Source organism: Butyrivibrio sp. NC3005, from assembly GCF_000424545.1.
In the GTDB taxonomy this organism is placed as follows: domain Bacteria; phylum Bacillota; class Clostridia; order Lachnospirales; family Lachnospiraceae; genus Butyrivibrio.
Window position 1 is genome coordinate 1 of sequence record NZ_AUKC01000036.1, and the last position, 40,833, is coordinate 40,833.

The following is a 40,833-nucleotide window of genomic DNA, read 5'->3' on the forward strand; positions in this document are numbered from 1 at the left end:
GGAATTTACGACTGTGGAGTGTACAAGAACTTGTGAGTAGCGTATTGCTTGCAATCGCCAAAGCATACACGTTGAAGCAGTAAGAAGTACCCGTGAGGACTTCAATTTCTCGATGTGTTAAGTATATTTAAACACATTTTGAGTGGCAGGAAAAGAGAAGACTAATAGAAAAAATAAAATAGTATTGACAGCGATTTGTTAGTCAACTATACTTACAACTAATAATTTTCAGAAAGGTAGATGCTATGGAAAGACTTATTCTCGTCACAACATTGCTTTGGATATTGCCGTAAGGATATGATTATATTTGGTTTGGGAGGATATAACGATGAGAGTCAGGATTGAAACAGAAAGATTGATACTAAGACCTTTTGTTCCGGAGGATTATGAAGCTGCTTTTAAATGGTGTGGAGATCCGGATGTAAATGAATACATGATTTATCCACTTTATAAAAGTGCGGAAGATGTAAAGACTTGGCTTGAAAGCCGCAAACTGGATGAACCGGATAATTATGATCTTGGAATCGAGCTTAAGGAATCCGGTGAACTCATAGGAAGTGGAGGTCTGGTATACAATGCAAAAAGAGATGTTTGGGTTGTTGGATACAATATCAGAAAAGACCAGTGGGGACATGGCTATGTTCCGGAGGCGATGCAGGGAATAATTAATCATATTTCAAAGACCAGAACAATAAGAGCTATTGAAGGACAATTTGCTGCAGAGAACCACAAAAGTCAGCGTGTTATGGAAAAGCTTGGTATGCATTATTCTCATGACAGTGAGTTTGAAAAGCTTGATGGTAGTAGAAAGTATGCTGCCAAAACCTTTATAAAAGAATTTTGAGACATAATATTCCTCCGATTTAAAATGGAGTCGTGACTAGAGCATCAGTTCATGAGTGCAAAAAGCACTTGTGGCTGGTGCTTTTTCTTTTGTTCGAAAATCTCGAACCCAAAGTTCTATTTCTAAGAGAACGTATTATTCCGTCACGTTCCGTAGAATTACATATGTAAGCTAGAGGTACAGCTTAGCCGGCTAACCTGACCTCCGGGTTTCAAACAGGAGGTGCGATATGAGCATTACAGAAGATGAACTTGTTGATTCCTATGGAATAGGCAGTGCAAAAGAAAGATTTGATCTGATTTATGAGAACTATTCGGTGTTCCCGCAGCTGGTGGATTGTTTTGAAATCGGTCTGTTCAACACAATCCTTAATGAGAATGAATACAACAGAAGAGCCAAGAACAATGCTGATCTCGGAGTAAGAGTCCAGACAAGCAATAAAAGCGATCCTACAGCAAAGATGGCTGTTGAGAAGGAGGAACAAAATGGCACAGAGCAGAAAAGACTCACGCGGTTATGCGCTCAGGACCGGTGAGTGTCAGAGATCGGACGGACGTTATTCCTATTCATATGTGGATAAGGACAGAAACCGCCAGGTGGCGTATGCAACGAATCTTATCACACTTCGCAAGAAGGAGCAGTAGATAAGGCGTGACCTGGAAGACGGACTTGATTCCAGAAGAGCAGAGCGCGTTACAGTAAATCAGGTATATGACTCGTACATGAAAGGCAAGTACGACCTGAAGAGTGGGATGCTATCTTGGGAGAGAGACTTGACCTTTCAGAGATGGCTCAAAATAAAATTGTTGATAACATTGGCGGCTAACTCGTGACTTTAGTCATGAGTTGAAAAATGTATTGCTTTTGTCCGCACATTGACCTATAATATAGGTAAAAGAAAGGGGCGTGATGATATGGCAGCCAAATCAGCAAATCTTTATGCAAGAATAGAGCCGGATGTTAAAGAACAGGCTGAGGGAATTCTGGCTACTTTGGGAATCCCGGCATCTAATGCTATCAATATGTTTTATAAGCAGATCATTCTAAATAGGGGTCTTCCGTTTGAGGTAAAGATTCCAACTGCGAGACCTGTTGATATTTCGAGAATGAACGCAGAAACTTTGGACATGGAACTTGAGAAAGGATATGCGGATATGCAGGAAGGGCGTATCAAATCTGCAACGCAGGTTTTTGCGGATATCCGAAGGGATTATAATGTATGAAATATGATGTTACCTTTACGGAGCAGGCTGAGAACGATCTTCGCGGTATCTTTGAGTATATAGCATTTGATCTTCTTTCGCCTGAGAATGCAGCCGGACAGCTTGACCGAATCGAAGAAAAAATCCTTTCCTTGGAAGAGTATCCGGAGAAGTTTCGGCAATATGAAAGAGAGCCCTGGAAGAGTCGAAATACACGAGTTGTGCCTGTTGATAATTATGTTGTTTTCTATATCCCCGATAAGATAAAGAAATTGGTTACAGTGATTCGGGTTATGTATTCCGGAAGAGATGTAGATAAGCAGCTTGATGAATTTACAAAGTTATAATCATAAATCCTATGAGGCGTATGAGACATTTGGTTTCATACGTCTTTTCTTTCCTGATAAATATATACAGATGAGCCTTTTTGATCTGTAACACCATAAAGGAAGAAAAGGAAAGTATACAAACATAAGAATTGATTTATAATGCCTGGTGTGGGAGTTTTCTCTGAAGTTTGCCCCTCACAAACAACCCTCATAAAAGACCTCACGAAAGCTGCCCTCACAAAGTTTCACTACCCTATGCTCTTAATAAATTTAATAGGGATGATACATTAAATAATTACATTGTCCCAATATTGACAAGCCTGTCCCAAGATGCTAATTTAGTATTGAAATATCATACATGAAAGGAAGCAGAGGCTATGAAGAAAAAAAATATAGTTAGTCTAATTAAATATTATGCAGAAAAAAATGATACTGGCTTCCGTAATGAAGCTTATGAAATAGCGAAAGAATTTGATATGGTAGGTGATTATCAGCTGTCAGAATATATCATGTCATTACTTTCTAATGTGAATACATTTGTGCCGCAGATGTCAGAATCAGTATCTCCATTTTTTGAGAGAATCGATGCTCAAGAAGATATGCTCCTATTACCGGATCCAATTACGAATGATTTGTTGGGCGTTGTGAATGCAATAGATCACAATATTGGAATAAACAAATTTATGTTTCAAGGGTTGCCAGGAACTGGTAAAACAGAAGCTGTTAAGCAATTGGCAAGAATTCTAAATAGGGAAATATTTATGGTGGATTTTTCTGCTGTTATTGATAGTAAGTTAGGGCAGACACAAAAAAATTTATCAGCATTATTCAAAGAAATTAATAGCTTTGTTCAACCGGAGAAGGTGATTGTTCTTTTTGATGAGATAGATGCACTTGCGTTGGATAGAACTAATTCTAATGATTTGAGAGAGATGGGAAGGGCAACATCGGCTATGCTGAAAGGGTTTGATAGAATGAATGAGAATGTGGTTCTTGTGGCTACAACAAATCTTTTTGAACATTTTGATAAAGCATTACTAAGACGGTTTGATACAGTTATTGATTTTAATAGGTATACAGATGAAGATCTTCTACAAATAGCTGAAAAAATGCTGGATAGATATCTTGATAAACTGAAATTAGCAAATAGAGATATCAGATTATTTAGAAAAATCATGAAATTATTGCCTCAGAGGATGTATCCCGGAGAGCTAAAGAATTTAATTAAGACATCTGTAGCATTTAGTAATCCGCAGGATGGTATGGATTATTTTAGAAGATTATATTATTCGGTTTGTAATGAAAAGCCAGAAGATTTGAAGAAACTACAGGAACAGAAATTTACAGTTAGAGAAATTGAAATATTAACGGGAAAGTCTAAGAGTAGTGTTGCTAGAGAGTTAAGAGAGGAGGACGCTGATGAATAATATACTTCAATTAAAAGGTCGTTTTGAACAGCGCCCGAATAGTTCGGTACCAGGATTACCAAAGCTCCCAAAAGGAAAATCTGTAACAAGTGTTCATTTGAAAGAACTTGCTAAACAGATATTCACAATAATGTCGTATTGGCAAGAAAATACAGATATTGGAGGAGCACTTGTAAGCGTACATTATAAACAAATTGTTGCTAAAAGCAATCGACTTAAAGTTGTCTTAGCAGAGGGAAGTAAATCGCCAACGGAGTCTATTAGAGGTGCAAAATTCGTTTGGGAAAAGAATGAGAGTGGTAAAACAATCCAGAAGCATGTCTTTACTCATTTTGTGAAACTGGAAACCTTAAGAAAATCGTTTGAACTATTAAAAGAAGTAGCCATTATTGTCGACAGAGAATATGAAGGCACGTTGACAAGTGAGAAGTGTGAAAAAATAGCTGATAAAAAAGAACATTATAGTGGTGAAACGGTTTCCAAATCTGCTTTTCTTAAAACAATTGTCGATGGATATTATGTTGAACGATTTGATGTTGATCGTGCAAATGAAGAAATCACACAGGATTCTATTATAACGATATATCAAACAGGAGTAGAAACAAAACAGTTATTAGCAAAATTTGGAATCAATATTGTTGATGATAGAATAATCGATGGTACAACATTACGATTATCCCCAGATGAAGCTAAGCTGCTTTATAATAATGCATCATACCTTGTGGCGATGAGCTTAACTGATTTTTCTGAAATAAATAAAGATGATATTGTAGATGATATAAATGGTTGGGATGATGATAGCCTTTCTCTGATTCCTGAGCCGTCAAATGAACCGGTTATTGGTGTGATAGATACTCAGTTCAATGATAAAGTATATTTTAACAAATGGGTTGAATATACAAATATGCTGGATGAGAACATACCATTATCAGAAGAAGATTATAAACACGGAACTGCTGTAAGTTATATAATTGTAGATGGTCCACAAGGAAATCCAAACCTAGAAGATGGATGTGGAAGATTTAGAGTGAGGCACTTTGGTGTGGCAACACATAGTGGGTTCAGTTCATTTGCAGTTCTGAGACTAATTAGGGATATCGTGGCGAAAAATAGAGATATAAAGGTATGGAATCTTTCTCTGGGATCAAAGCTAGAAATCAAACCAAACTTTATTTCTCCAGAGGCAGCAGAACTTGATAGAATTCAAAGTGAATATGATGTCGTCTTTGTTGTGGCAGGAACAAATCTTCCAATTGGTAAGGAAGGAAGTGACATGAAGATAGGTTCGCCAGCGGACTCACTTAATTCATTAGTTGTCAATGCTGTAGATTTTAAAGGAAAAGCAGCATCTTACACTAGAAGTGGTCCTGTATTATCATTTTTTAATAAACCCGATCTGAGCTATTATGGTGGAGATGGGAACAGAGCTGAAGATAAGATTGTGGTTTGCCGAGACAATATGGGAGCAGCTTATGTTAGTGGCACATCTTTTGCTGCACCATGGGTATCAAGAAAGCTTGCATATTTGATACATATCATGGGAATGAGCAGAGAACTTGCAAAGGCTTTGCTGATAGACTCAGCTGCTAAATGGGAAAGAAAAGACGATATTTCACATAGAATTGGATATGGAGTTTTGCCTAAGCATATTAGCGAGATAGTTCATTCTGCTGATGAAGAGATTAGATTTCTTATGATGGGTACTGCGGAGGAATATGAAACATACACTTATAATTTACCAGTGCCTATTGTGAATAATGCTCATCCTTTTTATGCTAAAGCTACGCTAGTGTATTTTCCTCAATGCAATAGAAATCAGGGAGTTGATTATACTAGTACAGAAATGGATATTCATTTTGGAAGAGTGGTTATAAATAAAAATAATAATGCAACGATAAAGCCAATTGATAATAATAAACAATCGGAAGAAGGTTTCACTCTTTACGAAGAAGATGCAAGGAAAATGTATCGTAAATGGGATAATGTAAAGCATATTAGCGAAGAGATTAAAGATAGGGCTGTTCCGAGAAAAGCATATGATTCTGGATTGTGGGGCTTAAGTATAAAAACAAAGGAAAGAATAACTACGAGGACTAAGGAGCCATTGCAATTTGGAGTGGTAGTGACACTAAAAGAAATGAATGGTGTAAATCGTATAGACGATTTTATTAAATTATGTATGGCCAGGGGATGGCTAGTGAGTAGGCTTGATGTACAGAATCAGATTGATGTATATGCAAAAGCAGAGGAAGAAATTATATTTGAATAAAAAACATAAAAACTGCTGATAATCGCTATTTTCGTAATCACACTAGACTCTTTACATCATGACAGACATACTTTGGGGATGAAAGAGCTCTATTCTCACCGAAAGGAAACAATAGAAAGAATCTTTGGGACAGCCAAAGAAAACCATGGATTCAGATATACGCAACTGTATGGAAAAGCGCGGATGGAAATGAAGGTCGCGCTTACTTTCGCGTGCATGAATCTGAAAAAACTTGCAAGAATTAAACATGAATGGCGGATAGAAATGGCATGACCGAGTCGTTTCTATCCTTTATTTTTGTAAAAATTTCAAATAAAGAAAAGTGATCTTGAGAGTATTACTCTCAAAACCACTTTGTTTACGGTCTGAACCTGTCAGGAAATCCTGCCAGGTTTTTGTTAGCGTAGCATTCACTTTTTAGTATATACTTTTGCTATCTTTTTGCATTAAATGAACAGCGACCACATAATTGGTAAACAATCAAGAGACTGATCTCTTTGATAGTCTTTCGTATACAGCAATATCTCACGCATTATTCGTGATGAAAATTTTGCTGAAAAAGCATCTATAGAAGGATGACTTTTATAACCTGAGCTTTTAACTTCTATTGCAGATATCTTATTTTTCTCAGCTATTAGAAAATCAACTTCATAATTATGTCGTGATTTTTCATTCAAAAAAGTATGATAGTATAATTCATGTCCATTAGTTGCTAAAGTCTGAGCAACAACGTTCTCATAAATATATCCTAAATTAGCCTGTAACTTGCCACTTAAAAGCTTGGAATATATATCATTTTCTGTAAAATCCTTATCTTTAAAGGCGAGTGTAATAAACAAACCAATATCAGCAGTAAACAATTTAAACCTTGTTAAGTCCTTATTTTGAGCCATACCCGGACCTGGATCATTGGCGTGATATGCTACTAAAACCGTTCCTGAATCTTTAAGTTCTGATATCTGTTCTAATATATCACCAGCTCTACTTGCACCAAGAACACTCGAAACCTGATACCTAGAAGCGTTTCCCATAAGCTGCGCCGGAATTGCATCAAAAAGAGCAGATATTTTGCCGGTTGGATCAATCTTGCGAAAATCATCCTCTTATATTTTAATACATTAAGAGTTTTTTTTACCGTTCCGTGTCCACTTTTAGTGTAGCATCAATATGGATATGCAAATTTTGCTGGGCTTATACAGCAAAGGCAGAAGATAAGCCGGAGTTTAAGTGGGAAGGGATTTACCCTGTTCAATATTGTTTATATAGCCGGGATTCTGCTCTAAGGCAATACTCATCTGCCTTGCAGACACCCGGCTTCTTTCTCGTATTTCTTTAAGTCTTTATACGATAAACTTCTCGGCAGTTTCTAATGTCATGTCTTTTTAGTTTTCCAAGTGAGCCTCCAAAAATTTTGGTGATAAAGATATTATAGGATAGAAATTATATTTCGTACAGAATGCCGTATTTGTGCGGCTTCGGGAGTGGTCGAAAAGAGTATTGTGAGTCTATTTTCCGAATCGTATCGATATAGACGTTGCATTGTTAATTTATACGCGGTATAATAGTGATAGTCGCAATAGCGAATATTGGTAATATGATATTGAAAATATCTCACAGAAAATTTTTTCTCGTACCACATAGAAAGCTATTGATTTGCAGAAGTAGAAGAGCATTTGTTGAGTGAACGCTTTTATAAGGGGCATTAATAGAAAAGCAATATCTGTATTATATTCTGTCCTTACGTCTATTCTGACGGAAGTTTTTCTTTAAGTAACCATGAGAATGACTTTTGGGTATGTAAGTTAGATTGCACCAAATATAGGCTCTACTGGAGGCATATCAATAATGAAAGTAACAGTTATTTGCGAAGTAAAAGACAATGCTGATTATGCTTTAAAGCGCAGATGTATATCTGAACAGACCTGCCACGACTTCAAGGCGGTCTTTGTTTGCAATGCACATGTTGATATGTCCCACAGCGTGGAAACAGATAACCTTTGTACCATTGTAAAGAATGATAAAAATGCTAACTGGGATATTATTATCAAATTGATAGATAGCAGCTACGTAATATTCATAGCGGAGCAGGATTTCGTTTCTGTCGATTATACCAGAATGATTGTAAAAGCTGCAGAAGAAAAAGGCGGAGATATCGTTTCCTGTGACATTGCTTATGGGAATGTTGTTGCAGATGAATATGTATATAGTAATCTTTCTCCTCTTAGGAGCATCCTTGTTGAATACGATAATAAGAAGCTGAAAGAAATGTATTCGAAATACGCTTCAGATTCAGCTGATATAGGTATGTTGTACGGAAAGTGTATTCGTGCAGAATTGTTTAAAGAGGCATGTAAAGGAAAACAACTATTAAGGTTAGATGATGCTTATAGCTATATTGTCGACCATTCCTACAAGTTCACGAATATTCATGGCGCATATTATTTCAAACATGAGATGAGTGCGGTTGATAAGAAATCATATTTTAATAGCATTACTACGCCAATTAGTAAGGGATTTTCTGATTATGAGGATATGAAAAAATCCGTTTCAGGAAACAAGTATAAAATAATTAGTTTTGATGTATTCGATACATTGATTTTAAGAAATGTTTATGAACCGACAGATTTGTTTCAGTTCATGGACGACGACTATAACAGGTTGTTTGAAACTACTGCCTATACCAGATTCTTTCTTATGAGAATGGCCTCAGAGGATGTATGTAGAAAAAGAGTATTCAAACAATACAAGGATTATGAAGATATTACATTGGATGAAATCTACGACACTATGGCTGATTTGTACCAGCTTGATTCTTCCAAACTTCAGCTTCTCAAGGACAAAGAAATAGAACTTGAGCATGAATTTTGCATTCAGAGAAAATGCGGTAAAGACCTATATGATCTTGCCATCTATTCAGGCAAAAAAGTAATCTGTACTTCCGATATGTATCTTCCAAAGAACGTAATATCCAAGATTCTGGAAGAAAACGGCTACGAAGATATCACTGAGGTCTATGTTTCATCAGAGACAAGAACTGGTAAATATACAGGGAATGCATTCTGCGCATTATCTAAATGGACAGGAGCACCTACAGATTCAATCCTTCACATAGGAGATAACTATGTGGCCGATGTAGATAAAGCTATTAAAAACGGAGTTGCGGCATTCTATCTTCCTAAGGCATTAGATATGTTCTGGGGAAGAGATAAGAACCTATATAAGGGTGAAGTAGCATCATATATCTTTGGCATGAATGGAGCAGAGAATGATTATATGAGTGCTACTCTTGCAAACTTAGGACTAAGATGTTTGCTATCTCAGATAATAAACAGGTTTTATGACAATCCATTCACGGGATTCAATAAGGATTCTGATTATGATGCAGACCCGTACTTCATAGGCTACTTTGCTTTAGGAATGCATTTGTGGGCTCTGGCAGATTGGATTACAAGAGAATCAGAAAAATATAAGAAAATACATTTCCTATCAAGAGATGGCTATGTTATCAAGAAAGTCTACGATTTAATGAATCAGGGAAAAAAAGCAGTTCCCAGTAGTTATACATATATGTCTAGAAATATCGTAGCTCTCTGTGATATCGAAAAAAAAGAAGACCTTTGGGCAATGAGGGAAAAGGTTACAGCCTATGCTGCTACTCCTAAGAAATTTGTGAAAATCCTAAAGCCGGGTATAAGTGATGTAAGCGAAAAAAAAATAATCGAAGATCTCAGCAAGAGTGGACTTAAATATGAAGATGAAGTCAAGGATGAAGAAAACTTTGCCAAGTCAATAAATGTCATATATCCATATATTGAATGGAACAACCTAAACCAATACAGAAATAAACTAAAGAAATATTTCTTAAGTGTATTTGGACCAAATGAATGCATGGTAGATGCAGGCTATAACGGCAGAGTAGAAGCTTCAATAGAAGAACTGTGTGGAATTAAGCTCGATTCATTCTATTTCCATGTAGGAGAGGACAAACTCTACGAAAGAGAAAACAGATATACATTTACAAACAGATGTTTCTATGATGCCCATCCGATTGCGTCTTATCTGGTGAGAGAGCAGTTTATTTCCAAACTAGCTCCTTCGATTAAGCGTATAGATTTTTGTGATGATGAAACAGAGCTCATATTTGGAGAGTATGTAGAAAACAAATATTCAGAGCTCATCACTAAAACCATACAGGATGCAGCTGTAGAGTATGCTGCGGGGGTAATGACTACACTAGGTAACTATACCAAGTATCTGAAATATAGGCCGGGAGATGTATCAAGACCTTTCGATTACCTTTGCAATCACGGTAAAGACCTAGATATTAGCATATTTACCTGCACAGAATTTGAAGATGACTTTGGTGTAAACAAAAGATTTAATTTGTCGGAGTATTGGAAGGATTTGCTTATAAAAAATAACGTTCAAAAAATGGATAACAGGAATATAGATGATTATTTGATTTTTAAGAAATACTACCTGAAGGCAGAAAAGTTCTTGCCCAAGAATTCAAAAAAACGTGCGCTGGTTAGACGAGTCGTACAATTAGCATTAGGAAAGAAATGATTTGATAATGAAGATATCCATAATTTGCCCAGTGAAGAATGCAAGGATGTTTGTTGCAGATGCTATAAATAGTATATTGCGCCAACAAGGTGACTTTGAACTAGAGCTCATTGTAGTTGATGGCGCTTCAACAGATGGAACCTTTGAATTCCTAGATGATATATATAAGCATTATCTAAATAAAACATTGGATTTCAAATGTAACCTTTCTAAGTTTTATTTTTTGTCAGAGAAAGACAATGGGATGTACGAGGCACTAGTAAAGGGATTTAGATTAAGCACAGGGGATGTTATTGGTTGGCTTAATGCAGATGATTATTATCTTGAAGGCGCATTAAGTAAGGTTTATAGAATATTTCACGATATTTCAAAAGTGAAGTGGATTACTGGGCGGGCTAATTCTGAAAAAGAAGGCAAATATATGTGGAAGAGTAAACTAAGATATTTCCCTAGAAGGATGATAAGATCTGGGATTTTTGGTTTATATTCAGATAATTTTATTGGGCAGGAGAGTACATTTTGGAGAAGAGAACTGTTAAATGAAATAGACGAAGATAAATTTTCTGGCTACAAATTGGCAGGAGACTTTTACTTATGGAATACATTTGCAAAAAGAAATCGATTATACTCTTGCGATGAAGATTTTGCGGTGTTCAGAGCTCATGACTGTAATATGTCATGTGATTCTGAAAGATATCGAAAAGAAATGAGAGAGATAGTTGATAAAAAGCCGAGAAGATATGAGTTAAGGTGGATAGAAAAGAGTATTCGGAAATGGGATGAAGGTAATAAAGAATTTACGTATATTACTTGTGACATGGCGAAAAATAGGTATGTCGTGATAAATAGAGGAATTGTAACATTCACTAAAACTTGCAGATTGATGATTTGTAATTAAGAAGAATGGCAGAGAAAATCTATAAAAATGGTCAAAAACTTCATATTGGTATTTATATGATGACATTCATTCCGGGAGGTTTTAACGGAGGTGTTGTTCCAGCTTTGTTGTCTACTATAGAGGGGCTTAAACAACGGAATTTAGATATCACTTTGTTCTGCACAATACACAATAGTGATTCGCTTGCTTTTTTGGAAAGCGAAAATGTAAAGAGATTAGTGGTTACCGATGATAATGAGTGTTTTCTGGTTAAGATTACCAGCATTGATAATGAGAATAAGCCGTATACGAGACGCTTCAATGTCCAGAGTTTCGTAGCATTGGCTATTAAAAGAATTATTAGACTTATAACAAAAGGATTTTGGCTACTAAGAAAAACAGTAAAAATGCTTTTACCGCATTTTATGGTCGTATTCGTCCTTAGGCATTGGGGATGGTTTCAGAGTGTATTCCAAGTTTTTAGACATCCCAGAAATTATATTAGGCAACATTTTAAAAAGCCTGAGCATAAGCAATACACAGACGTGTTACCAAGAATAATAACGGAACCAACGTTAACTGGTTTTGATAGGTACCTGGAGGATTATATAGATATATTGTATTGTCCGTTTACAGCCATTCCAGAAAACGTCGTTGATATACCATGCGTGTCAGTTGTTAATGACATTCAGCATAGATATATGCCTTTTAATTTTTCCCCACAGGAGAATGCAATTAGAGATTGTTACTATGCAGAACTTATTAAGAGAAAGCCTTATATACTTGCGATATCTGACTACACTAGAAATACATTCATAGAATCATATAATTATCCACCCAATATGATAGAGACTCTTTATCTTATTTCACAGGATAGGTTTAATAAGTATTCTGATATAGATTTTATGGAATCACTTAATAAAATCGGCTTAGAATCTGGGAAGTACATCTATTACCCGGCGAATAATTGGCCACATAAAAATCACAAGACTTTGTTGGTTGCATATAGGATGTATAGAGAACAATATCGAGAGTCAGATTTAAAGCTTGTGTTATCTGGGGCTGTAATAGATGTACCTCAAATGGACTATGTAAAAAGCATTATAAATGAGATGGGAATCGAAGATTATGTTGTCCATCTGGGCTATGTTACAGATAAAGAGGTAGGGGCATTGCTTAAGTATTGCAAATTTCTGATTTTCCCGAGCCTTTTCGAAGGATTAGGACTTCCGTTGGTTGAGGCTATGTCAATGAACACTACGATACTTTGTTCTAATCTTACTGCATTGCCTGAAATTGGCGGAGAGGGCGCTTTCTATTTTAATCCATATGATCCGGAAGATATTTGTAGGACGATGAAGTATGTTTTAGACCATCCAGAGGTTGCAAATGAGAAGAAGAAAAGCTATGAAAAACTTATGAAAAGATTTTCAGAAGAAGAGTACATAAATAGGTTGATTGCAATTTTTGAGAAGGTAAATGTTCGTAATTATTAAAAAACATGATTAAAGGAAAACGATATGAGAAAAGCACTTATTACAGGTATTACAGGGCAGGATGGTTCATACCTTGCAGAGTTCCTTTTGGACAAGGGATACGACGTACATGGAATCATTCGCAGATCTTCAATTGAATACAGAGAAAGAATTGCGCATATTGAATGTCATGAGAGGCTTCATCTTCACTATGGAGACTTGGGTGATTCTATGAGCATACTGGGCATTGTTAGAAGTGTATGTCCAGATGAGATTTACAACCTAGCAGCTCAGTCGCATGTTCAGGTATCGTTCGATTCACCTGAGTATACTGCTGACGTTGATGCAACAGGAGTACTTAGAGTTCTTGAGGCTGTTCGGCAGTGCGGACTGACTGAAACCTGTCGTATATATCAGGCTTCAACTTCAGAACTATACGGAAAAGTGGAGGAAGTTCCGCAAGATGAAAACACTCCATTTCATCCTTATAGTCCCTATGCAGTAGCCAAACTTTATGGATACTGGATTGTTAAGGAATATAGAGAAGCCTACAACATGTTCTGCTGTTCAGGAATTTTGTTTAATCATGAATCTGAACGACGAGGTGAAACATTTGTAACAAGAAAGATCACACTTGCAGTTGCTAAGATCGCTCAAGGCAAGCAGGACAAGCTTTACCTTGGAAATCTTTCCAGCTTAAGAGACTGGGGATATGCCAAAGATTATGTGGAGTGTATGTGGTTGATTCTTCAGAATGATAAACCAGAGGATTTTGTTATAGCAACAGGAGTCCAGCATTCAGTGCGCGAGTTTGCGCAGCTTGCTTTCCGAAATGCTGGGATAGAACTTGAGTTTAGAGGTGAAGGCATCGATGAGAAAGGATATGACAAATCAACTGGAAAGGTGCTGGTGGAGGTGTCAAGGGATTTTTACAGACCAACTGATGTAGTTAATTTATGGGGGAATCCAACGAAAGCAAAGGAAAAACTACATTGGAATCCGTTAACAACGTCATTTGAAGAACTTGTGCGGATAATGGTTGAACATGATATGAAGAAGGTAGCGGCTGGTGAAGTAATGTAAATGTCAAATCCAACAGATAGAGTATGGGGGTTAAAGTATATGAACATTATCTTGTTATCTGGTGGCTCTGGCAAACGATTATGGCCACTTTCAAATGATATTAGAAGTAAGCAGTTTATCAAATTCTTCAAGAATAGTGAAGGCAGTCATGAATCGATGCTTCAGAGAATGTATTCAGGACTTAAGAATATTGATAATAACTGCAATATCACTATTGCTACGTCTAAGAGCCAGGTTTCTACAATTCATAATCAGATAAGCGGCGACTATGCACTTTCTGTAGAATCTGCTAGAAAGAACACTTTCCCAGCAATCGTGCTGGCAGTTAATTATCTACACGAAAAAAAGCATGTAGGGGAAGATGAAAGTGTTATTGTATGTCCTATCGACTCGTATGTGGAAGATAGTTACTTCAAAGCAATAAAAGATCTTTACGAGCATGTTAAAAAATCAGATTCAGATATATCACTTATGGGGGTAATGCCCACGTATCCTAGTGAGAAATATGGATATATCATTCCGAAAGATACGTCTACATTTAGTAAGATTACAGGTTTTATAGAGAAACCAGATAAGGCTCTTGCCCAGAAGTTTATCAAGCAAGGAGCAATTTGGAATTGCGGTATTTTTGCTTTTAAACTTGGATATCTCATAAAGAAATCTCACGAAATAATCGATTATCAGGGCTATGATGATTTGCTTGAAAACTATAGTGCTTTGAAGAGTATAAGTTTTGATAATGCTGTTTTAGAAATAGAAAAGAGCATAGATGTAATGAAGTATGACGGCACATGGAAGGATTTGGGTACTTGGAACACTCTTACAGAGGAAATGGATGACAATATCCTTGGAAAAGGCTTGATTGCAGATAGTTGTCGTAATGTTCATCTAGTCAACAGTCTTGATGTTCCGATTTTGTGCATGGGACTTAAAAATGTTGTTGTGTCTGCTGCTCCAGAAGGAATACTGGTTTCTGACAAAAAGGAATCCAGTTATCTGAAAGATTATATTGGAAGTTTTGACAGCACTATCATGTTCTCAGAAAAAAGCTGGGGGACATATTGTGTCTTAGATAAAGAGCAGGCAAGCATGGCGCTCCGAGTTACTGTTAATGAAGGGTGTCATATGAGCTACCACTCTCATGCCAAGAGAGATGAATCCTGGAATATCATTTCTGGCACAGGTATCGTTGTAATTGATGGTGAAGAAAAACAGGTGAAGGCCGGAGATGTAGTAGTAATAAGAGCTGGCTACAAGCATACAATTAAGGCTATTACTGAAATGAAGCTCATAGAAGTCCAGTTTGGCAAGAATATTGATGTTAAAGATAAAGTCAAATATGATCTTGCAAATAATAGCGAAAACTGCAGCAGATATGATGATGCAATATAAGCATCATAAAGCTTTTTTTCATAAGAATTCTACACGGAAGGAAAAATAATAATGAAAAAGGCATTAATATTTGGTATGGATGGATTTGTTGGAAGATACATGGCTGAAGAGATGATGCGAAATGGCTATGATGTTTATGCAAGCAGCCATCATGGAAGCAGAGACGATTATGATGGATGGTATAACTGTAATCTCAATGATTTCGAGCAAGTAAAGAACGTTATAGCAGAGGTTAGTCCAACACACATAATCAATTTGGCAGGACAGAGCAATGTTGGCATTTCATGGAGAATTCCAAATAGAACTATTGATTCAAACGTGTGTGGGGCTCTAAACATCTTGGAGGCGGTTCATCAATGTGAAATGGAGAGTAGCATTCTTATGATTGGTTCTAGCGAGGAGTATGGTAAATCCGATGAACCCCTTAATGAAGGGAGTTCTATAAAGGCTTCAAATCCATATGGAATATCCAAAGTTATGCTGGAAAACTTTTGCGAGCTTTTTCGTCAGAGATATGGAATGAAAGTTCATTATGTTCGACCTTTTAATCATACTGGAGTGGGGCAGAATGATAATTTTGTAATCCCCTCATGGTGTAAACAAGTTGCAACTATTACCCAAAGTGGGAAAACTGGGGAAATGCTGGTTGGAAATTTAGATATAGTAAGGGATTTTTCAAATGTTAAAGATGTTGTAAATGCATATAGGCTGGTAATAGAGAGTAAAGATTGTCACATAGTATACAACGTAGGTAGCGGAAAAGGAACACCATTAAGAGAAATATTAGAAAATGTTATTTCGTTGTCTAACCAGAAAATAGTAGTTAAGACAGATCCCAAATTGATTCGCCCTATAGAGAATCGCGTTATATGTTGTAACTGCAATCTTATTAAGAAAAATCTCGGGTGGGAACCGCAGTATGATATGAAAAAGACAGTAGAGGAAATATATGAGTTCTATATGAATAAAGAAAGTAAGAAAAAGTGGGATTGTGTTGCTGGATTTTAATCAGAGAGTACTAAGGGAGACAGATAGTTATGACCATATGGATGGATTTGACTTTTTCTATGAAAACATGGAGAGGAAAAGGAATTGTAGGAATTGTAAGGGCAGAATTGGAATTGGCACAGAAATTACATGGGATAGACAATGGTATTCGTTACTTTGTAGTTGAAAAAAAGGGCTTTCGTGAATTAAAAGGTGATGAAATAGATTGGATGTTCAAAGATGAGAGTGTATCTAATTCTTACATGGAAAGGTGGCCCATAAAACAAATAAAGGAACAGCCGACTAATGACGCCCATTATGGACTCAAAAGAGCATATAACTATTTGGGTAGATATACTCGAAGGGCTGAGAGAGTTGAAATATTTTTAAAAGTGTTGATAAAAAGGACACCAATGGTGTTTCGATGGTTCACAGCTTTGGTGTATGGGGTGATTGCTGGGCTACTTAAAATAATGGTTCCAATAGTTGATAAGATTAATAGTTTTAAGAAAAAGCGATTAACATGTGACGACAATATTAGGCAAACAGTTGATGTAATTCCGTTTAACGAAAATGATACCATTTTGTCTTGTGGATGGTATGACAACGGAGATATTGACAAAGAATATGCTTTTTCCGAGCTAAAGAATAGGATACCAGATGTGAAATTAATATATCTTGTATATGATTTAGTTATGGTAAATCCAGATACGGCAGCACTTTATTCGGTAAAGTACGAGTTTGAAAAGTATTTACAGTGGATTTCTAATAATTGTGACTACGTTTGTTATGGGGGAAAGACAGCCAAAGAGGATTCTGAAAAATATTGGAAAGAACATGATTTAAGGATTCCGCAAGGGAAGGCGGTGAAATTTGGTTCGGATTTCTTTGGTGATAAACCGACAAACTTTATTGAATATAAAAAAAGTAATCACATCGAGGACAATTTTATCCTTGCGGTTGGGTCAGTTGATGTAAAAAAGAATTATGACGTACTGTACAAGGCTTTTTGCATCATAGAAAAAAAATATAGTTTAGAAAACTGTCCACAATTATTGATTATTGGTGGGAAAATCAATGGAAAGAATACAATAACTAACATAGAACTCACGCCTAAGATAAAAGATAAAATACGAATTCTACGTCCAAGTGATAATGAATTGGACTCTTTGTATGAAAACTGCTTGTTTACTGTGCTCCCCACATGGTATGAAGGATGGTCGTTAACGCTTCCGGAAGCGTTAGGACATGGCAAATTATGTTTGGCATCAGATGTTAAACCATTAAAAGAAATTGGAATGGATCTGATTGAATATGCAGATCCTGCAGACCCGTATGAATGGGCAGACCGTATATATGAATTGGCTAATAATAAGGAAACTCTTAGAGAATATGAAGCAGACATAAAGAAACGATGGAAAAAGATCACTTGGATGGATTCTGCGAACATGGTATATCACGCAATAGAGGAGTGCAATAGTTTGGCACAGGAAAGGAAAGGCGCAAATATATGTTTTGATATGACGCTTGCTTATAATAACTCTACCTTGGGGGCTCCTGTTAGTGGAATATTAAGAACGGAATTGACACTGCTTAGATATTTGTGTCGTATATATCCATCCATGAGATTATTTGCTTTTACAAATGATGGTCCTACTTTTATAAGCCGTGCGGTAGTAGAAAATATACTGGGAAATGGAATAATTGATGAAGAGTTCAAGAAGCTAGGTTGGTACTTGGATCATTATGGATACTTAAATAATGAAAAAACGATCAAAGAGCAAAGTGATGAAGATTTCTTTTGGTTGCTTTGCAGCGTTGTCCCTAAAAAACTAAAGAAAGTGCTTATTAAAAGAAAAGAAAACTTTGAACGAGAAAGAAGAAATAAAACGAAAGTTATAGAGCTTCCGTTTAAGGATGGAGATATTTTTCTTTCTGTTGGGATAGGATTTGGAAATCTCAATTACGATGTTTATGATGCATTAAAAAAGCAAAATAGGAAAAGCAATTTTAAATATATTCAATTATTATATGACTTTACGCCAGTATTGTTTCCACAGTTTCATCATAAATCTACCAGAGACTCATATGGAGAGCTTTTACGTAATACGTATAGCACAGCAGATTTTATGCTATATGGAGGAAAGAATGCTGAGAAGGATGGTCACAAATATGAAGTTGACAATAATTTGCGGCATATAAAATCTGCACCGGTATATTTTGGTGGTGACAAGGTAGGGGAAGACCCAAATGAAAAATGGGAAGTTGATCAGGAGGAAGCAGAAAAGACAATCCTTAAAGAGCTGAGAATACGTGGAAAGTTTGTGCTTGTTGTGGGCACGATAGAACCTCGTAAGAATCATGAAAGCCTTTATTTGGCATATCTACACTTGTTGAAATCACATGAAGAATTGCCACAAATGGTCTTTGCAGGATTCCATGGATGGAATATGGATGAATTTGTGGAAAGAGTTCAAAGAGATGAGAGGGTGCGAAATAAGATTGTTATTATTACGCCTTCAGACAAAGAACTGGATGTCCTGTATAGGAATTGTATGTTTACAGTTCTAGCCAGTTTGTATGAAGGATGGAGTCTCACTCTTCCGGAGAGCCTCAGTAGAGGCAAATTTTGCTTATGCTGCGACACGCCGCCATTAAAAGAGATAGCAGGTGACTTAGCAGATTATGTAGAAGGATTTGACATAAAAACATGGGCAGAAAAAATATATTTCTACTATTCCAATAAAGAAGCTCTGAGTGTAAAAGAAAAGGCTATTAAGGACAAGTGGCATGTTATTACATGGAAAGAATGTGCCATGCAGGTTGCAGCTATACTCGAGGAACAGATGGAGGCATAGATTTTTAAATAAAATATTTCGAATGAGAGGCGGATTATGAAAAAAAAAATAATGATAACTGGAGGCAATGGTTTTATAGGGACTAATGTATGTAAGTATTGTTACAAAGATGGTGTTGATTTTCTTTCTATTGGCAAATCGGGTCAGTCGCCGATTGTATTTGGACATGGAATTGCCATAGATATTCTTGATAAAGGAAAACTTGTAGAGGTGATGAAAGAATATAGACCTGATGTAGTTATCCATTTGGCTGGTATAGCTACGCCTGTATATTCTGATTTTTCACAATTATATCAAGTGAATGTCTTAGGAACAGAGTACCTGTTGGAGGCAATGACTGAAGCGGAATTGCCTTCTTCTACGCGCTTTATCATGACAAGTTCAGCAGGAATTTACGGAAATCAAAAGCCTAAGTTCTTATCTGAGGAACTACAGCCAGATCCTGTTAATCATTATTCATTCAGTAAGATGATAGCTGAAAAGATAACATCTCATAAAATGAATGAATTCGAAATTTGCATAGTAAGGCCATTTACTGTTGTTGGCCCAGGGCAAGTGAACCGTTTTTTTGTTGCTAAGTTAGTAGAGCATTTTGCAAATCATGCTAAAGAAATACAGGTTGGAAATCTTAAAGCGGTTAGAGATTATATTTCTGTTGAGTTTTGCGCAAGAGTAATATATGAATTGGCTATAACACAAGAATTTCCTAAGGGAATCATGAATATTTGCTCTTCAAGTGAATATTCATGTGAAGATGTAATTCATGTGCTAGAAGATATCACAGGTGAACATCCTGAGATAAAATCCACTGCTGATAATATTAGAGCTAATGAAATATGGCGATTGGTTGGAGACAGCTCGAAACTAGCAACATTTATAAATGGAAAATTTGAATGTGAGTCTTTCGAAAGTGTATTACAAAGAATGCTAGCATGCGTAAAGGTTTAAATGAGCTATATTTTAATACGAATGATTCTTTTGGACTAGTTCGTTTAGAGGTGAGGGCTTGTGGTTGATAATCCTAAAAAGAGAATAATTGGTCTGAATGTTGTAAGAGTAATAGCTGCAATAGGAACTTTTTTGTATCATACATATCATAACTTTGACTGCAGATATGGAAGACTCGATTATGTTATAAGTCAAAGTACTTTTTATATGACCACCTTTTTTGTTCTGAGTGGATTTGTTATTTACTATACTTATTATGATAAGCCATTCTTTTCTGATTCCAAATATATATTTATATATATAAAAAAGAGATTTATGGCCGTGTTCCCAGAATACTTTCTAATCTATACAGTTCTTTACTACATTTTTAGAAATAATTCAAGTTTAAAGTATGATATTGTGGCATTCCCATTTCAGCTTACACTAACATATGGTTTCGAGTTCTATGGACATATAATTAATTGGGGAGCGTGGTTTTTTAGCTTGATTTTCATGTGCTATTTTATTGCTCCATATTTTATTAATATGATCAATTCAATGGATAATAAACTTATATTATTATCAGCATTCATGTGCATGTTATTTGTGTCGTGCGGACCATATTTACAAGTGATGATATATGCAAATTTCTTTATGAGATTTTATGAATTTTATATAGGAATGGTGTTGGCTTGGCTATATTTATCTAAAAAAGAGTCATTTACAAGACACTTAAATGAAGCATGGAAAATGCTAACAGTAATAGTTTTGTACATAGTAGCTTTTGTTGCTATTTATTTTATGCAAATAATAATTGAGCAAAAAGGGCTTAATCACACATTCCTTTCTCCATTAAACATTATTATGGTTAGCGGAATTGTTTATATGGCTGCTAAGTGTGAAGGAAAGCTTGCTGAAGCAATTAATAACAATTATGTGATAAGCGTTTTGTCAAAATATAGCTTGGAAATATATGGGGGTACGTTCTTTTCTTCATATATATATGCGACCTGGTTTGTTGGTAAATATTCTGGAGCTGGATTAGTGGCTTTGGCTTTTTTTTTTAAATGCGATATGTACCGTGTGTTTGGGAGTGTATAGAAACTGGGTTAATACGCTTATATCAAGGAACATTCGCTTATATTTTATCATCGCAGGAATAGCTTTTTTGATTTTTGCGATACCTAAGTGTTTTCATTTTTAATGATAGGAAATTTATGTTGTAATCTATTTATCTATACATCTTGCCGGAGGAGTAGTTTGCTCTGTAGAGAATAATGTTTTTAGTAATATACTTTTGGAAATTGCTGATAAGATGAGAGCTGACTTTGTTCTAGAGACTGGACTAAGAGCAGCTGGTTATAGGTGTTTGGACAGAAATGTGGTAGACGAAGTTATCAGATTAGCGGATAGAATAAGTTATGATAACGCTACTAGGATAGAACTATCATTTCCTAAAAAAGATGATTTGGCACTGCAAGGGAAACTGAGGCCGTAACTTTATTTGTGATTACCTTTGTTCTATCGGTTATTTCTGGGATCCCTGATTACCTTACAAGATCTTCTGTATGGATAATTCCTTCGTGTTACCTACTACATTGCTTTTGGATAATAAACAAAGGATTGGTTACTGATTTATTAACGGGAAGTAGGCTTTACTTTCTGGGAGATATTTCATTTAAAGCATTTATGCTACATTATCCAGTTTTATATACTGTATCAATGCTGATTCCGACACATAAAGGAAGTAGACCACTTAATGTAGCGCTCATGGGTTATTGTTTCTTGATCACATGTGTACTAAGCAAATTGTGTAACCCTCATTCCAGAGATAATTAAAGCATTGGTTTAGTAAAAAGAAATATATAAGGTTCGGGATAATGAGAGATAGCATTTATCCCCAAATATAAATTTGTCTAGGGTCAAAGAGTAATATCGAGCTTTTATGTATGTATTCATTTTGTTTTACTCTATCTATTTTTCTTCTAGAAAATTATAATACAGAGTTCTGGTTTAAGGATTCCGATATTGAGTCCTAGTTAGCTATATTTGTGTGTAAAAAATAACAATAGCGGAAACTGTTTTGTTGACTTTAATTTTGCCATTAATTGCTAAAAAAGGAACAATGATCTTCATAGTTGCTGTACCAAAGACGTTAGTTACAATATAAAGGAAGGAATCACACAGCATGACAAAAAAATTAAGAATAACTGTATTTCTTTTGCTTGGGACAATGTTATTTGGAATATTTACAAATGTTTTGTCCAAAAAGTGGAATTATATTGATTCCGTAGACAATATAGGTATGAGCTTAAGAAAGTATGAAAACTTTTATGGAAATATCGATGTTTTTTTTGTGGGTGCAAGTAATTTACAGTATGCTATTTCACCTATGTATCTATACGAGCATAACGGTATTGTTTCTTATAATTTGTCTAGCGGTGGAATGTCAATAGAATGTACCAAGTTTTTAGTTGCTGATATTTTTAGCAAGGGATATATGCCTAAAGTAATTGTAATAGATCCCAATATTCTTTTTGATGAAGTTAAGAGTGAAAGCAGCTTTAGAAGAATAATGGATAATCTACCATTAAACAGGGAGAAGTTAAAATATATAAACAATTATTTGGAAGCCACCAGAAATAGAGATTTAAGCAGTGATAGAATTCGAGAGATACTCGCGTGGGTAAGTCCATTGTATAGATATCACGAACGTTGGAATGAACTAGAGGCTGCAGATTTTTATTCTTCAAAAGACGATGATTATTTTATGTATGGTTATTATAGCTATGCAAATATTGCCTCGTCTAATAATGATCGAGCTACAGTGGAGTATATTGATGATATGTTAGCTACGCTTGGGGAAAGTAAGTCATATTCATCCCTCATTATAAAAAATAACGCAGAAATTATTGAGGATTTGAATGATATTTGTATAAAAAACGATTGTAAGTTATTACTGTTGAAGACACCTATGCAAATTACGGCTCTCGAACACCCTTCATCATGGAGCAAACTAAGACATGAGGCAGCAAGAAATTTTGCAAAACAATATAATATAACGTTTATTGATCTTAATTACGACGTTGATATTGGAATAGACTGGGCCCACGATACCTGTGACCATGGGATTCATATGAATTTAAATGGAGCTCAAAAGGTAACAGAATATATCGGAGATTACTTGTCGAAAAATTATGAAATGCTAAACTATCCAAATCCTGACTACGACAAGCATAAGGAGTTATACGACAAATACATGGCGGCAAGTCATATTGCCACAGCATATGAATTAAAAGATTATTTGGAGTATATAAAAAAGTCAAATTTGAATATTGTCGTAATTATGTCCGTTGCAAATGGAATGAGAAATGGTTTATCCGATAAGGATATGGAGACCTTAGCAGAATTTGGTTTGAAATCAGATTTTAAAAATATGGGAGACAGTAGTTCTTTTATAGCAATCTCTGATGGTAATAAAGTATTATACGAGCAAATATCAGATAGTAGCCAGACAAAATACATGACTATAGAAGATGATAGTTATTATATAGAAAGTTCCGGATATCTGGACGGTAACAGAAGCTCAATAGTGATTAATCAAAACGATTTATCACTAAATCAAAGAGGCATTAATTTTGTTATTTATGAAAAGGATTCAGGTATGGTAATAGATAAAGCATACTGTGATACGTATGTAAATGAACATGATGTTGTTCATGAGTCAGCATGGGAAATATTTGAATATCAGCAATACCTTCTTGGTAGGAAATAATCTTTAACTAAGTGTTTAGTACTCAATGAAGGTATCTTTTATAGATATAACAATTGATAAAATGATGTCATTAGTTCAATCCTGGCAGAAATGATAGGTGATTATGTAATGAAGTAAGTTGTATATATGGATGGTCACCCCAGCAAACATCCTGGAGAGGCAGGAAGGAAACTGCCATTGAAACCATGTTTAGCGTTTACGGAATCGGAAGCGGAACGTCTTTTTATATCCGCTGGAAGAGTTGAGAGCTTTGTGAATAATGTATACAGAGTTCAGTCTTTTAATGATGCATATATGGAATTTAAAGCACTGGAAAAGGAAATGGCAGAAACAAAAGCAGCTATAACTATCCGAGGACAGCATAAGGTTGAGCGCATGGTACGTTCTTATTTCTTGGAGACAGATGTGTTTTTTAGTCATTGGAGAAAGACGTTTGGGCATATAAAGAAACAAAGGGATATAGATATATACAAAGATATGGAGAAGAAATACGATACAAATCAGTGTTACAATTTACTCCATATCATGAGAGATTATATCATGCATGCGGGTGATATAGTACATGGTACTCATGTCGGAAACAACGACATTCTTCTGTGGGCAGAGGCTGATGTCCTAAAAAACGACCTTAGAAAAGGCAACGATAATAGGAAGCTTCTTGAAAATCTCACAGACAAAAGGATCAATCTGCTTGAATTAGCTGATGATGCATATCCATTAGTTATGGAGATACACGAGTTATTTATGCGGGAATTAGCGAAGAATGCGGATTATAATCTCAAAGAAGAATGTGGTTATCTATTGTCTCTGAAGAGCAAGACAGTTCCGATTTCTGCAGATTATTGGTATGCATTTAGCTATACCGGACCTGAAAATGTTAATGTTGGAATAACTAATGCCGTTAGAGTGTCAGGTTATGGCTTTGATTACTATAGACTAGATTTGCAGGCATATGCAGAATTGAAAGCATGGCTTGATAGTATAGAAACTGCATAGATAACGTTGCAAGGATGATTCTTTTGTATCTTGTTGCTGGAATCCGTGAATAAAAACTGGGGGATGTTGATCATGAGTTTTACGTCTTTTTTCTTCTTCATATTTTTAGTTTTATTACTTCTAGTATATTTTCACGTTCCGGAGAGGATGCGGTGGGTAGTTCTTCTCATCGCAAGTATAATTTTTTATGCAACATGGGGTTGGGAAAAGCTGCCATTCATTATGCTATTGGCATGGATTGCCTGGGTGGCGGGAAGTATGATCGGGCTGAGGTACAGTAAGGCGGCAGATGGTGACAAAGAGGAATTAAAGAAAGCCAGGCAATATGGAAGGATTGTTGCAACTGTGGCAGTAATTCTTTTACTGGCGCTGCTGATGTATGTGAAGGTGGGAACGCTTCTTGTGAAGAGCCTGAGCCTTGAGGGTGGCGTAAGCATCATAGTTCCGCTGGGGATTTCTTATTATACGTTTTCGCTTATCGGCTATGTGCTGGATTGCTATTGGCGCAAGGAGCAGTATGAAAAGAACTATTTCAAGCTTTTACTTTTTGCGAGTTATTTCCCAAAGGTGCTGCAGGGGCCAATTGTGAAGTACAGAGAGTTAGAGCCGCAGCTGGTAGCGGTGCACAGGTATGATTACAGGAATCTGTGTTATGGGCTTCAGCTTATGTTGTGGGGATATTTCAAGAAGCTGGTTATTGCGGACAGGCTGGCTATATTTGTAAATACAGTATATGGGGACTACCACCATAAGTCCGGCAGCATGCTTCTTGTGGCTACGATATTCGGAGCGTTTCAGCTGTACTGTGACTTTTCGGGATGTATGGATATAGCTGCCGGATTTTCAGAAATTATCGGCATAAAACTTGATAGAAACTTTAATCACCCGTTCTTTTCAGAAAGTACTGCTGAGTTCTGGCGAAGGTGGCACATCACTCTGGGAGTGTGGTTTAAGGATTATGTGTATATGCCAATTTCTGTTGCACCCAGGATGATGAAGCTGATGGGAAAGGTCAGAAAGCGTTTCGGAATGAGCGCTGCCAAGAATGTGTCCACGATCATAGCGCTGTCAGTTGTGTGGATACTTACAGGACTATGGCATGGAACAGGGCTCAACTATGTAGTATGGGGCATTTACTGGGGCGTACTGATAATTCTTGGTATGCTACTGGGGCCTTCCCTTGGCAAGCTGTGTGTGAAGCTCCATATAAATACGGATTCCAGGGAATGGCATCTGTTCAGGAAATTCAGGACTTTTTGTCTGTTTGTGATAAGCAGATTCATGACGATTCCCGGGGATTTTAAAGTAACACTGGAAGTTTGGAGAAAGATTTTTTCCATAAAGTTCTATCCCTGGGAACTGGTGGATGGAACAATTTTCAATATGGGTCTTAACCGTCCAAACTTTGTAGCAGCTATCCTGTTCCTGGTTCTTCTGTACTTCGTGAGCAGGCATGAGGAAAATGGCGAATCCGGCAGGGACTGGATCGCGCAGAAACAGATTGTGCCAAGGTGGGTTATATATTATGGGCTTTTGTTTACTATCCTGATATTTGGGATCTATGGACCGGGATATAACGCAAGCGATTTCGTTTATATGAAGTTTTAATAGAATCCTCAAGTTGATAAAGGAGATGACAGGCTATGGAAGAGAAGGTGTTGGAACTGCTGAGTAATGAATATCCTGAGATCGATTTCGCAGCATCAGATGCGCTGGTTGATGACGGAATTCTGGATTCGCTTACAATAACAGGGATAATTGCCCTGCTGACCATGGAGTTTGGAATTGTAATCCCTTATGAGGAAATTGTTGAAGAGAACTTTAATTCGGTAAACGCACTGGCCAAGATGGTTGAGAGGTTACAAGGATGAGTGAAGTAACTGCAATTGTATGTGTGTACTTCATATTGATAACAGCAGTAGCAGTTATTATTGGACGCAGAATGAATAATTCTGTTGCCTTTTTTGGCAATAACCTTAGTGTTGCGATGTGTGTAGCAATAGGTGCAGGCGAATGGATGGGCGGTACATCAACTACTGGAGTTTCAGAGTATGGCTATAAGTATGGAATATCTGGTGCTTGGTATACAATTGCAAATGGAATTGGAATACTTGTGCTAGCCTTGTTTTTTGCTAGAATGTTCAGACGTACAGGAATTACCACGGTTTCAGGAATAATAGGGAAATATATCGGGGTAAAAGCCGGTAAGGTATCGGGGATACTAATTCTTATTACTTTGTTTGCGGTTGGAACATCGCAGATGATTGCATTAGGGACTCTTGGCGAAACATTGTTTCATACTTCAACTGCAATATCAATATTGGTTGGTGGAACATTTGTTGTTTTATATACAGGAATAGGTGGAAATATTGTTATAGCTAAAACAAATCTGATTCATATAGTTGTACTTGTTGTTGGCATGACAATTACAGCATTGGTCAGTGTTAGGCAGTTGGGATGGAATATGATTGCTACTCAGCTACCTGCTTCGTATTTTTCTATGGATTCAATTGGTATTCCAAAAGTCGTTTCGTGGATAATAGCATCAGTATTGGGTGCATGTACAGCACAAGCGGGCCTACAACCTATATTATGTGCTAAGAATGAAAAGGTAGCTGTAAAAGCTTCTATGATTATTGCTTTTATTGTGGCTCCTCTTGGGATTATAACTGCATTATTAGGGATGGTTGGCAGAATATGGTATCCAAATCTGGAGAATCCAAAGTTAGTACTTCCCATGCTTTTAACGTCATTAAATCCTGTCATGTCGACTATAATGATGATTGCTCTATTTTCAGCAGTTATTTCTACAGCATCACCTATTATCCTTTCATGTGGAACAATAATAATAAAGGATATGTTGACTGATATAATTAATTTTGAAAAGTTTGATGAGGGAAGAAGAATACTATTTTCTAGGGGAGCTACTGCAATAAGTGGATTGATATGTATGATACTGGCGATATCATTGGCGTCCGGTAATACTATTCTTGATATTGTTTATTTTGCATACAGTATAAGAGGAAGCCTATTTATAATCCTATTGATGGGCATTATAAATAGAAGAATAAATGAACTCGATGCAATTATTGCGATGCTTATGACTGCGACTGTAAGTGTTTTCTGGATTATTTATAAGACAGTCACAGGTAATTATCCTATACATCCTTTTTTTTCCGAGACATATATAGCAGTATTGGCGGCGCTTGTGTCATCGATTTTTTTGAGATTTGTGAGGAATAAACATGGAGAGCATAGTAGAGTATGTGGCGAAAAAGGCCGGAGAAATGCCTGAAAAAATAGCTGTTATTGTAGATGATGTAGAGACTACTTATGGACAGCTATATAGAATGTGTCAAAAATATGCAGAAATACTTAAGAAATCTGGCGTTTCACATGGTGATGTGATTGTGACAAGAGCGAGTCAGGATCTTGCTTATGTTGTAATCTATTTATCTATACATCTTGCCGGAGGAGTAGTTTGCTCTGTAGAGAATAATGTTTTTAGTAATATACTTTTGGAAATTGCTGATAAGATGAGAGCTGACTTTGTTCTAGAGACTGGACTAAGAGCAGCTGGTTATAGGTGTTTGGACAGAAATGTGGTAGACGAAGTTATCAGATTAGCAGATAGAATAAGTTATGATAATGCTACTGGGATAGAACTATCATTTCCTAAGAAAGATGATTTAGCAGATATTTTGTTTACTACAGGTACAACAGGAACTTCAAAAGGCGTTGAACTTACACATGGAGCGCTAGTAGCTACAGCTGAGAACTTGATTTTTGGGTGTAAGTATGCCGAAGATACTGTCTTGATAGCACCAGGCCCTTTGAATCATGCTAATGCCATACGCAAACTCTTTACAACATTTGTGAATGGCAGTTCAATAATAATTCTTAATGGAATGAAAAATCTGAAAAAGTTTTTTGATGCGCTTAATTATGGAAAAGGTAAGATTGCATGTTGCCTTCCGCCAGCATCTATTAGAACTTTGTTTGTGCTAACAGGAGATGAGATTGGGAAATACATAGATGTGATTGATTTTATTGAATCTGCAACTTCTCCACTACCAGAACATGATAAGCAAAAACTTATAGAACTTCTTCCTAAAACAAGACTATACAACAACTATGGATCTTCTGAATCAGCATCTGTGTGTATCTTGGAATATAGTAAATACAAGAACCTAATAGGTTGCATTGGGAAGGCTATGCCAAATTCAAATGTATTTGTCGTAGATGATGACAAGTTAGAAATAAAATCTTCAAAGGATAATCCTGGGCTAATTGCGTGCGAAGGAAAGGTAAATATGTCCGGATATAGAGGTGAGCCTGATCTCACGGCAGAAGTTTTAAAGAATGGTGTGGTTTATACAAATGATATTGGATATATTGAGGATGAATTTGTCTATATTATTGGTAGAAAAGGCGATGTAATTAATGTAGGAGGATTAAAGGTTGCACCTACTGAAGTTGAGAATGAAGCCCTCGACTATGATGGTGTCAAGGATTGCATATGCATAGCAGTTCCCGATAATATAGTGGGTAATTCTCTCAAGATTCTACTTGTAGTAGAGGATGAGAACTCTTTTGATAAAAAAGAATTTGTTTCATTTATGGGAAAGCGACTTGAAGCTTATAAGGTTCCTCATAAGATTGAATTCGTGGAGAGCGTTAGGAGAACATACAATGGAAAGATAGATAGGAAGTCATATAGGTAAGTTCTTACTTTATGATTCTTTGATTATAATTTGAACCTTGGCAATTTCATACTTTACATTAGGAATTAGGACTTGCTCATACAGCACACATATGCTATCCTATCAAAGTTGTGAAAGTCTTTCACAATTCTTTTTTCCAATCTGGAGAGGCTAAGCAGTTCTTGCAGATGCCGATTTCAACGAATGGAAAGATATTAAGTTTTATTGAAGGAGGCATATGTGTATGCAGGAAAATGATACTGCTAATGGACAGATTCAGAACAGCAAGGTAGAGGATAATGGAGCAAAGCTGATCTTTGAAAATCCTACTCTATGTGCGCAGCTATTAAGGGACTATTCAGGTATTGAGCTTCTTAAGAGCGTTCGGGCAGAGGATATAACAGATGTTACAGAACGTTATATTCCGATGTTTACAGAAGAGCGAAATGCTGATGTGGTCAAGAAAGTAAGGGTGAATGATGGTGAAGAAATCTTTATAGCTCTGATTGAACACAAATCCAGCGTAGACTATAATGTAAGTATGCAGATATTGCGCTACATGGTCTATATTTGGGATGACTATGAGAGGCGCGAGGAGAAGAGGGTGCCGGATATTAGTAAGCTTAAAGGCTTTAAGTATCCGCCTGTTTTTCCGATTGTGTATTACAATGGTGAAAGTAGCTGGACTGCAGACAAGACGTTGAAGAGCAGAGTGGCACTAAGTGACATTTTTAGACCATATATTCCGGATTATGAATATCATTTAGTCAATACTGCTGATCACGGGAACGAAGAGCTTATTAAGAAGAATGATGGATTATCACTTCTCATGATTCTGAATAAGATAAGGAATACAGATGAGTTTAGTTCGCTGAATCTGCCAAAAGACTATTTGGACAATCTATCTGCCAATGCACCTCAAGATGTACTTGACGTTCTTGCCAGAGTAGTTGCTGTACTACTAAGGAAGCATCATGTTTCAGAAGATGAGGTTCAGGACTTTGTAAGTCAGATAAAGGAGCGTCATATGAGTGATTTATTTGCTAACTTTAAAGCTACTGTCAATGTTCAGGAAGAGCGTAGGATTGGACGAGAACAAGGACTTGGCATTGGTGAGGAAATAAAACTCATCAAGCAAGTCTGCGGTAAGATTGGCCTTGGTCAGTCTATTGAACAGATAGCGACCGATCTGCTTGAGGATGAGGAACATATTAGACGTATCAGCCAAATTGCTTCAAAGTATGCACCGGATTATAATGCTGACAAGATATATGAAGAACTATATAATTTTGATCAAAAACAAAAGTCAGAATTTGCAAAAAATCAGTAGTAGCACTATGTAACCGAATAACAAAGAGAAACTCCTGATGTAAGGTATGAAATTGCCGGACATTAGGAGTTTTTTGTTTATTCTTTTACCGGAAGGAAGATAGTATATGCTTGCAGATATTAAGAACATCTGGACATTCAGAGATATGATATTTGAGCTTACCCACAGAGAACTGCGAGGTAAGTATAAAGGATCTGTGCTTGGATTTTTGTGGACTTATGTTAATCCGCTGTTGCAGATTCTTGTCTATGCATTTGTATTTTCACAGATATTCAGAAGTGGTATTGAGAAATTTCATTTGTATCTAATAGTGGGCATGTTCCCATTTAATTTTTTTACCGGGGGAGTGATTCAGGGACTTGGATCTATCAGATATCAGGGGGATTTGGTAAAAAAAGTATATTTTCCGCGCCAGATACTTCCAATAGTATCTCTTACAGTTAACTTTGTTAATCTTCTTATTTCTTTTGGCATTATATACAGTATTCTTTTGATTTCTGGCTGGGGAGTTAATCTAAAAATTCAGGGCTGGCTCATACCTGTCATGTTGATTGAATATTTCTTTTCTCTAGGACTTGCGCTTCTATTATCAGCAGTAGAAGTATATTTTAGGGATATTGAACATATTATGTCTGTAGTTATGATGGTCTGGATGTATGTGACACCGATGTTTTATAGTGTTGATATTATTCCACAGCAGTATCTTCCTGTTTTTTACTGTAATCCCATGCTCTATATCATCAGTATGTATCAACAAGTACTGTATTATAAAGTTGCACCGGATATGACATATATGCTGAAAGCTCTAGCATTTGCGCTTGCTAACATAATTATTGGCAGCATTGTTTTTAAAATACTTGAGAAGAGATTTGCGGAGGAACTGTAAATGGGAATGGACAAGAACGTAATATCTGCAGATGTTTCAAGCCAGGTGATCATAGATGTAAATGATGTCTATAAGAATTTCCGCGTCTATTATGACAAGGGAAGTATGCTAAAAGAGACCTTTGTAAATCCAGGGCGTTCTAGGTATGAAGAGCGGGAAATTTTAAAAGGAATAACTTTTAAAGTTTATCGAGGAGAGACTGTAGCTCTTATCGGGCAGAATGGCTGTGGTAAATCAACTACGCTTAAGATGCTTACTAAGATACTGTATCCTAACAAAGGTACAGTCACTGTATATGGTAAGGTATCTAGTCTTATAGAATTGGGGGCGGGTTTTCATCCTGACATGAGCGGGAGAGAGAATATTTATATCAATGCCTCAATTCTTGGAATCAAGAAAGATGAAGTTGATAAGAGGATTGATGAGATCATAAGGTTCTCTGAGCTGGAGGAGTTCATAGATAATCCAATCAGAACGTATTCATCTGGTATGTACATGCGCCTGGCTTTTTCTGTTGCCATAAATGTTGATGCGGACATCCTTCTGATCGATGAGATATTGGCTGTAGGTGATCAGGCTTTTCAGGAGAAATGTATACGAAAGCTGGATGAACTACGCTTATCAGGTGTGACTGTTGTACTAGTATCACATTCTATGAGCCAGGTAAAAGAGATTGCTGACAGGTGTATTTGGATTGAGGGTGGTCAGATACGTGAGGATGGTGACACTGAAACAGTCTGCAATCATTATGAGGAGGCAATGACTCGCAGGCGCGAAGAACGAGATGAGCTTGAAGAAGGGCAGAGAAAAGTATCTGCTAATGATAATAATGGTGTTAGTCCTGACCAGATAAATGATGAAGCTGATGCAGTTATAGAGGGGGACGAACCAGCAGCTCAGGACAATAAGAAAAATCGCAGATTGCAAAAGAAAGCTTTGCGCCTAGAGGAGCGAAAGAAAATGCAGGAAGCTTTTTCTTTCAGATGGCAGGGTGGTGGATCCCAGGGGAAGAAGGCTGCAGGCGTGATTGCAATGGCTCTTTTCATGCTCTTTTTTGCATGCCAGAATGTTTTCGGAATAAATTATGATGTGGAGAATAAACTCAGTTTTTGGCCCAAAGTTGTAGGATATGTGAGCTTTATTTTGGGAGCAGTTGGTCTTCCAATGCTCCTGATATTATTAGGATTTGAGCTTCTTGAAAGGGATTATAGTTCTGGAGAGAAAGTATATTTGTACTATAGAAAGACTTTTTTACCAGTTTTTATTATATGGGAGACATGGGTTCTGATATATCAGGTGTTTTTGATGCTTTGGATAGGGCGACCATTAGATTTTGGTGTATGGTTAAGGGAAGCTTTGCTTATTAAGTATATAGATATTCCAAATCTCTGGACAGCAAGATTTTTGGGGCTCATGCTACTTGTTACGCCTTTTGTGGCACGTTTTCTTCAGCTATTGAGCGCAAGGGCGCTGCAATTGTTACTGATATTGTTTTGGATATTTATTTTTATGTTTCCGGGATTTGATATGTATGGTCAGGCAAATGGCGGAGAACCGAGCTTTCCATTTTACTCTGGAACAGTGTGTTATGTATTCTATTTCTGTGTGGGACACCTGATATCCAGATACAGCCAACGAATGTTGAAGGGTAGCAAGGAAGTTCTTATGTTTGTGGCAGGCTTTTTTCTTTCTTTGTGGTCGCAGCTTTTTTTTGATAACAGAGGAGTTGATTACCTCATTAAACCTACATATTTTGGAATTTCAATCATGGCCATAATGGGATTTGACCTTTTGGCGAGGGTTAAGGTAGATGAGATGTACCCAAGAGTTGCAAAGCTTATTGAAACTGTATATGGCAATTTAGTGGGTATATATTTGATCTTCGGCGTAGCGATGATGATAATTGGAAAATATCTGATCTCAAGTGCGATTTTGCAGGAGGGTCCGCATCTGGCATTTCTCGTTATTGGAACTGTTATACTTTGGATTTTGACTGCTCTTATTTCTTTTGCGATAATGTCAGCTTGGAATAGGATTTTTAAGAGAAATTGAAAAAGAAAAACGGCCTGCAATCTCATTAGTCTGAGCGGCATTTTCATTAGTTAGTGTAGCGTTTTCATTAGCTAAAGTGGTGTTTCCATAGAATTAACTCCTAATGTAAGGTATGAAGATGCCTTTCGTTAGGAGTTTTTTGATTCATATATAAAGTTTCATTTCAGGTATCAGAAGACCTTACCAGAATATTGCGCAGCAGATCGATCACTACTTGCTGCATTTCTTCAGGAAGTCTGTGATAGTAGAATATGAGTTCTTTATCGATAGTTCTGAGTTCCTTGACCATGGAATTCTTAGAGGTATTGTTCATGGCCATCAGAAAATCGTTATGTATATCTGACATCTTTTGGATCACTTCAACATAATCACTGGGAGGCCTTTTCTCATTGATTGGGTCCATAAACAGATCGTCATTCAATGACAATATCTCCGGATCAAAATCCGGATCGGAATCCGGATCAAGAGGAATCAGAGATAGGTGTATGAGCTTCTCGATTGGTACATTGTATATTTTGCCGATTTTGTAGAATGTATCAGCTGGTGGAGTTAATCTTGCGTTCTCGTAGTGAGAATAAGTGGCTCTGGTAATCCCGAGTTTATTAGCAATATCTTTCTGCTTGAGTCCATGGGATTCTCTCAATAGCCTTAAGTATACTGAAAATCTAGTTTCTGACATATTTTCTCCATAATATAAAAAATGATACGGCTTCGTGCAATAAAATAGAAGTCAAAAAAGATATGGCTTAATGTAATAAAAAATAAAGCCTAAAAAACTTAACGTGCTCAAGAAGTCTGACTATAGCCTAAGTAGAATGAACAATATTCAAGTTGTTGAAAAATAGGGATGTTGAGGACTTATAAAACAATAAAATTCTATCATGATATAGAAAAATACAAAGCCTAATGATATTAAGAATATCAACTGTAATTTATATGATAATATAATTAACTTTCTGCGATATCGCCCGATAAACATAAATGAAACAGTAAAATGATATTCAGAATATCATAAAAAGGTTGATTAATGTTCTAAATATCGTAAAATATAAGTGGGCGGTTATCATATTTGCTTATTGCGAAAGTAAATATGAAGCATCGCTTATATTATCCCCAACCTAAACGTTTAATGTTGAAAGGAGAAAAGACTATATGAACATGAAGTTCGTAAAGAGATTCCTTGCTGTATCAATGGCAGCAACAATCATGATAGTACCTATGGAGGCTAGTGCTGCTTCTAAGACTGCTCAAAAGACCAAGACAGCAGAGCAGACAACACAGTCTACACAGTCTACTCAGACAGAGCAGGAGTCAGCAGGAGAGAAGCACAATAAGACTATGGCTGAGAAGACAGCAGCAAGTACATCTGCAGTTGTTGGCGGCGTAACGCTTAAAACTAATGTAGCAGGAACCGTTGATGTTACAAATTCCAAGACTATTAAGGCGTTCATACTTACATCAACTAACGGCAAGACTGCAGGCGACAAGCAGACAGTATTTTCTAAGACTGCCAAAGAATCTCCTAAGGCATTTGGTTCAGCTAATGCAGCTGCAGCAGCTATTGGAGGAACAGTAGTTGGTGATGCTATTAATGCTGATATCACACTTAAGAACGGTGGAACAGCTAAGGCTGTCCTTAAAGATGCTCTTGCCGGAACCGTTAAGGTTATCCAGGTAGCTGGTGGCGGAGCTACAACAGTTCTTGATGCTACTGTTGATGGAACAGTTGTTTCTTTCACACCTTCTAACGGACATTTCACATATTTCATAGTAGTAATCTGATCACATAAGGCACAATGCGGGGCAGTATCGCAAGCTACTCCGCATTTTTTTAGTAATACTAATAGAATATATATGTTTCAAGAGGTATTTTGATCCAGCGTACTATATGAGTTTTATTATTATGCAAAAAAGCTCCTTGAAAGGGAAAGTCCTTGAGAACAAATCTTAAATCCAGACGATTTCTTGTTTTTATATCTATTATCATCCTGTGTATATGTTTGGGCGGACTAGGTGGTATCTACAGTTTCTGGGCCTATCCGGATGAGTTTGGCTACTGGTCACCTGCTGCAAGACTTAGCGGATATGACTGGTCGCAGGTGACATCTATCGGTTCGTACTATTCTTATGGGTACAGCCTGATTTTATATATAATCTTTAATATTTTCAAAAACGCAGTAACGGCATACAGGGCAGCAATATTCATAAATTTTGCTTTGAGCATTGCAGCTGTATGGCTTATATATTTTTTTATCTGTTCTGTACGAAATATAGCGAGTTCAGGTAAGGCTGAGGGCGCCGCTGCGATAATTAGCGCATCCTGTGTGATGTATCCTGCCTGGTCATTGTATTCGCAGAGTACTATGTCAGAGAGCCTTATATTGTTTTTGTTCGTGCTGGTATCTTTTTTGATGTACAGGTTTTTAAAAAAGCCCGGGATCATAAATGGACTTCTTTTGGTAGCATGTTCCATGTATGCATATCTGGTTCATATGAGAATGATAGGAACTGTTATAGCGATAATGGTGACGCTTCTGGTATGGGCTTTTAGCTGCGGCAGTCGCAAGATCAGAATGGGCATATTGATACTTATAGCAGTTGTAGCAGTTGTTTTTGCTGTAAGCTTTGTGATCAAAAGTCATATAGTATCGGAAGTTTATACTTTCAGTTCTAAAGATACTATCAATTGGAATGATTATAACGGGCAATTACCGAAGATATTAAAACTTTTCACTCCCCAGGGTATGCAATACATGTTTGAAAATATCTCCGGCAAAGTCCTTTATATAAGCCTTGCTTCCTATGGACTGGGATTGTGGGGAATATCAGCTGTTACATCACTATTTATAAAAAGCATAAAATCTCTTAGGAAAAGAGGTTCAAAGAGCAGAGCACTTTTTGGCATATATATGTTTCTGGCAGTTTTATTGCAGATAGGTGTTGCTCTTGTATACCTGATAGATTCTCCGTCACCTGATAATGCAAGGCTTGATCTGCTGCTTCATGGTAGATATACAGATATGGTGATTCCGGTGCTGATTATATACGGTATATATGCCATGTATTATAGTAAGCACCCTGTTATCATCACAGGCATCATATCTGCAGCAGACGTTTTGCTAATGATTCCTATTCTGAGCGTTATCAGTAGGAATAATACCGGAATGAGCGAACTTCAGGGATTTACCATGGCGGGTGTTAGTTATATGTTGTCTTATCAAGATACAGATGCTAAGGCGTTCCTTATAAGAGCAGTTATATTCGGTGTGATCTTGTCATGGGTGGTATGTCTTATAATTTTTATAGCCCGTAGAACGGGTGAATCCATGGTGCTTGCCTGTTTAATAGCAATCCAATTGGCATTATCAGTTGTCACTTGCAACAAGTTCATGTATTCTATTCAGCCTTATGTATACACAGATGTTCAGCTGACTGACAAAGTTGAAAGACTTGAAGAAGCAGATCCCAACAGGCAGATAATACATATCTTTAAAGGCGGCATTCCGTATATAGAAGTTGTTCAGTTCGGACTAAGAGATAAGGTTATCGATGTAATTGATGCAGAGGTAGAAGACGTTTTTATAAGTGCATTTCCACACGATGCGATAATCATTACAGATGCGGATACGCCGCTTGATGCAGATCTTAGAGACAAATATGATACGGCTATATACTACGGACATCTAAAACTATATTTTAATGAATAATCTTATGACGTAAGGGTCAAAAGGAACTTTTGACACCTGCCTCATATTATAGAATTGGCACTACTTTAAACATACCCAAAATGAGGGGGATTCGTTTTGAATATATATATTTATAAGATAAAAAAGATTATATCGGTAGTGATAATTGTATACTCACTCATTGCTCCTCTCTCTATATATATAAGTTCATATGCGGCTATAAGTGGTGAAGTTAACATGATAGTATCACCGACAAGCGCATACAGGGAACCTTCGATGGGTTCTGAGAAGATAAGGGATCTTAATATTGGAGATACTGTTTTTGTAACAGGAGAGGATGGTGATTTCTATGCTATATATTTCAAGGATACGACGCAATATGTCCCTAAATATGCCATAGATGGAACTGATGTGCCGGATTCTGCTACAGGGGTATCTGTTAACCCTAATGCTGCATCTCTTGCATCATCCGCAAAGAAAGCTAAAGAAGAAAGTAATAAGGCTTTGCATGAAGAGTTTAAAGAACAGGAAGCCTATAATGAAATCCTTGAAGATACATTGGAACAAAAAAGAAAAACCAAAAGAAATACAGTCATATGGATAACTGTAATGGTGGTCTTGTGCATGTGCATGATAGGGGCAAGTGTGATGACTGCTTTTAGCAGTAAGAATGCTGATGAAAGTACATCTGAACAAGGGAGTACAAAGGAAGAAAAAACGAAAGAAGATACTTCAAAGATATAGGAAGGGCATTTGCAAGATTTTAATCTTCCGTAGGGGTGAAAATGCGACTGAAATGGCGCTTTTTGCTGTTTTACGTGGCTAAACAGAGAAAAAATCTCTAAATAAGCAAATGAGATATTGAATTTCTTTAATTGAAAGCTTATAATTAAAGAACACCCTGGAAAGGAGGCGCTTATTATGTTGGTCAAATTATCTGTAGAGAACTTTAAATCGTTTGATCAAAAGGAAGAATTATCAATGATTTCTTCCAGTAAGATGCAGGGAAATAAGAGCCATCGTGTGAAAATCAAGCAGACGCAATTGTTGAAGAATGCAATTGTTTATGGAGCAAATGCTTCTGGTAAGTCTAATCTTGTTGTTGTATTTAATTTTATTAAAGCTGCTTTGATGGAAGGACTACCTGTTGGTTCAGCAAATGATTTTTGCAGGAACAGACAAGAAAATAAAAATCGTGAAAGTGTATTTGAAATCCAATTTACTGTGGGTGATACCTTTTATGCATATGGTTTTTCTGCAATACTCAGTCAAAGAAAGGTTACTGAGGAGTGGCTGTATGAATTGATGCAGGATGGCAGTGCGCATCAACTGTTTATAAGGGAAGGCAGCAATGCACCGGTTCTTGGGGAAACTGTTAAGCTGTCTGCTTCTGAGAAGAGCAGATTCAGCGTTTATTCAGAGGACTTTGCAGGTCAGGATGCGCAGCTGTTTTTGACTGAGATGAACCGAGGAAAGAAATATCCTGAGAATTCCAAGCTGATATTTTTGGTAGAAGCTTTCAGCTGGATTATGAATAATATCATCGTCATCAATCCAAACATTGGTATTTCAAATACTGAAGCATACTATAATGATGAATCTTTGGAGAACATAAGCAAACTGATTCAGACTTTCGATACCGGTGTTACCGAGATAAAAACAAGGCAGATTACCATAGATGAAATGGGCAAGATGATCCCCGCGGAGGTTGTTCAGGGAATCTTTTCGCAGTTGAAAGCTCAGCTTCAGATGAGTAACCTTCCAAGCATTCAGATGACCTGGAGAGTTGAAGGTGGTTTCTTTAATATTCGCATTAAAGAGGGAGAAGAACCTGAGATTTCTACTCTTGTTCTAAAGCATGGCAAATCTGTTTTTGACTTTAATTTCTCTGAGGAATCAGATGGAACAAAGAGATTGTTTGATCTGATTGATATGCTCCTTACAGAACGACCTGATACTGTATTTGTTGTTGATGAGTTGGAGCGCAGTTTGCATCCGAAGCTGACAGAACATTTTCTTAAACTTTTCATGGAAGCTCATGATGGTGTAAGAATGCAGCTTGTATTTACTACACATGAAGATACAATAATGGATCAGAGTCTTTTCCGTAGGGATGAGATATGGTTCGTTGAAAGAGATGCTGACAATGCCAGCAAGATTTATTCTCTGGACAGATTCAAGGAAAGATATGACAAAAAGCTTAGCAAAGCTTATCTTGAAGGAAGATATGGTGCTATTCCTGTGTTCAGGCAGTTTTCTTTTCGGAAAGGAGAGTAAATATGCCGGTACATACATACACGAACTGGAACCAGCGTCCATCTGATCATGAAGAGCAGATGGAGCCATTTAGAAAATATTTTTTCATTTGTGAAGGAGCATCAGTACATGAGCGCATTGCACTTGTGGCTGGTGCTTTTTCTTTTGTTCGTAATTATCGAATCATGTATTGATAGACTGATGCGCAGAAATTTTACTTTTTGGACCTGAGTTTTTTGGGGGGTATTTTTATAACTTTTTCATCTAAAAAGACTTTTGATATATTAGAAATAGGTTGAGCTTGGGGTATACAGCGATAACGACAGGGCTAGGCATGTGTATAAAAAGATGGGATTTAAGGAATATGGAATAAATCCTAGGGAATTCAAGCTAAAAGACGGAACGTATAGGGATGAGATCATAATGGCAAACATATTTGAGTGATATTGTCAGCACTCCGGAAGCAATGATTCCGTTTACGGAATTTGAGAGAATTCATGAAGGATGAAAAAATCATATATATTTTTAAATTAATTTACATAAAATATTGATATTATGAGCATAATATGATAGGTTATGAGTCAGAAAAAAGTTGGAATATGCATATATCTAATGACTAAAAAATGGTAGTGGATTTGATACTACCTTCATGTTTTGGAGGTTAATAACTGTTGAATAATACTTATAAAACTATATAAATAGATGTTGACTTTTATAGTTTGCTGATGTATAATAATATTGAAAGGAGCTAGCACTTTGAGTAAATATTATTCTATACATAAATTTTCAAAGATTATAGGTGTATCTGCGCAGACATTACGAAATTGGGATGCTAACGGAAAACTTCATCCACATCATACTACAGCAAGTGGTTATAGATATTATTCTGATGAACAACTTAACCAAGTAATGA

The 40,833-nt window shown here is 36.6% G+C and carries 34 protein-coding genes and 1 pseudogene; 33 read left to right on the forward strand and 2 right to left on the reverse strand.

Features of this window, described 5'->3' with window-relative positions; all coding sequences use genetic code 11:
• The first annotated feature begins 328 nt into the window (after positions 1–328).
• The 8 genes from G634_RS0110255 to G634_RS18775 all read left to right on the forward strand — a co-directional run bounded on the left by G634_RS0110255 (position 329) and on the right by G634_RS18775 (position 6,344).
• Entirely contained in the window at positions 329–844 is a 516-nt protein-coding gene (locus G634_RS0110255) for a GNAT family N-acetyltransferase (RefSeq protein WP_026505222.1), read from the forward strand.
• A 229-nt stretch (positions 845–1,073) separates the two neighbouring features.
• Entirely contained in the window at positions 1,074–1,379 is a 306-nt protein-coding gene (locus G634_RS0110260; RefSeq protein WP_026505223.1) for a hypothetical protein, read from the forward strand.
• Positions 1,330–1,488: an integrase DNA-binding domain-containing protein gene (locus G634_RS21990; protein WP_242826803.1), complete on the forward strand. Its 159-nt coding sequence runs from the start codon at positions 1,330–1,332 to the stop codon at positions 1,486–1,488. Before G634_RS0110260 ends, G634_RS21990 begins: the two co-directional genes overlap by 50 nt.
• Before the next feature lie 270 nt (positions 1,489–1,758).
• A complete protein-coding gene (locus G634_RS0110265) occupies positions 1,759–2,067 on the forward strand; it encodes a type II toxin-antitoxin system RelB/DinJ family antitoxin (RefSeq protein ID WP_026505224.1) in 309 nt (102 codons plus the stop codon).
• A complete protein-coding gene (locus G634_RS0110270; RefSeq protein WP_026505225.1) occupies positions 2,064–2,393 on the forward strand; it encodes a type II toxin-antitoxin system RelE/ParE family toxin in 330 nt (109 codons plus the stop codon). Before G634_RS0110265 ends, G634_RS0110270 begins: the two co-directional genes overlap by 4 nt.
• A 359-nt stretch (positions 2,394–2,752) precedes the next feature.
• A complete protein-coding gene (locus G634_RS0110280; protein ID WP_026505226.1) occupies positions 2,753–3,802 on the forward strand; it encodes an ATP-binding protein in 1,050 nt (349 codons plus the stop codon).
• A complete protein-coding gene (locus G634_RS0110285; RefSeq protein WP_026505227.1) occupies positions 3,795–6,071 on the forward strand; it encodes a S8 family peptidase in 2,277 nt (758 codons plus the stop codon). The genes G634_RS0110280 and G634_RS0110285 overlap by 8 nt, the downstream gene beginning before the upstream one ends.
• 12 nt (positions 6,072–6,083) lie before the next feature.
• On the forward strand, positions 6,084–6,344 hold the full coding sequence (locus tag G634_RS18775) for a transposase (protein ID WP_256379370.1): 261 nt from the start codon (positions 6,084–6,086) through the stop codon (positions 6,342–6,344).
• A gap of 173 nt (positions 6,345–6,517) precedes the next feature.
• Here G634_RS18775 and G634_RS18780 read toward each other — a convergent pair.
• Positions 6,518–7,159: pseudogene (locus tag G634_RS18780) on the reverse strand (DUF4143 domain-containing protein); the annotation flags it as partial.
• A gap of 757 nt (positions 7,160–7,916) precedes the next feature.
• On the opposite strand from G634_RS18780, the gene G634_RS0110300 reads away from it, so the two are divergent.
• From G634_RS0110300 to G634_RS21895, 19 genes are all read left to right on the forward strand, one after another.
• Positions 7,917–10,637 (forward strand): hypothetical protein, encoded by a 2,721-nt coding sequence (locus tag G634_RS0110300; RefSeq protein WP_026505228.1) that lies wholly within the window; start codon positions 7,917–7,919, stop codon positions 10,635–10,637.
• A gap of 7 nt (positions 10,638–10,644) precedes the next feature.
• Positions 10,645–11,535, forward strand: coding sequence for a glycosyltransferase (locus G634_RS0110305; RefSeq protein ID WP_155830560.1), 891 nt, complete (start codon positions 10,645–10,647; stop codon positions 11,533–11,535).
• Positions 11,536–11,540: 5 nt separating this feature from the next.
• Positions 11,541–13,010 carry a glycosyltransferase family 4 protein gene (locus G634_RS0110310; protein WP_026505230.1) on the forward strand — a complete coding sequence of 490 codons (1,470 nt, stop codon included), beginning with the start codon at positions 11,541–11,543 and terminating at the stop codon, positions 13,008–13,010.
• A gap of 24 nt (positions 13,011–13,034) precedes the next feature.
• Entirely contained in the window at positions 13,035–14,072 is a 1,038-nt protein-coding gene (gmd, locus tag G634_RS0110315; protein WP_026505231.1) for a GDP-mannose 4,6-dehydratase, read from the forward strand.
• 39 nt (positions 14,073–14,111) lie between these two features.
• Positions 14,112–15,464 carry a sugar phosphate nucleotidyltransferase gene (locus tag G634_RS0110320; RefSeq protein ID WP_026505232.1) on the forward strand — a complete coding sequence of 451 codons (1,353 nt, stop codon included), beginning with the start codon at positions 14,112–14,114 and terminating at the stop codon, positions 15,462–15,464.
• Positions 15,465–15,515: 51 nt separating this feature from the next.
• The gene (locus G634_RS0110325; RefSeq protein WP_026505233.1) at positions 15,516–16,472 is read left to right on the forward strand and encodes a GDP-mannose 4,6-dehydratase; all 957 of its coding nucleotides are present in this window, start codon (positions 15,516–15,518) and stop codon (positions 16,470–16,472) included.
• 29 nt (positions 16,473–16,501) lie between these two features.
• Entirely contained in the window at positions 16,502–19,309 is a 2,808-nt protein-coding gene (locus G634_RS0110330) for a glycosyltransferase (protein WP_026505234.1), read from the forward strand.
• 36 nt (positions 19,310–19,345) lie between these two features.
• Positions 19,346–20,257 carry an NAD-dependent epimerase/dehydratase family protein gene (locus tag G634_RS0110335; RefSeq protein WP_026505235.1) on the forward strand — a complete coding sequence of 304 codons (912 nt, stop codon included), beginning with the start codon at positions 19,346–19,348 and terminating at the stop codon, positions 20,255–20,257.
• A gap of 60 nt (positions 20,258–20,317) precedes the next feature.
• A complete protein-coding gene (locus G634_RS0110340) occupies positions 20,318–21,337 on the forward strand; it encodes an acyltransferase family protein (RefSeq protein WP_026505236.1) in 1,020 nt (339 codons plus the stop codon).
• A gap of 214 nt (positions 21,338–21,551) precedes the next feature.
• The gene (locus tag G634_RS0110345) at positions 21,552–21,734 is read left to right on the forward strand and encodes a hypothetical protein (protein ID WP_026505237.1); all 183 of its coding nucleotides are present in this window, start codon (positions 21,552–21,554) and stop codon (positions 21,732–21,734) included.
• 690 nt (positions 21,735–22,424) lie between these two features.
• Positions 22,425–24,011, forward strand: coding sequence for an SGNH/GDSL hydrolase family protein (locus G634_RS0110350; protein ID WP_026505238.1), 1,587 nt, complete (start codon positions 22,425–22,427; stop codon positions 24,009–24,011).
• A 177-nt stretch (positions 24,012–24,188) separates the two neighbouring features.
• The gene (locus tag G634_RS0110355) at positions 24,189–25,007 is read left to right on the forward strand and encodes a hypothetical protein (RefSeq protein WP_155830562.1); all 819 of its coding nucleotides are present in this window, start codon (positions 24,189–24,191) and stop codon (positions 25,005–25,007) included.
• Between the two features lie 72 nt (positions 25,008–25,079).
• Positions 25,080–26,615 carry an MBOAT family O-acyltransferase gene (locus G634_RS0110360; RefSeq protein WP_026505240.1) on the forward strand — a complete coding sequence of 512 codons (1,536 nt, stop codon included), beginning with the start codon at positions 25,080–25,082 and terminating at the stop codon, positions 26,613–26,615.
• A 35-nt stretch (positions 26,616–26,650) separates the two neighbouring features.
• Entirely contained in the window at positions 26,651–26,878 is a 228-nt protein-coding gene (locus G634_RS0110365; protein WP_026505241.1) for an acyl carrier protein, read from the forward strand.
• A complete protein-coding gene (locus tag G634_RS0110370) occupies positions 26,875–28,302 on the forward strand; it encodes a sodium:solute symporter family protein (RefSeq protein ID WP_026505242.1) in 1,428 nt (475 codons plus the stop codon). Before G634_RS0110365 ends, G634_RS0110370 begins: the two co-directional genes overlap by 4 nt.
• Positions 28,253–29,731 (forward strand): class I adenylate-forming enzyme family protein, encoded by a 1,479-nt coding sequence (locus G634_RS0110375; protein ID WP_081676585.1) that lies wholly within the window; start codon positions 28,253–28,255, stop codon positions 29,729–29,731. The genes G634_RS0110370 and G634_RS0110375 overlap by 50 nt, the downstream gene beginning before the upstream one ends.
• A 223-nt stretch (positions 29,732–29,954) precedes the next feature.
• On the forward strand, positions 29,955–31,040 hold the full coding sequence (locus tag G634_RS18785; RefSeq protein ID WP_051233828.1) for an Rpn family recombination-promoting nuclease/putative transposase: 1,086 nt from the start codon (positions 29,955–29,957) through the stop codon (positions 31,038–31,040).
• A 106-nt stretch (positions 31,041–31,146) separates the two neighbouring features.
• Positions 31,147–31,926, forward strand: a complete 780-nt coding sequence (locus G634_RS0110385) for an ABC transporter permease (RefSeq protein ID WP_026505244.1) — start codon at positions 31,147–31,149, stop codon at positions 31,924–31,926.
• On the forward strand, positions 31,927–33,978 hold the full coding sequence (locus G634_RS21895; RefSeq protein ID WP_330364810.1) for an ABC transporter ATP-binding protein: 2,052 nt from the start codon (positions 31,927–31,929) through the stop codon (positions 33,976–33,978).
• A gap of 163 nt (positions 33,979–34,141) precedes the next feature.
• On the opposite strand, the gene G634_RS20360 is transcribed toward G634_RS21895, so the two are convergent.
• The gene (locus G634_RS20360; RefSeq protein ID WP_051233829.1) at positions 34,142–34,657 is read right to left on the reverse strand and encodes a helix-turn-helix transcriptional regulator; all 516 of its coding nucleotides are present in this window, start codon (positions 34,655–34,657) and stop codon (positions 34,142–34,144) included.
• A gap of 473 nt (positions 34,658–35,130) precedes the next feature.
• On the opposite strand from G634_RS20360, the gene G634_RS0110400 reads away from it, so the two are divergent.
• The 6 genes from G634_RS0110400 to G634_RS20805 form a co-directional block, all read left to right on the forward strand.
• Complete coding sequence (locus G634_RS0110400) at positions 35,131–35,760, forward strand: hypothetical protein (RefSeq protein WP_026505245.1); 630 nt, start codon at positions 35,131–35,133, stop codon at positions 35,758–35,760.
• A 152-nt stretch (positions 35,761–35,912) separates the two neighbouring features.
• Positions 35,913–37,685: a hypothetical protein gene (locus G634_RS0110405; RefSeq protein WP_026505246.1), complete on the forward strand. Its 1,773-nt coding sequence runs from the start codon at positions 35,913–35,915 to the stop codon at positions 37,683–37,685.
• A 96-nt stretch (positions 37,686–37,781) separates the two neighbouring features.
• Positions 37,782–38,408 carry a hypothetical protein gene (locus G634_RS0110410; protein ID WP_026505247.1) on the forward strand — a complete coding sequence of 209 codons (627 nt, stop codon included), beginning with the start codon at positions 37,782–37,784 and terminating at the stop codon, positions 38,406–38,408.
• 177 nt (positions 38,409–38,585) lie between these two features.
• The gene (locus tag G634_RS0110415; protein ID WP_026505248.1) at positions 38,586–39,941 is read left to right on the forward strand and encodes an AAA family ATPase; all 1,356 of its coding nucleotides are present in this window, start codon (positions 38,586–38,588) and stop codon (positions 39,939–39,941) included.
• A 2-nt stretch (positions 39,942–39,943) separates the two neighbouring features.
• A complete protein-coding gene (locus G634_RS21605; protein WP_242826804.1) occupies positions 39,944–40,114 on the forward strand; it encodes a hypothetical protein in 171 nt (56 codons plus the stop codon).
• A gap of 562 nt (positions 40,115–40,676) precedes the next feature.
• Positions 40,677–40,833, forward strand: a 157-nt coding sequence (locus tag G634_RS20805) for a MerR family transcriptional regulator (RefSeq protein WP_155830563.1), incomplete at its 3' end; no start/stop codon positions are given.

What these genes read in the sequence shown, in the direction of transcription:
- G634_RS0110365 (WP_026505241.1), top strand. Translation starts at nt 26,651, where the DNA reads ATGGAAGAGAAGGTGTTGGAACTGCTGAGTAATGAATATCCTGAGATC.
- G634_RS0110330 (WP_026505234.1), top strand. Translation starts at nt 16,502, where the DNA reads ATGACCATATGGATGGATTTGACTTTTTCTATGAAAACATGGAGAGGA.
- G634_RS0110265 (WP_026505224.1), top strand. Translation starts at nt 1,759, where the DNA reads ATGGCAGCCAAATCAGCAAATCTTTATGCAAGAATAGAGCCGGATGTT.
- G634_RS0110360 (WP_026505240.1), top strand. Translation starts at nt 25,080, where the DNA reads ATGAGTTTTACGTCTTTTTTCTTCTTCATATTTTTAGTTTTATTACTT.
- G634_RS0110345 (WP_026505237.1), top strand. Translation starts at nt 21,552, where the DNA reads ATGAGAGCTGACTTTGTTCTAGAGACTGGACTAAGAGCAGCTGGTTAT.
- G634_RS0110280 (WP_026505226.1), top strand. Translation starts at nt 2,753, where the DNA reads ATGAAGAAAAAAAATATAGTTAGTCTAATTAAATATTATGCAGAAAAA.
- G634_RS0110325 (WP_026505233.1), top strand. Translation starts at nt 15,516, where the DNA reads ATGAAAAAGGCATTAATATTTGGTATGGATGGATTTGTTGGAAGATAC.
- G634_RS0110375 (WP_081676585.1), top strand. Translation starts at nt 28,253, where the DNA reads ATGGAGAGCATAGTAGAGTATGTGGCGAAAAAGGCCGGAGAAATGCCT.
- G634_RS0110385 (WP_026505244.1), top strand. Translation starts at nt 31,147, where the DNA reads ATGCTTGCAGATATTAAGAACATCTGGACATTCAGAGATATGATATTT.
- G634_RS0110310 (WP_026505230.1), top strand. Translation starts at nt 11,541, where the DNA reads ATGGCAGAGAAAATCTATAAAAATGGTCAAAAACTTCATATTGGTATT.
- gmd (WP_026505231.1), top strand. Translation starts at nt 13,035, where the DNA reads ATGAGAAAAGCACTTATTACAGGTATTACAGGGCAGGATGGTTCATAC.
- G634_RS0110415 (WP_026505248.1), top strand. Translation starts at nt 38,586, where the DNA reads ATGTTGGTCAAATTATCTGTAGAGAACTTTAAATCGTTTGATCAAAAG.
- G634_RS0110300 (WP_026505228.1), top strand. Translation starts at nt 7,917, where the DNA reads ATGAAAGTAACAGTTATTTGCGAAGTAAAAGACAATGCTGATTATGCT.
- G634_RS20360 (WP_051233829.1), bottom strand. Translation starts at nt 34,657, where the DNA reads ATGTCAGAAACTAGATTTTCAGTATACTTAAGGCTATTGAGAGAATCC.
- G634_RS0110305 (WP_155830560.1), top strand. Translation starts at nt 10,645, where the DNA reads ATGAAGATATCCATAATTTGCCCAGTGAAGAATGCAAGGATGTTTGTT.
- G634_RS0110335 (WP_026505235.1), top strand. Translation starts at nt 19,346, where the DNA reads ATGAAAAAAAAAATAATGATAACTGGAGGCAATGGTTTTATAGGGACT.
- G634_RS0110255 (WP_026505222.1), top strand. Translation starts at nt 329, where the DNA reads ATGAGAGTCAGGATTGAAACAGAAAGATTGATACTAAGACCTTTTGTT.
- G634_RS0110285 (WP_026505227.1), top strand. Translation starts at nt 3,795, where the DNA reads ATGAATAATATACTTCAATTAAAAGGTCGTTTTGAACAGCGCCCGAAT.
- G634_RS0110350 (WP_026505238.1), top strand. Translation starts at nt 22,425, where the DNA reads ATGACAAAAAAATTAAGAATAACTGTATTTCTTTTGCTTGGGACAATG.
- G634_RS0110320 (WP_026505232.1), top strand. Translation starts at nt 14,112, where the DNA reads ATGAACATTATCTTGTTATCTGGTGGCTCTGGCAAACGATTATGGCCA.
- G634_RS21895 (WP_330364810.1), top strand. Translation starts at nt 31,927, where the DNA reads ATGGGAATGGACAAGAACGTAATATCTGCAGATGTTTCAAGCCAGGTG.
- G634_RS18785 (WP_051233828.1), top strand. Translation starts at nt 29,955, where the DNA reads ATGCAGGAAAATGATACTGCTAATGGACAGATTCAGAACAGCAAGGTA.
- G634_RS21990 (WP_242826803.1), top strand. Translation starts at nt 1,330, where the DNA reads ATGGCACAGAGCAGAAAAGACTCACGCGGTTATGCGCTCAGGACCGGT.
- G634_RS0110260 (WP_026505223.1), top strand. Translation starts at nt 1,074, where the DNA reads ATGAGCATTACAGAAGATGAACTTGTTGATTCCTATGGAATAGGCAGT.
- G634_RS0110370 (WP_026505242.1), top strand. Translation starts at nt 26,875, where the DNA reads ATGAGTGAAGTAACTGCAATTGTATGTGTGTACTTCATATTGATAACA.
- G634_RS0110270 (WP_026505225.1), top strand. Translation starts at nt 2,064, where the DNA reads ATGAAATATGATGTTACCTTTACGGAGCAGGCTGAGAACGATCTTCGC.
- G634_RS0110400 (WP_026505245.1), top strand. Translation starts at nt 35,131, where the DNA reads ATGAACATGAAGTTCGTAAAGAGATTCCTTGCTGTATCAATGGCAGCA.
- G634_RS21605 (WP_242826804.1), top strand. Translation starts at nt 39,944, where the DNA reads ATGCCGGTACATACATACACGAACTGGAACCAGCGTCCATCTGATCAT.